This window comes from Brevirhabdus sp., assembly GCF_052826345.1.
This window is the reverse complement of sequence record NZ_JBRBUA010000071.1, coordinates 1-43,993: the sequence shown is the minus strand read 5'-3', so window position 1 is coordinate 43,993 and position 43,993 is coordinate 1. Positions and strand designations below refer to the sequence as shown.

36 protein-coding genes are annotated in these 43,993 nt (G+C 66.5%); 26 read left to right on the top strand and 10 right to left on the bottom strand.

The window, feature by feature from the left end; genetic code table 11:
- A partial coding sequence (locus ACU0BR_RS09020) for a pyruvate carboxylase (RefSeq protein ID WP_446156508.1) occupies positions 1-3,089 on the bottom strand: 3,089 nt, incomplete at its 3' end.
- A gap of 427 nt (positions 3,090-3,516) precedes the next feature.
- Between ACU0BR_RS09020 and ACU0BR_RS09015 the strand changes: the two genes are divergently transcribed.
- A complete protein-coding gene (locus ACU0BR_RS09015; RefSeq protein WP_446156507.1) occupies positions 3,517-5,913 on the top strand; it encodes an ATP-dependent helicase in 2,397 nt (798 codons plus the stop codon).
- A gap of 417 nt (positions 5,914-6,330) precedes the next feature.
- Here the strand turns inward: ACU0BR_RS09015 and ACU0BR_RS09010 are convergent, their stop codons facing one another.
- Entirely contained in the window at positions 6,331-6,540 is a 210-nt protein-coding gene (locus ACU0BR_RS09010; RefSeq protein WP_446156506.1) for a DUF1127 domain-containing protein, read from the bottom strand.
- An 827-nt stretch (positions 6,541-7,367) separates the two neighbouring features.
- Here ACU0BR_RS09010 and mraZ point away from each other — a divergent pair.
- The 21 genes from mraZ to ACU0BR_RS08905 all read left to right on the top strand — a co-directional run bounded on the left by mraZ (position 7,368) and on the right by ACU0BR_RS08905 (position 32,594).
- On the top strand, positions 7,368-7,928 hold the full coding sequence (gene mraZ, locus ACU0BR_RS09005; protein ID WP_446156505.1) for a division/cell wall cluster transcriptional repressor MraZ: 561 nt from the start codon (positions 7,368-7,370) through the stop codon (positions 7,926-7,928).
- Positions 7,928-8,914, top strand: a complete 987-nt coding sequence (gene rsmH, locus ACU0BR_RS09000; protein ID WP_446156510.1) for a 16S rRNA (cytosine(1402)-N(4))-methyltransferase RsmH — start codon at positions 7,928-7,930, stop codon at positions 8,912-8,914. The genes mraZ and rsmH overlap by 1 nt, the downstream gene beginning before the upstream one ends.
- 1 nt (position 8,915) lies before the next feature.
- Positions 8,916-9,266 (top strand): cell division protein FtsL, encoded by a 351-nt coding sequence (gene ftsL / locus ACU0BR_RS08995; protein WP_446156504.1) that lies wholly within the window; start codon positions 8,916-8,918, stop codon positions 9,264-9,266.
- Positions 9,263-11,044: a peptidoglycan D,D-transpeptidase FtsI family protein gene (locus ACU0BR_RS08990; protein WP_446156503.1), complete on the top strand. Its 1,782-nt coding sequence runs from the start codon at positions 9,263-9,265 to the stop codon at positions 11,042-11,044. Before ftsL ends, ACU0BR_RS08990 begins: the two co-directional genes overlap by 4 nt.
- A gap of 14 nt (positions 11,045-11,058) precedes the next feature.
- On the top strand, positions 11,059-12,549 hold the full coding sequence (locus ACU0BR_RS08985) for a UDP-N-acetylmuramoyl-L-alanyl-D-glutamate--2,6-diaminopimelate ligase (RefSeq protein WP_446156502.1): 1,491 nt from the start codon (positions 11,059-11,061) through the stop codon (positions 12,547-12,549).
- Positions 12,546-14,024 carry a UDP-N-acetylmuramoyl-tripeptide--D-alanyl-D-alanine ligase gene (locus ACU0BR_RS08980; RefSeq protein WP_446156501.1) on the top strand — a complete coding sequence of 493 codons (1,479 nt, stop codon included), beginning with the start codon at positions 12,546-12,548 and terminating at the stop codon, positions 14,022-14,024. Before ACU0BR_RS08985 ends, ACU0BR_RS08980 begins: the two co-directional genes overlap by 4 nt.
- Positions 14,025-14,065: 41 nt before the next feature.
- The gene (gene mraY, locus ACU0BR_RS08975; protein ID WP_446156500.1) at positions 14,066-15,151 is read left to right on the top strand and encodes a phospho-N-acetylmuramoyl-pentapeptide-transferase; all 1,086 of its coding nucleotides are present in this window, start codon (positions 14,066-14,068) and stop codon (positions 15,149-15,151) included.
- Between the two features lie 111 nt (positions 15,152-15,262).
- Complete coding sequence (gene murD / locus ACU0BR_RS08970; RefSeq protein ID WP_446156499.1) at positions 15,263-16,663, top strand: UDP-N-acetylmuramoyl-L-alanine--D-glutamate ligase; 1,401 nt, start codon at positions 15,263-15,265, stop codon at positions 16,661-16,663.
- A gap of 107 nt (positions 16,664-16,770) precedes the next feature.
- On the top strand, positions 16,771-17,937 hold the full coding sequence (ftsW, locus tag ACU0BR_RS08965; RefSeq protein ID WP_446156498.1) for a putative lipid II flippase FtsW: 1,167 nt from the start codon (positions 16,771-16,773) through the stop codon (positions 17,935-17,937).
- A 1-nt stretch (position 17,938) separates the two neighbouring features.
- Positions 17,939-19,063, top strand: a complete 1,125-nt coding sequence (locus ACU0BR_RS08960) for a UDP-N-acetylglucosamine--N-acetylmuramyl-(pentapeptide) pyrophosphoryl-undecaprenol N-acetylglucosamine transferase (RefSeq protein WP_446156497.1) — start codon at positions 17,939-17,941, stop codon at positions 19,061-19,063.
- Complete coding sequence (gene murC / locus ACU0BR_RS08955; RefSeq protein WP_446156496.1) at positions 19,060-20,508, top strand: UDP-N-acetylmuramate--L-alanine ligase; 1,449 nt, start codon at positions 19,060-19,062, stop codon at positions 20,506-20,508. The genes ACU0BR_RS08960 and murC overlap by 4 nt, the downstream gene beginning before the upstream one ends.
- Positions 20,505-20,780: a DUF2484 family protein gene (locus tag ACU0BR_RS08950; RefSeq protein ID WP_446156495.1), complete on the top strand. Its 276-nt coding sequence runs from the start codon at positions 20,505-20,507 to the stop codon at positions 20,778-20,780. The genes murC and ACU0BR_RS08950 overlap by 4 nt, the downstream gene beginning before the upstream one ends.
- A complete protein-coding gene (murB, locus tag ACU0BR_RS08945; protein ID WP_446156494.1) occupies positions 20,777-21,733 on the top strand; it encodes a UDP-N-acetylmuramate dehydrogenase in 957 nt (318 codons plus the stop codon). Before ACU0BR_RS08950 ends, murB begins: the two co-directional genes overlap by 4 nt.
- A gap of 131 nt (positions 21,734-21,864) precedes the next feature.
- The gene (locus tag ACU0BR_RS08940) at positions 21,865-22,743 is read left to right on the top strand and encodes a D-alanine--D-alanine ligase (protein ID WP_446156509.1); all 879 of its coding nucleotides are present in this window, start codon (positions 21,865-21,867) and stop codon (positions 22,741-22,743) included.
- Complete coding sequence (locus tag ACU0BR_RS08935; protein ID WP_446156493.1) at positions 22,731-23,627, top strand: cell division protein FtsQ/DivIB; 897 nt, start codon at positions 22,731-22,733, stop codon at positions 23,625-23,627. Before ACU0BR_RS08940 ends, ACU0BR_RS08935 begins: the two co-directional genes overlap by 13 nt.
- Entirely contained in the window at positions 23,624-24,958 is a 1,335-nt protein-coding gene (gene ftsA, locus ACU0BR_RS08930) for a cell division protein FtsA (protein WP_446156492.1), read from the top strand. The genes ACU0BR_RS08935 and ftsA overlap by 4 nt, the downstream gene beginning before the upstream one ends.
- 181 nt (positions 24,959-25,139) lie before the next feature.
- Complete coding sequence (ftsZ, locus tag ACU0BR_RS08925) at positions 25,140-26,789, top strand: cell division protein FtsZ (RefSeq protein WP_446156491.1); 1,650 nt, start codon at positions 25,140-25,142, stop codon at positions 26,787-26,789.
- Positions 26,790-27,029: 240 nt separating this feature from the next.
- Positions 27,030-27,950, top strand: a complete 921-nt coding sequence (gene lpxC / locus ACU0BR_RS08920; protein WP_446156490.1) for a UDP-3-O-acyl-N-acetylglucosamine deacetylase — start codon at positions 27,030-27,032, stop codon at positions 27,948-27,950.
- 163 nt (positions 27,951-28,113) lie between these two features.
- Positions 28,114-29,001 (top strand): outer membrane protein assembly factor BamD, encoded by an 888-nt coding sequence (locus tag ACU0BR_RS08915; protein ID WP_446156489.1) that lies wholly within the window; start codon positions 28,114-28,116, stop codon positions 28,999-29,001.
- A 32-nt stretch (positions 29,002-29,033) separates the two neighbouring features.
- A complete protein-coding gene (recN, locus tag ACU0BR_RS08910; protein WP_446156488.1) occupies positions 29,034-30,683 on the top strand; it encodes a DNA repair protein RecN in 1,650 nt (549 codons plus the stop codon).
- Positions 30,684-30,932: 249 nt separating this feature from the next.
- Positions 30,933-32,594: a chloride channel protein gene (locus ACU0BR_RS08905; protein WP_446156487.1), complete on the top strand. Its 1,662-nt coding sequence runs from the start codon at positions 30,933-30,935 to the stop codon at positions 32,592-32,594.
- Positions 32,595-32,639: 45 nt separating this feature from the next.
- Here the strand turns inward: ACU0BR_RS08905 and ACU0BR_RS08900 are convergent, their stop codons facing one another.
- The 4 genes from ACU0BR_RS08900 to cobS form a co-directional block, all read right to left on the bottom strand.
- Entirely contained in the window at positions 32,640-32,984 is a 345-nt protein-coding gene (locus ACU0BR_RS08900) for a DUF427 domain-containing protein (protein WP_446156486.1), read from the bottom strand.
- A 145-nt stretch (positions 32,985-33,129) separates the two neighbouring features.
- Entirely contained in the window at positions 33,130-34,932 is a 1,803-nt protein-coding gene (locus ACU0BR_RS08895) for an aminopeptidase P family protein (protein ID WP_446156485.1), read from the bottom strand.
- Positions 34,933-36,804, bottom strand: a complete 1,872-nt coding sequence (gene cobT, locus ACU0BR_RS08890) for a cobaltochelatase subunit CobT (protein WP_446156484.1) — start codon at positions 36,802-36,804, stop codon at positions 34,933-34,935.
- A 164-nt stretch (positions 36,805-36,968) separates the two neighbouring features.
- Positions 36,969-37,955: a cobaltochelatase subunit CobS gene (cobS, locus tag ACU0BR_RS08885; RefSeq protein ID WP_446156483.1), complete on the bottom strand. Its 987-nt coding sequence runs from the start codon at positions 37,953-37,955 to the stop codon at positions 36,969-36,971.
- 214 nt (positions 37,956-38,169) lie between these two features.
- Between cobS and ACU0BR_RS08880 the strand changes: the two genes are divergently transcribed.
- Together ACU0BR_RS08880 and ACU0BR_RS08875 are read left to right on the top strand one after the other, a co-directional pair.
- Complete coding sequence (locus tag ACU0BR_RS08880) at positions 38,170-38,712, top strand: sigma-70 family RNA polymerase sigma factor (RefSeq protein WP_446156482.1); 543 nt, start codon at positions 38,170-38,172, stop codon at positions 38,710-38,712.
- Positions 38,709-39,428, top strand: a complete 720-nt coding sequence (locus tag ACU0BR_RS08875) for an anti-sigma factor (RefSeq protein WP_446156481.1) — start codon at positions 38,709-38,711, stop codon at positions 39,426-39,428. The genes ACU0BR_RS08880 and ACU0BR_RS08875 overlap by 4 nt, the downstream gene beginning before the upstream one ends.
- 74 nt (positions 39,429-39,502) lie before the next feature.
- On the opposite strand, the gene ACU0BR_RS08870 is transcribed toward ACU0BR_RS08875, so the two are convergent.
- Together ACU0BR_RS08870 and ACU0BR_RS08865 are read right to left on the bottom strand one after the other, a co-directional pair.
- Complete coding sequence (locus tag ACU0BR_RS08870) at positions 39,503-40,702, bottom strand: sensor histidine kinase (RefSeq protein WP_446156480.1); 1,200 nt, start codon at positions 40,700-40,702, stop codon at positions 39,503-39,505.
- 162 nt (positions 40,703-40,864) lie between these two features.
- Complete coding sequence (locus ACU0BR_RS08865) at positions 40,865-41,497, bottom strand: DnaJ domain-containing protein (RefSeq protein WP_446156479.1); 633 nt, start codon at positions 41,495-41,497, stop codon at positions 40,865-40,867.
- A gap of 76 nt (positions 41,498-41,573) precedes the next feature.
- Between ACU0BR_RS08865 and ACU0BR_RS08860 the strand changes: the two genes are divergently transcribed.
- Positions 41,574-41,831, top strand: a complete 258-nt coding sequence (locus ACU0BR_RS08860; RefSeq protein WP_446156478.1) for a BolA family protein — start codon at positions 41,574-41,576, stop codon at positions 41,829-41,831.
- Between the two features lie 101 nt (positions 41,832-41,932).
- Here the strand turns inward: ACU0BR_RS08860 and ACU0BR_RS08855 are convergent, their stop codons facing one another.
- Positions 41,933-42,352 (bottom strand): DUF4177 domain-containing protein, encoded by a 420-nt coding sequence (locus tag ACU0BR_RS08855; protein ID WP_446156477.1) that lies wholly within the window; start codon positions 42,350-42,352, stop codon positions 41,933-41,935.
- A gap of 259 nt (positions 42,353-42,611) precedes the next feature.
- Between ACU0BR_RS08855 and ACU0BR_RS08850 the strand changes: the two genes are divergently transcribed.
- Entirely contained in the window at positions 42,612-42,779 is a 168-nt protein-coding gene (locus ACU0BR_RS08850; protein WP_446156476.1) for a hypothetical protein, read from the top strand.
- A 117-nt stretch (positions 42,780-42,896) separates the two neighbouring features.
- On the opposite strand, the gene gatB is transcribed toward ACU0BR_RS08850, so the two are convergent.
- The coding region (gene gatB, locus ACU0BR_RS08845) for an Asp-tRNA(Asn)/Glu-tRNA(Gln) amidotransferase subunit GatB (RefSeq protein WP_446156475.1) at positions 42,897-43,993 on the bottom strand (1,097 nt) is incomplete at its 5' end.

Genomic DNA, 43,993 nt, shown 5'->3' with positions numbered 1-43,993 from the left:
TGCAGGCGGATTTCCAGCGTCTTGCCGGGGTCGATCTCGGCGGTGATCTCATCGCCCGGTTCCATGCCGTAGAAGAAGGTATGCGTCGGCAGGGCGCGGACGGGGCCGTATTGCAGATGCCGCGACATGTAGTCGGTGAAGACCTTGGGATACATCAGGTAGCCGTTCAGATCCTCGTCGTCGAGGTTCAGGTCCTCGAACATTTCCGCCAGTTCCCTGCGCTTGGCGTCGAGATCGATGGGCGGCAGGTGCTTGCCGGGGCGCTGCGTATCGGGCTTTTCCGATTTGAGCACCTTCTTGACGATCTTGTCGGGGAACCCGCCCGGAGGCTGGCCCAGGTTGCCGCGCATCATGTCGATGACCGAGTCGGGGAAGGAGACGTCGTGTTCGGGGTCTTCGACCTCGGCACGGGTCAGACCCCGGCTGACCATCATCAGCGCCATGTCGCCCACCACCTTGGACGAGGGCGTGACCTTGACGATGTCGCCGAACATCAGGTTCACGTCGGCATAGGTCTGCGCGACCTCGTGCCAGCGGTCTTCCAGGCCGAGGCTGCGGGCCTGGGCCTTGAGGTTGGTGAACTGCCCGCCCGGCATCTCATGCAGGTAGACCTCGGATGCGGGGGCCTCCAGCCCGGATTCGAAGGCGCTGTACTGGTCGCGCACCCCTTCCCAGTAGTTCGAGATTTCGCGGATCGCCGCGATGTCGAGGCCGGTGTCGCGCGGGGAATGGCGCAGCGCCTCGACCAGCGATCCCAGACAGGGCTGCGAGGTGCCGCCCGAAAACGCGTCCATCGCCGCGTCGACGGCATCGACGCCCGCCTCGGCCGCGGCCAGCACCGTGGCCGCCCCGATGCCCGAGGTGTCATGCGTGTGGAAGTGGATCGGCAGGCCGACCTCCTCTTTCAGGGCGGTCACGATCTGTCGCGCGGCCATGGGCTTGAGCAGTCCGGCCATGTCCTTGAGCCCCAGCACATGCACGCCCGCGTCGCGCAGCTGCTTGCCCATGCCGACGTAATAGTTCAGGTCGTATTTCGACCGTGCGGGGTCGTTGACGTCGCCGGTGTAGCAGATCGTGCCCTCGCACAGCTTGCCGTTCTCGATCACCGCGTCCATCGCGACGCGCATGTTTTCCACCCAGTTGAGACTGTCGAAGACACGGAAGACGTCAACGCCGGTCTCGGCCGCCTGGCGCACGAATTCCTGCACCACGTTGTCGGGGTAATTGGTGTAGCCCACCCCGTTGGAGCCGCGCAGCAGCATCTGGGTCATCAGGTTCGGCATCGCGGCGCGCAGGTCGCGCAGCCGCTGCCAGGGGCATTCCTGCAAGAAGCGATAGGCCACGTCGAAGGTGGCGCCGCCCCAGCATTCCACGCTGAACAGCTGCGGCAGGTTGGCGGCATAGGCCGGTGCCACGCGGATCATGTCGATGGAACGCATCCGGGTGGCCAGCAGCGACTGGTGACCGTCGCGCATCGTGGTGTCGGTGATCAGCAGCTGTTTCTGTGCCGCCATCCAGTCCGCCACCGCCTGCGGGCCGTCCTTTTCCAGCAGGTTGCGCGTGCCGCCCGGCGGCGTGCCGCGCGGTGCGGGGGGGCGGGGGGCGCGCACCTCGGCGGGGGCGGTCCGGCCCTTGGTCTCGGGGTGGCCGTTGACGGTGTTGTCGGCGATATAGGTCAGGATCTTGGTGGCCCGGTCGCGGCGCGGGCGGAAATCGAACAGCTCGGGCGTCTGGTCGATGAATTTGGTGTGATACTCGTTGTTCAGAAAGACCGGGTGCTTGAGCAGGTTTTCCACGAAGGCGATGTTGGTGCTGACGCCGCGGATGCGGAATTCGCGCAGGGCGCGGTCCATCCGCGCGATGGCGGCTTCGGGCGTGGGCGCCCAGGCGGTGACCTTTTCCAGCAGCGAATCGTAGTAACGCGTGATGACCGCACCCGAATAGGCGGTGCCGCCGTCCAGCCGGATGCCCATGCCCGTGGCGCCGCGATAGGCGGTGATGCGGCCGTAGTCGGGGATGAAGTTGTTGGTCGGGTCTTCGGTGGTGATCCGGCACTGGATCGCGTGACCCTTGAGGTGCACGTCATACTGGCTGGCGGTGCCGGTGGCCTCCACCAGGCTCTTGCCCTCGGTGATCAGGATCTGGGCGCGCACGATGTCGATGCCGGTGACCTCTTCGGTCACGGTATGCTCGACCTGCACGCGGGGGTTCACCTCGATGAAGTAGAATTCGCCCGTGTCCATATCCATCAGGAATTCGACCGTGCCCGCGCATTGGTAATTCACATGCTCGCAGATCTTCTTGCCGAGGTTGCACAGCCGCTCGCGCTGCGCGGCGGAAAGATAGGGGGCGGGGGCGCGCTCGACGACCTTCTGGTTGCGCCGCTGCACCGAACAGTCGCGTTCCCACAGGTGGTAGATCGCGCCATAGCTGTCGCCCAGGATCTGCACCTCGACGTGGCGGGCCTTGAGGATCATCTTTTCCAGATAGCCCTCGCCGTTGCCGAAGGCGGCCTCGGCCTCGCGGCGGCCCTCGCGCACCTTTTCCTCCAGCTCCTTTTCCGACTGGATCGGGCGCATCCCCCGGCCGCCGCCGCCCCAGGAGGCCTTGAGCATCAGCGGATAGCCCACCTCGGCCGCCTGCTTGCGGATCGCGTCCATGTCCTCGCCCAGCACCTCGGTCGCGGGGATCACCGGCACGCCCGCCTCCATCGCCACCTTGCGCGCGCTTGCCTTGTCGCCCAGCTTGCGCATCGTTTCCGCGCGCGGGCCGATGAAGGCGATGCCCGCCTCGGTGCAGGCGTCGACGAACTGCGGGTTTTCCGACAGCAGCCCGTATCCCGGATGGATCGCATCCGCGCCGCAGGCCTTGGCCACGCGGATGATCTCCTCGATGCTCAGATAGGCGGCGACGGGGCCCAGATCCTCACCGATGCAATAGGCCTCATCTGCTTTGAAGCGGTGCAGCGACAGCTTGTCTTCCTTGGCGTAGACGGCGACGGTTCGCTTTCCCAATTCGTTGGCGGCACGCATCACGCGGATCGCGATCTCGCCGCGGTTGGCAATGAGGATCTTCTTGAATTCGGGCATCAGGGTCTGGTCCTTCCCGGCGCCGGGCGCCGATTGGTATTGCTGCACTGCCGCATAGTTGCGTCTGATTCGTCGCGGCGCAACCCATCGCTTGATCGAACATCTCCCTGGAAATGCGCCTTGGCGCGCAATTTACCATGCCGGGGCGCAGGTTGCAGCGCGTTGCTGCGGCACCGCGGCAATGGTTTGCGCCATGCCGCCGGGAGAGTGAGGTGCCGCGCGCGGCTGAGGATGTGGCGCCGCGACGCGCGCAGGCCATGGCAATCCGCCCGCGCCCCGATTAGACGAGGCGTCAGTCGAATGTAGGCGGGCGGCTACAGGCGGGCGGATCGGCGCGGTGACGGCGCGCCTTGACCCGGGCGCGCAGGCTTGGAACAATGGGCGAACAGATGGGTAAGTTCACAGCGAGCGGGGGCCTGACCGGGGCATGAGCCAGTTTGATGACAGCGACGCGTTCGAGGCCGCGCAGGGGGCTTCCCTGTCCGAGCGCGCGATGGCGGCGCGCGGTGTCGCCTATCTCGACGATCTGAACCCGGCGCAGCGTCAGGCAGTCGAGACGCTGGACGGGCCGGTGCTGATGCTGGCGGGCGCGGGGACCGGAAAGACCAAGGCGCTGACCACGCGGATCGCGCATCTGCTGAACATGCGCAAGGCGCATACCAACGAAATCCTGGCCGTGACCTTCACCAACAAGGCCGCGCGGGAGATGAAGCTGCGTGTCGGCAGGCTGATGGGCGGCCCGGTCGAGGGGATGCCCTGGATGGGCACCTTTCATGCCATCTGCGTCAAGCTGCTGCGCCGCCACGCGGAACTGGTGGGGCTGAAATCGAATTTCACCATCCTGGATACCGATGACCAGATCCGGCTGCTGAAACAGCTGATCAATGCCGCACAGATCGATGAAAAGCGCTGGCCCGCGCGCCAGCTTGCGCATCTGATAGACGGCTGGAAGAACCGTGCCTGGGCCCCGGCGCGCGTCCCCGCCGCAGAGGCGTCGGCCTACAACGGGCGCGGCGTCGAACTTTATGCGGCATATCAGGAGCGGCTGAAAACCCTCAACGCCACGGATTTCGGCGACCTGCTGCTGCATGTCGTTCACATCTTTCAGACGCATGAGGACGTGCTGGCGCAGTATCAGCGCCGGTTCCGCTATATCCTTGTGGATGAATACCAGGACACCAACGTCGCGCAATACATGTGGCTGCGGCTGCTGGCGCAGGGGCATCGCAACATCTGCTGCGTGGGCGACGACGATCAGTCGATCTATGGCTGGCGCGGCGCCGAGGTGGGCAACATCCTGCGGTTCGAAAAGGATTTTCCGGGCGCGCATGTGGTGCGGCTGGAACAGAACTACCGCTCCACCCCGCATATTCTGGCAGCCGCGTCGGGTGTGATCGACGCGAACCAGGGGCGGCTGGGAAAGACGCTCTGGACCGCCGAGCAGGATGGCGAAAAGGTGCGCCTCATCGGCCATTGGGACGGCGAGGAGGAAGCCCGCTGGATCGGCGAGGAAATCGAATCGATGCAGCGCGGCACGCGGGGGCTGCGCGCCTTCGGGCTGGACGCCATGGCGATTCTGGTGCGCGCCAGTCATCAGATGCGCGCGTTTGAGGATCGGTTCCTGACCATCGGCCTGCCTTACCGCGTGATCGGCGGCCCCCGCTTTTACGAACGCCTCGAGATCCGCGACGCGATGGCCTATTTCCGCATCTCCGTCAGCCCCGAGGATGACCTCGCGTTCGAGCGTATCGTCAACACGCCCAAGCGCGGGTTGGGCGACAAGGCGCAGGCGAAGATCCAGCAGGCGGCCCGGACCAACGGCGTGTCGCTGCTGGAAGGTGCGCGCTTGCTGCTGGCGGCAAAGGGGCTGACCGGCAAGGGCGCGGCGGAGCTGCGCAAGCTGGTCGAGGGCATCGACCGCTGGCACGCCCAGATCCGCGCCGAGGCCGACACCCACGTCGAGACGGCCGAAATGATCCTGGAGGAATCGGGCTACACCGACTTCTGGCAGAACGACAAGACGCCCGAGGCGCCGGGTCGACTGGAAAACCTCAAGGAACTGGTCAAGGCGCTGGAGAATTTCGAGAACCTGCAAGGCTTTCTGGAGCACGTCAGCCTGGTGATGGACAACGAGACCGACGCCGAGGGCGAAAAGGTCAGCATCATGACGCTGCACGCCGCCAAGGGGCTGGAGTTTCCGGCCGTCTTCCTGCCGGGGTGGGAGGACGGGCTTTTCCCGTCGCAGCGCTCGATGGACGAATCCGGGCTGAAGGGGCTGGAGGAAGAGCGCCGCCTGGCCTATGTCGGCATCACCCGCGCGGAGGAGCTGTGCACCATCTCTTTCGCGGCAAATCGGCGGGTCTACGGCCAGTGGCAATCGGCGCTGCCGTCGCGCTTCATCGACGAGCTGCCCGAGGCGCATGTCGAGGTGCTGACGCCGCCGGGTCTTTACGGCGGCGGGTTCGGGGCGGCGGGCATGACGGCCAACGCGTCGCCGGTGACGCAGGCGATGGCGGGTTCCGATCTGCACGACAAGGCCTCGCGCGCCGATGTGTATAATTCACCGGGCTGGCGCCGGTTGCAGACCCGCGCTGCCACGCGCGGCATGAGCCAGCCCAAGGAAAGCCGGTCGAGCGTGATCGACCTAGAGGCTGTTTCCTCGTTTTCGACGGGCGACAGGGTATTTCACCAGAAATTCGGATACGGTCAGATCTTGGCGATCGAGGGCGACAAGCTGGACATTGATTTCGACAAGGCCGGCACCAAGAAGGTGGTGGCGAAATTCGTCGTATCCGACGCGCAGGCCAGCGACATCCCGTTCTAGGCCGACGCTCTTTCGCGAAAAAAGGTGCCGCAAACGAAAAACGGCGATGCCCGGGAGGAGGTGGGCATCGCCGCTCTTTCAACGGGCGGCTCTGGGAGGAGTAGAAGCCCGTATGCGGTTGAGGCGCTGCGGCCTCTGAATTTTGGAACGGCGGTGCCTGGGAGGAGGTGGACACCGCCGCTCTTACGGGCGGCTCTGGGAGGAGTAGAAGCCCGTATGCGGTTGAGGCGCTGCGGCCTCTGAATTTTGGAACGGCGGTGCCCGGGAGGAGGTGGACACCGCCGCTCTGACATCGGATCGCCCAGGGAGGAGGAGCGGACGACCCGGTGTTTATGACGACAATCGGACTGGGAGGAGACCTGTCTGCCGTCAATCCGTGGACCGGGGAAGGAGGAGCCCGGCGCCGGAATTCCTGTTTCAGCCTTTCAAATAGGCGGCTTCGTAAGCGATGGAATGGATGGAACCGCGCGAAATCCCCATATCTGCCAGGTCGCGGCCGCTGAGCGCTTCAAGCTCGTTCACGGTGCGGCGGTACAAGCGATAGCGCTTGAAGTTTTCCGCGATGCGTCCGATGCGGACGGACAGGCTGTCTTTCAGGGTCGGGCGAAGTGTCTGGATATACGCCATGTCTACCTCGTTTAAGTCTGCTGCGTTTGGCGTGTGCCGCCGTTCGCTGTTGAACCCAATCTAACCTCATGCTGCGCTGCCGCAATCCCGCATGGCTACAATGCCGCTATGCGGCAAATGCATAACTACTGCTGACCTAATTGACGGCGTCCTCTGCGCTGTAATCCGGTGCGGCGCGACCGGCGGCTCGGATTCGACAGGCGGGGTACCCCGGCGAATCCGCGCCCGATCGACCATCGCTTCCCATGCCGTCCCGGCGATCCGGCATCGGTGGGCGGCGCTGCCCTGAAAGCGCCACGAATTGTTCCCCGTTTGATCACGGGTCCGTGTGGGGAAGCGTGGCAAATCGGTTACGGTAGGGTCAGGCGGAAGGGATCTGATGGGTTTTTATGGGCCGAGAAGATTTTGCCCATATTTAGTGTTTATGTCATTCACTCATACCAGTTAGGCTATTTTCCGCTGATTTTTGGCTACTAAATCTTGTTTCCACAGGGTGTGGATAACTAGAAATGGTATCTGGTGGCATAAAAGGGGATTGATTTACATAAATTCCCATGGCAATTCTTGTACCACGATGAGGATGGGCTAATAGGGGCGACACAGACCCCGAAAACGGCACCTAGAGGTTTCATACAGGCACCCAGTTTCATCGAACAAAGAGATCCGGCGCGCGGGCGAGCAGACATCCCCCCAGGTGGCGCGCGTGGTCGGACATATCCCGGAAACGGGACGAGAGCGACGGATCATGCAACGGCAGCAGCATGGTCCGTCGTTTTCGTTGAAGGGCCACCGTTCCGGGGGTGGCGTCAACAAAGGGGCCGCGATACGTGGCACGCAGGTTCAGAGGTGAAAGCCACCACAAGGTGGACGCGAAGGGCAGGGTCTCGATCCCGGCCTCTTTTCGCCGTGTGCTCGAGGCCTCCGATCCCGACTGGACCCAGGGCCTGACGCCCAATGTGGTGATCTATTATGGCGATCACCGCCGCAAATATCTGGAATGCTACACGGTCGAGGCCTTCGAGGAGGTCGAGCAGATGATCGCCGATCTGCCGCGCGGCTCCAAAAGCCGCAACATGCTGTCGAAGCTCTACAGCGGCCATTCCCAGACCACGCAGATCGACGATACCGGCCGTCTGGTCCTGTCGCAGAAGCTGCGCGACCGCATCGGCATCTCGTCCGAGGCGTTTTTCCTGGCGACCGGCGATACCTTTCAGATCTGGGAGCCGTCGGCCTATCAGGAGGATCAGGCCAGCACCGAAGACTGGCTGGAGGAATATCCCGAGGATTTCGACCCGCTCATCCTGCTTGAACAGGGCGAGGGCGACAGCCGTGCCGCGGCCAAGCCGGCGCGACCCCCCGAAGACCTCCCGACGGACGGCGGAGCATGATGAGCGGCGCCGACAGCTCCGGCGCAGCGCCGCATGTTCCCGTCCTGCTGGAGCCGCTTCTGGCCATCGCCGCCCCGATCGGCGGGCGCTGGCTTGACGGGACCTTCGGCGCGGGCGGCTACACGCGCGGGCTGCTCGACGCGGGTGCGGCGCAGGTGATCGCGGTGGACCGCGACCCGGCCGTCTTTCGCATGGCCGAGGCATGGGCGGGGCGCTATGGCGATCGGCTGCGTATGGTGGAAGGCAACTTCGCCGACATGGACGGCGTCGCGACGGATCTGGATGGGGTGGTGCTGGATCTGGGGGTGTCCTCGATGCAGCTCGACCAGCCCGAGCGCGGCTTTTCCTTCATGCGCGACGGTCCGCTCGACATGCGGATGAGCCAGCACGGCCCCAGCGCCGCGGACCTGGTCAACGGTGCGGATGCCGGGGACCTTGCCGATATCCTGTTCCAATATGGCGAGGAGCGCGCGTCGCGGCGCATCGCGCGCGCCATCGTGGCCAATCGCCCGTTGCATACGACGGCGCGGCTGGCCGAGGTGATCGCGGGCTGCCTGCCGCGCCCCAAGCCGGGGCAAAGCCACCCCGCGACGCGCAGCTTTCAGGCGATCCGCATCGCCGTGAACGATGAGCTGGGCGCCCTCGTCGCGGGGATGGAGGCGGCCGAGAGGGCGCTGGCGTCCGGCGGGCTGCTGGCGATCGCGACGTTCCATTCGATCGAAGATCGGATCGTCAAGCGGTTCATCCAGGGCCAGAGTGGCGCAGGCGGCCGCGCCAACCGCTACGCCCCGCTGGCGCAGGAAGAGACACCGACCTTCGAGCAGGTGAACAAACGCGCCGTCAGCGCGGATGAGCGCGAGGTCGCGCAGAATGCGCGCGCGCGCTCGGCCCGGCTGCGGGTGGCGCGGCGCACCGCGGCCCCCGCGCGCGGCGCCGACCGCACCGGGCTGGGTCTGCCGAAGCTGGTTTTGGAGAGAGTGAACTGACATGCGCGGACTTTTCTATGTTCTCAGTGCTCTGGCGGTCATGGGGCTCGCGTTCTGGGCCTACAGGGAAAACTATCGCACGCAGCAGTCGCTGCGCGACGTGCGCGCGCTGCGCCAGCAGATCGGCGACATCCGCGAGGCGCTGAGCATCCAGCGCGCGGAATGGGCGTATCTCAACCGGCCCGAGCGGTTGCAGGAACTGGCCGAGCTGAATTTCGACAAGCTGCAATTGATGCCGCTGCGGCCGCGTCATTTCGGCGAGGTCGATCAGGTGGCCTTTCCGGCGACCGATCTGCCGCCGGTCATCAAGCCCATCGACATCCGTGGCATCCTGGCGGAGGCACAGCAATGATCCGAACACCCCTGCGGCCGCTCGCCCATGTCCTGTCGGCGCGTCAGCGCGGCGAAAATCCCGATCTGATCGAGCGTGACAATATCCGGCGTCGTCACGAAGTGATGCGCGACCGCCAGCGCCATCAGGCCGAGGGTCGCTTGCTGGTCGTGAGCGTGGGGTTCGCGCTCGCGTTTTCGGTGATCGGGGTGCAGATGTTCAAGCTGTCCTCGGCGGACCCGCAGGAACCCAGGGCCGCCGCCGCGGGATCGCCCATTTCCGCGCAGCGCGCCGATATCGTGGATCGCAACGGGCGTATTCTCGCGACCAACCTTCTGACCTATTCGATCTATGCGCAGCCGCAGATGATGACGGACAAGCCGCGCGCCGCACGTGAACTTGCCCTTATTTTTCCTGATCTTGATGAAGCGGATTTGCTCAAGAAATTCGAGTCCAGACGCAAGTTCATGTGGATAAAGAAAAAAATCAGCCCCGAGCAAAAGCAGGCGGCGCATGATATCGGCGATCCCGGCCTGATGTTCGGCCCGAGGGAGATGCGACTCTATCCCAATGGAAAACTGGCGGCGCATGTGCTGGGTGGCACGAGGTTCGGCCGGGAAGGCGTTCATTCTGCTGAGGTAATCGGTACAGCCGGTATCGAGAAATATTTCGACGACCGCCTGCGCGATCCGGCACAGCCCGAGCCCTTGCAGCTGTCGCTCGACATGACGGTGCAGACCGCGACGCGCAACGTGCTTTACGGCGGTATGAAGCTGCTCAACGCCAAGGGTGCGTCGGCGGTCATGATGGATGTCGCCACCGGCGAGGTGATCACGATGGTGTCGCTGCCGGATTTCGATCCGAACCAGCGGCCCGCGCCGCTGACCAAGGGCGACCAGTCCGACAGCCCGCTGTTCAACCGTGCGGTGCAGGGGCTTTACGAGCTGGGGTCCGTGTTCAAGATCTTCGCCGCCTCGCAGGCGATGGAACTTGGCATCGCGACGCCGCAGACGATGATCGAGACGCAGGGTCCGCTGGTCTGGGGCAAGTTCCGCATCCGCGACTTCCACGATTACGGCAAGGAGCTGTCGCTGACCGATGTGATCGTCAAATCCTCCAACATCGGCACGGCGCGAATCGCGATGGAACTGGGGGCGGAGCGCCAGCGCGCGTTTCTCGACAGTCTCGGCCTTCTGGACCCCACCAAGGTGGAACTGGTCGAGGCGCATGGCGCCATGCCCCTGATGCCGTCGAACTGGTCGGAACTGTCGACGATGACGATTTCCTACGGCCACGGGTTGTCCACCAGTCCGCTGCAACTGGCCGCGGCCTATTCCAGCATCGTCAACGGCGGCACCCGGATCACGCCCACGCTGCTTCGGCGCGATGCCGCTCAGGCGGGGCCGCGGGTCATTTCCTCCCGGACCTCTTCGGCCGCGCGCAAGATGCTGCGCGCGGTGGTGTCGCGCGGGACCGCCAGCCTGGGCGATGTGCCGGGCTATGCGGTGGGCGGCAAGACCGGCACCGCCGACAAGCCCAAGCCCACCGGCGGGTATTACAAGGACAAGGTGATCGCCACCTTCGCCAGCGTGTTCCCCGCCTATGACCCGAAATACGTGCTGGTCGTCTCCTTCGACGAGCCGGTCGAAACCTCGGGGCCGCAGCCGCGCCGCACCGCCGGCTGGACGGCCGTGCCCGTCGGCGCCGAGATCATCCGGCGCACGGCACCGCTGCTTGGCCTGCGTCCGGTCATTGAACCCCAGGCCCAACTTGCAGTAACACGCGTCAGCAGCAACTAGGCGCCGGGGGGCTCATGAACGCGCGGTCTGACACGAAATCTCTGGCCGCGCTGGGTCTGACCGCGCGCGGCGGTGCCGAGGCCGCGATCACCGGGCTTTCGGTGGATAGCCGGCTGGTCAAGCCTGGCCATCTCTTCGCCGCGCTGCCCGGCAGCCGGGTGCATGGCGCGCATTTCATCCAATACGCGCTGCGCATGGAGGCGGCCGCGATCCTGACCGACAAGCAGGGCGCCCTGCAGGCCGCCGACGTTCTGGCGGGCCGCGACGTGGCGCTGGTCGTGGTCGAAGAGCCGCGCCAGGCGCTGGCCTGCGCCGCGTCGTTGTGGTTCGGGACCCAGCCCGGCATCATGGCCGCCGTCACCGGCACCAACGGCAAGACCAGCGTGACAACCTTTCTGCGCCAGATCTGGGTGTCGCTGGGCCGCTGTGCCGCCAATCTGGGCACCACCGGGGTGGAGGGCGCCTATACCGCGCCCACGGCTCACACGACGCCTGAACCGATCACCCTGCACCGGCTGCTGGCCGACATGGCCGGCGCAGGCGTCACCCACGCCGCGATGGAGGCGTCGTCGCACGGGCTGGAACAGCGCCGCCTCGACGGGGTGCGCCTGTCGGTGGCGGGCTTCACGAACTTCAGTCAGGATCATCTGGACTACCACGACGGGTTCGAAGCCTATTTCAACGCCAAGGCCGGGCTTTTCACGCGGCTGCTGCCCGAGGACGGCATCGCCGTCATCAACATCGACGATCCGAAGGGCGCGCAGCTGTCGCGCATCGTGCTGGATCAGGGCCAGGAGGTCATCGCCGTCGGCCGCGACGAGGCCGCGCATCTGCGCATCACCGGCCAGCGGTTCGACGCGACGGGTCAGGAGCTGCTGTTCGACTGGAACGGGCGGCGCCGACAGGTGCGTCTGGAACTGATCGGCGGGTTCCAGGCGGAAAATGTCCTGCTGGCAGCGGGGCTGGCGATCGCCGGTGGCGAGGCGCCCGAGGATGTCTTTGCCGCGCTTGCGGAACTGCGCACGGTGCGCGGACGGATGGAGCTTGCCGGGACGCGCGCGCAGGGCGGATCGGTCTTTGTCGACTACGCGCATACGCCCGACGCGCTCCAGACCGCGCTGCGCGCCCTGCGCCCGCATGTGCTGGGCCGGCTGGTCGTGGTCTTCGGCGCGGGCGGCGACCGGGACCGCGGGAAACGTCCGCTGATGGGCGCGGCGGCCGCGGAATTCGCCGATGTCGTCATCGTCACCGATGACAACCCGCGCAACGAGGATCCGGCCGCGATCCGGGCCGCGGTGCTTTCCGGCGCGCCGGAGGCCACCGAAATCGCCGACCGGGCGGAGGCGATCCTGCGCGGCGTCGATGCCATCGGCCCGGGCGACGCGCTGCTCGTCGCGGGCAAGGGCCACGAGACGGGGCAGATCGTGGGCGACGACGTATTGCCTTTCGACGATGCCGAGCAGGCCAGCGTGGCGGTCGCGGCTCTGGATGGGAATCTGGGATGAACGAGGTTCTCTGGACATCTGACGATGCCGCCCGCGCCACCGGCGGGCACAGCAGCCGCGACTGGGCCGCGACGGGCGTGTCGATCGACACCCGCGCGTTGCAACCGGGCGATTTGTTCGTCGCGCTGCGCGATCAGCGAGACGGGCATGAATTCGTGGCGCAGGCCCTGGCGAACGGCGCCGCCGCCGCGCTGGTGTCGCACCGCCCGGACGATGTGCCCGAGGACGCGCCGCTGTTGATCGTGCCCGACGTGCTGCGCGCGCTGGAGGCGCTGGGCCGCGCCGGACGCGCCCGGACCCGCGCCCGCGTCGTGGGCGTGACCGGCTCGGTCGGCAAGACCTCCACCAAGGAGATGCTGCGCGCGGTCCTGGGCGGGCAGGGCCGGGTGCACGCGGCCGAGCGGTCCTTCAACAACCACTGGGGCGTGCCCCTGACGCTGGCGCGCCTGCCGCGCGACGCCGATTTCGCCGTGATCGAGATCGGCATGAACCACCCCGGCGAAATCGCGCCGCTGGCGCGGATGGCGCGCCCCGATGTCGCCGTGATCACCACCGTCGCCGCCGCGCATCTCGAAGCCTTCGGCTCCATCGAGGATATCGCCGTCGAGAAGGCCGCCATCTTCGAGGGTCTGGAAGAACGCGGCGTGGCCGTCATCAACCGCGATATCGCCACCGCGGGCATCCTGCTGGACGCGGCGCGGGAACGGGGCGCGCGCGTGATCGGCTTCGGGGCGCGGGCCGAGGCCGCGTTTCGCCTGATCGACGTGCGGATGAGCGCCGATCACATGATCTGTCGTATTCGGCACGCGGAAGAACGTCCCCGCGCGGGGGCGGATGTGGACGGGGACGCGCGCGACATCATGCTGAAGCTTTCCGTGCCCGGGCGCCATTTCGCGACCAACGCCTGCGCGGTGCTGGCGGTGGCGGAGGCGCTCGGCTGCGATCTGGGATTGGTGACCGGCGATCTGGGGCGCTGGACGCCGCCCGCGGGTCGGGGCACGCGCGAAAGGCTGCAACTGGACCCGGTGGAACGTGACGTCACGCTCGATCTGATCGACGACGCCTTTAACGCCAATCCCGCCTCGATGGATGCCGCGCTGGAGGTGCTTGCCGCCACCCAGCCGATCGACAGCATAGGACGGATCGGCCACGGCCGGCGCATCGCCGTTTTGGGCGACATGCTGGAACTGGGCGCCGGGGAACGGCAGCTGCACGCGGATCTGGCCGCGCATCCCGCGATCATGCGGATCGATACGGTCCATTGCGTAGGGCCGCGGATGCGGGCGCTGCATGCGGCGCTGCCCCCCGACAGACGCGGGAAATGGGCGGAACGCGCCGAGGATCTCGCCCCGGGCATCCGCCATATGGTTGACGCAGGCGATGTCGTGCTGGTCAAGGGCTCCAAGGGCTCCCGCGTGAGCCTGGTTGTTGACGCAATCCGCAAATTGAGCCAAGCGGAACCCGATCAGGCGTAGCACGCTCAGGCTTTGCCCAAACCGACGCAAAAGGACGACTTATGCTCTACTGGTTGACGGAACTTTCCGACGGCGGGGATTTTTTCAACCTGTTCCGCTATATCACCCTGCGCGCGGGGGGGGCGTTCTTCACGGCGCTGATCTTCGGCTTTGTCTTTGGTCGGCCGCTGATCGACCTGCTCAAGCGCAGCCAGGCCAATGGCCAGCCGATCCGCACCGACGGGCCGGAAAGCCACGCACTGACCAAGGCGGGCACGCCCACGATGGGCGGCGTGCTGATTCTGGGGGCCGTGGTGGTGGGATCGCTGCTGTGGATGCGCTGGGATGAGCCTTACGTCTGGATTGTGCTTTTCGTCACCGTCTCCTTCGGGGGGGTGGGGTTCATCGACGACTATCGCAAGATCACCCAGAACAACGCCGCCGGTGTGCCGGGCCGCGTGCGGCTTGCGCTGGGGTTCCTGATCGCAGGGATCGCCTCCTACGCGGCGGCCTCGGTGCATCCCGATGGCCTGGCGTTCCAGCTGGCGGTGCCGGTGTTCAAGAACGTGCTGCTCAACCTCGGCTGGTTCTACCTGCCGTTCGCGATGTTCGTCATCGTGGGGGCGGCCAATGCGGTCAACCTGACCGACGGGCTCGACGGGTTGGCGATTATGCCGGTGATGATCGCCTCCGCCGCGCTGGGGGTGATCGCCTATGCGGTGGGGCGCGTGGACTTTTCCGAATATCTCGACGTGCATTACGTTCCCGGCACCGGCGAAATCCTGGTGTTCTGCTCGGCGCTGATCGGCGGCGGGCTGGGGTTCTTGTGGTACAACGCGCCGCCCGCGGCCGTGTTCATGGGCGACACGGGGTCGCTGGCGCTGGGCGGCGCGCTGGGGGCGATCGCCGTGGCCACCAAGCATGAGATCGTGCTGGGCATCGTCGGCGGGCTTTTCGTGGTCGAGGCGCTTTCGGTGATCGTGCAGGTGCTTTATTTCAAACGCACCGGAAAGCGCGTCTTCCTGATGGCGCCGATTCACCACCACTTCGAGAAGAAGGGCTGGGCGGAGCCGCAGATCGTCATCCGCTTCTGGATCATCTCGCTGATCCTGGCATTGATCGGCCTGGCCACGCTGAAACTGCGCTGAGCGCATGCGCCGCCGCCGCGGCAGGAGTATTTTCACCAAGAAGAAGCTGGTGGTTTCTTCTTGGCTTAAATACTCGTTTTCCGGTGTGTCGGGCAGGAACGGGGGGTTGATTTGATCGAGGTTCGCGGAGTTGCCGGCGCATGTGTCGCCGTGTTGGGGCTGGGGCGGTCGGGCGTCGCCGCGGCGCTTGCGTTGCAGGCGGGCGGGGCGCGGGCGCTGTGCTGGGACGACAGCCCCGAGGCGCGCGCCGCCGCCCAGGGCCGCGGGCTCGAGCTGCACGATCTGTCGGCGCGCGGCGCCTGGGAGGGGGTCTCGCGTCTGGTGGTTTCACCGGGCATCCCGCATCTTTATCCGGCGCCCAATGCGCATATCGCCGCGGCCTGGGCCGCAGGCGTGCCGGTCGACAACGACATCGGTCTGTTCTTCCGCTCTCTCGCGACGGGGGAATGGGATCGGTTCGATCAGCCGCCGCGGGTCGTGGCGGTGACCGGCTCGAACGGCAAGTCGACGACCTCGGCGCTGATCCACCACATTCTGGAAAGCGCGGGGCGGCGGGTGCAGCTGGCGGGCAATATCGGGCGCGGCGTGCTCGATCTGGACCCGCCCGGCGATGGCGAGGTGATCGTGCTGGAACTGTCGAGCTATCAGACCGAACTGGCCCGGGCGCTGACGCCCGATGTGGCCGTCTTCACCAACCTGTCGCCCGATCACCTGGACCGCCACGGCGGCATGGGCGGCTATTTCGCCGCCAAGCGCCGCCTGTTCGCCGAGGGCGGGCCGGACCGCGCCGTCATCGGCGTCGACGAGGCGGAGGGCCGCTATCTCGCCAACCAGATGATGGAGGCGCCCGGCGACGACCGGGTGATCCGCATTGCCTCGGGGCGGAAACTGTCGGGGCCCGGCTGGGACGTCTTCGCGCGCAAGGGGTTCCTGTGCGAGTTTCGGAAAACCCGCCAGATCGCCGCGATCGATCTGCGCGACATCGCGGGCCTGCCCGGCGTGCACAACCACCAGAACGCCTGCGCGGCCTATGCCGCCGCGCGCAGCCTGGGCCTGTCGCCCCGGGTGATCGAGGCCGCGCTGCGCGATTTCGCGGGCCTGCCGCACCGCAGCCAGCGCATCGGCGAGAAGAACGGCGTCATCTATGTCAACGACAGCAAGGCCACCAATGTCGACAGCGCCGAGAAGGCCTTGCAGGCCTTCGACAAGATCCGCTGGATCGCGGGGGGGCTGGGCAAGGATGGCGGCATCGCCGCATTGCGGCCCCATCTGGGCCGGGTAGAAAAGGCCTATCTGATCGGGCATTCCGCGCGCGATTTCGCCTTGCAGTTGGGCGATTGCCCGCATGAGATCTGCGAGACCATGGCCCGCGCCGTGCAGCGCGCCGCGCAGGAGGCCCGCCCCGGCGATACGGTGCTGCTGGCGCCCGCGGCGGCGAGTTTTGACCAATACCCCAATTTCGAAAAGCGCGGCGAAGACTTCATGGCGCGGGTTGCTGAGCAATTGAAGTAATTGCGCAACGGCGCCAGTTTTTCTGGCGCCGATTCAGCTTTCGCGCTACACTCTCCACAGAGACCCGGAAAACGGGCTGGTAGAGGCAAAATCAGGCAGTATATCCCATGACTGAAATGGTCTATGGCACGGTTCCCGTGCAATCGGGCGATCCCGTCCTGCCACGCTGGTGGCAAACCGTCGATCGCTGGTCGCTCATCTGCATCCTTCTGCTGATGGGGATCGGGCTGCTTCTGGGGCTGGCGTCCTCGCCGCCGCTGGCCGCGCGCAACGGCTTCGCGCCCTTTCACTACGTCAGCCGCCAAGCGGTGTTCGGCGGTATGGCGCTGGTTGCGATGATCGTCACCTCCATGCTGCCCCCCAATCTGATCCGCAGGCTCGGCGTGATCGGGTTTTTGCTGGCGTTCGTCGCGCTGGCACTGTTGCCGTTCTTTGGCACCGACTACGGCAAGGGCGCGACGCGGTGGTATTCGCTCGGCTTCGCCTCGGTCCAGCCGTCCGAGTTTCTCAAGCCCGGCTTCATCGTTCTGACCGCCTGGCTGATCGCCGCCGCGCAGGAAATCAACGGACCTCCCGGCAAGACATTCTCTTTCGCGCTGGCAATGACGGTGGTGGCGCTGCTGGCGCTGCAACCCGACTTCGGACAGGCCGCGCTGATCCTGTTTTCCTGGGGCGTGATCTATTTCGTGGGCGGCGCGCCGATCGCGCTGCTGGTCGGGCTCGCGGTGATGACGGTGGGCGCGGGCAGCTTCGCCTATACCAGTTCCGAGCATTTCGCGCGCCGCATCGACGGTTTCCTGTCGCCCGAGGTCGATCCCCGCACGCAGCTGGGCTATGCCACCAACGCCATTCAGGAGGGCGGATTCTTCGGCGTGGGCGTGGGCGAGGGTTCGGTCAAATGGTCGCTGCCGGATGCGCATACCGATTTCATCATCGCGGTCGCGGCCGAGGAATACGGCCTGATCCTGGTTCTGGCGATCATCTTTCTTTACATGGTCATTTCGGTCCGGTCGTTCCTGCGCCTGATGAAGGAACGCGATCCCTTCACCCGCCTGGCGGGCACCGGGCTGGCCTGTCTGTTCGGGGTGCAGGCCTTCATCAACATGGGCGTGGCGGTGCGCATCCTGCCGGCAAAGGGCATGACCTTGCCCTTCGTCAGCTATGGCGGCTCGTCGATCATAGCGGGGGGGATTGCAGTCGGCATGCTGCTCGCGTTAACCCGCACCCGCCCGCAGGGCGAGATCGAGGATATCCTGCTGACCCGTGGAAGGTGACATGCCGCAAGACAGACCGCTGATCGTGATCGCCGCCGGGGGCACCGGGGGGCACATGTTCCCCGCCCAGGCCCTGTCGGAGGCGCTGATCGCCCGCGGCTGGCGGGTCAAGCTTTCCACCGACGCGCGCGGCGCACGCTATGCGACCGAGTTTCCCGCCGGGGTCGAGGTGGAGCAGATCGCCTCCGCCACCTTCGCGCGCGGGGGCGCGGGGGCGAAGGCGCTGGTGCCCTTTCGACTGGCGGGCGGGGTGGTTTCGGCATTGCTGGCGCTGCGCCGCGACCGGCCCAGGGTTGTCGTGGGCTTTGGCGGCTATCCGGCCTTTCCGGCGATGGCGGCGGCCACGATCCTGAAGCTGCCGCGCATGTTCCATGAACAAAACGGCGTGCTGGGCCGGGTCAACCGCGCCTTTGCCACGCGCGTCGACGCGGTGGCCTGCGGCACCTGGCCCACCGACCTGCCCGAAGGGGTGGAGGCCGTGCATACCGGCAACCCGGTGCGCGCCTCGGTGCTGGAGCGTGAGGCCGCGCCCTATATCCCGCCCGGCGACCACCCGATGAGCCTCGTCGTCATCGGCGGCAGCCAGGGCGCGCGGGTTCTGTCCGATGTGGTTCCCGATGCCGTGGGCCTGCTGCCCGAAACGCTGCGCGGCAACCTGCGCGTGGCGCATCAGGCGCGCGGCGAGGACGGCGCGCGAGTCGAGCTGCGCTACCGCGAATTGGGTGTGAATGCCGAGGTCGCGCCCTTTTTCGACGACATTCCCCGTCGCTTTTCCGAGGCGCAGCTGATCGTGTCGCGTTCGGGCGCGTCGTCGGTGGCCGATATCTCCGTCATCGGGCGCCCGTCGATCCTGGTGCCCTTCGCCGCCGCGACGGGCGATCACCAGCGCGCGAACGCCCGCGGGCTGGAAGAGGCGGGCGGCGCATTGGTCATACCCGAATCCGAGCTGTCGCCGCAGCGGCTGGCCGATGGCATGGGGGCCATTCTGGCAGACCCGAAGGCTGCGCAACGCATGGTGCGCAATGCGCTGGGTGCGGGTATACCCGATGCAACGGAGCGTCTGCTGAACATGGTCGAAACGCTGGCGTGGAAAGACATGCCAAATTCCGAAGGACAGAACGAATGAGCCCCGCCACCAAATTGCCGACCCAGCTTGGCCCCATCCATTTCGTAGGCATCGGCGGGATCGGCATGTCCGGCATCGCCGAGGTTCTGCTGAACCACGGCTATTCGGTGCAGGGATCGGACCTGAAGGCCAGCAAGATCACCGACCGGCTGAAAGATCTGGGCGCGGTCGTTCACATCGGCCAGCGGGCCGAGAACCTCGATCAGGCGGCGGTGGTGGTGATCTCTTCGGCGATCAAGCCGGGCAACCCGGAACTCGACACCGCGCGCGCGCGCGGGCTGCCGGTGGTGCGCCGCGCGGAAATGCTGGCCGAGCTGATGCGCCTGAAATCCAACATCGCGGTGGCGGGCACGCATGGCAAGACCACGACCACCACGATGGTCGCGACCCTGCTGGACAAGGGCGGGCTGGACCCCACGGTTATCAACGGCGGCGTGATCCACGCCTATGGCGCGAACGCGCGCATGGGGCAGGGCGAATGGATGGTGGTGGAGGCCGACGAAAGCGACGGCACCTTCAACCGGCTGCCCGCGACGGTGGCGATCGTGACCAACATCGACCCCGAGCATATGGAACATTGGGGCAGCTTCGACAGCCTGCGCAAGGGGTTTCTGGATTTCGTCTCGAACATCCCGTTCTACGGTCTGGCCGTCTGCTGCACCGACCACCCCGAGGTGCAGGCGCTGGTGGGCAAGATCACCGACCGGCGGGTGGTGACCTTCGGGATGAACGCGCAGGCCGACGTGCGGGCGGTCAACCTGCACTATGACGCGGGCGTGGCGCATTTCGACGTGCACTTCGCGGCCGAGGATCTGACGGTCGAAGGCTGCACCCTGCCGATGCCGGGCGACCACAACGTCAGCAACGCGCTGTCGGCGGTGGCCGTGGCGCGCTATCTGGGCATGACCGGCGATGAAATCCGCGACGTGCTGGCCGCGTTCCAGGGCGTCAACCGCCGCTTTACCCGCGTGGGCGAGGTCGGCGGCGTCACGGTGATCGACGATTACGGCCATCACCCGGTGGAAATCGCCGCCGTGCTGCGCGCGGCGCGTCAGGCCACCAAGGGGCGCGTGATCGCCGTGCACCAGCCGCACCGCTATTCCCGGCTGTCCAGCCTGTTCGAGGATTTCTGCGCCTGCTTCAACGATGCCGATGTCGTCGCCATCTCCGAGGTCTACGCCGCGGGCGAAGACCCGATCCCCGGCGCCAGCCGTGACGATCTGGTCGCCGGGCTGATCCGACACGGCCACCGCCACGCCCGCGCCATCGTCGATGAGGACGATCTGGAGCGGCTGGTCCGCGAACAGGCGCGCGAGGGCGACATGGTGGTCTGTCTCGGCGCGGGCACCATCAGCGCCTGGGCGCATGGGCTGCCCGAGCGGCTGAGGGCGAAGGGTGCGACGGATGCCGACACCGGCAGGAAAGTTCAGGAAGCCGCGCAGTGAACTGGTCGCTCGCGCTGGTCTTTCTCTGGGCGATCGCGGCTAATGTGACGGGAATGTTTCCGTCGCGGCACAATCACTGGCCCGCCGCCTATGTCCTGATCGCCGTGGGCATTCCGCTGCTGGGCTTCGTGACCTATCAGAACGGCCCCTGGGTGGGGCTGATCGCGATGATGGCGGGCGGGTCGATCCTGCGCTGGCCGCTGTATTACCTGTGGCGGCATCTGCGCGGCCGGACCGCCCGCCGCATCCCGCCGAAGGAGCCGAACGCATGACCTCCGCCCTGCATGATCTGCTGCCGAAAACACGCGGCACCCTGACGCCACAGCGCGACCTGAGCACGCTGACCTGGCTGCGCGTGGGCGGCCCGGCGGATTTTCTGTTCCAGCCCGCGGACCGGGACGATCTGGCGCAATTCCTGGCCGGGCTCGATGCGTCGGTCGGGGTTTTTCCGATGGGCGTCGGCTCCAACCTCATCGTGCGCGATGGCGGTCTGCGCGCGGTTGTGATCCGCCTGGGCCGCGGGTTCAACACCATCGCGGTCGAGGGCAGCACCGTCACCGCCGGCGCGGCCGCGCTGGATGCGCATGTGGCGCGCAAGGCCGCCGCGGCGGGCGTCGATCTGACTTTCCTGCGCACGATCCCCGGCGCGATCGGCGGCGCTGTGCGGATGAACGCGGGGTGCTATGGCAGCTATGTCGCGGATCATCTGGTCTCGGCCACCGCGATCAGCCGACGGGGCGAGATCCTGACGCTGACGCCTGCCGATCTCAACCTGCGCTACCGCCGGAGCGACCTGGCGGAGGGCGCGGTCATCGTCGAGGCGACATTCACCGGCGCGGCCGCCGCGCCCGAGGTGCTGGAACGGCGCATGGCCGAGCAGATCGCGCGGCGCGACGAAAGCCAGCCCACCAAGGAGCGCACCGCCGGGTCGACCTTTCGCAACCCGGCCGGGTTCAGCTCCACCGGGCGGGCCGACGACCGGCATGACCTGAAGGCCTGGAAGGTGATCGACGACGCCGGGATGCGCGGCGCCACGCTGGGCGGGGCGCAGATGTCGCCCAAACACCCCAATTTTCTGGTGAACACGGGTGACGCATCTGCCGCAGATCTGGAAACTTTGGGAGAAGAAGTCAGAAAAAAGGTTTTCCAGAACAGCGGGCTGACGCTAGAGTGGGAAATCATGAGGGTGGGTGAACCCGCCCCGGACACGTCGCAAGACCAATAAGCAAAAAAACGGCAGAGCAGACGGGTTGCGGCAACAACCCCGACAAAATCAAAACAAGGGCCGGACAAAGCGGCCCGCGCGGCACAGAGGCGGCTATGTCGAGCAGGACAAGCCCGAAAATCGCAGTGGTGATGGGGGGACCATCGGCCGAGAGGGACGTGAGTCTTTCCACCGGGCATGAATGCGCCAAGGCGCTGCGCACGGCAGGCTTTGACGTGGTCGAGATCGACGCCGGGCCTGATCTGGTGGATCGCCTGTCCGCCGCGCGGCCCGACGTGGCCTTCAACGCGCTGCATGGCCGCTGGGGCGAAGACGGCTGCGTGCAGGGCATCTTCGAATGGCTGCGCATTCCCTATACCCATTCCGGCGTGCTGGCCTCGGCGCTCGCGATGGACAAGGAACGCACCAAGATCGCCTATGCCGCGCTGGGTCTGCCCATCGTCGAAAGCATCGAGGTCACCCGTGACCAGGTCCAGGCGGGCCACGTTCTGACACCGCCCTATGTGATCAAGCCGGTCAGCGAGGGATCGTCGGTCGGGGTTTATCTGGTGCGGGCCGCGGGCGACCCCCCGCCCCGGCTCAACCCCGACCTGCCCGCGCGGCTGATGGCGGAAAGCTACGTGCCGGGGCGCGAGCTGACGACGACCGTGATGGGCGAGCGTGCGCTGACGGTCACCGATATCATCACCGACGGCTGGTACGATTACGACGCGAAATACGTCCCCGGCGGGTCGCGCCACGAGGTGCCCGCGCAGATCCCGCGCGACATCTTCGACGCCTGCATGGATTATGCGCTGCGCGCGCACCGGGCTCTGGGCTGCCGGGGCATCAGCCGCACCGATTTCCGTTGGGACGAGGCACGCGGCCTCGACGGCCTGTTCCTGCTGGAAACCAACACGCAACCGGGCATGACGCCGACATCGCTGACGCCCGAACAGGCGGCGGCGACGGGGATCTCGTTTCCCGAGCTGTGTCGCTGGCTGGTGGAGGACGCGTCATGCGCGCGTTGAGGGGCGGGCGCGACAGCAGGCCCCCGGGCCGCGATCCGGCGCCCACGCTGATCGCTTATCGGATGCAGCGGCTCTGGCTGACGCCGATGTTCCGGGCGGTCGTGCGTCTGGGGCTGCCTGCACTGGCGGTCGCGGCGTTCGGCAGCTGGTTCATGTCGTCGCCCGACAGGGTCGATATGCTCTATGAGAAAGTCAGCGATCTGCGCAGCTCGATCGAGGAGCGGCCGGAATTCATGGTCAAGCTGATGGAGCTGAAGGGCGCGTCCGACAGCGTCAGTGACGATATCCGCGAAATACTCCCCATCGATTTTCCCGTCAGCTCCTTTTCGCTGGACCTGGAGGCGATGCGGCGCATCGTGCTCGGCCTCGACGCGGTGTCGGAGGCGACGCTGCGCATCAAACCGGGCGGAATTCTGGAAATCGCGCTCAGCGAACGCGTCCCGGCCGTGGTGTGGAAAACCCGTGAAATGGTCGAGCTGCTGGATGACACCGGCCATCGCGTCAAGCCGGTGAACGAGCGTTCCGACTATCCCGATCTTCCGCTCGTGGCGGGGGTCGGCGCCGACCGCGCGGTGCCCGAGGCGCTGCAACTGCTGGCCGCCGCCGCGCCACTGGGCGAGCAGATCGTGGGGCTGCTGCGGGTGGGCGAACGGCGCTGGGACATCGTGCTGCTGGACGGCAAGCGCATCCTGCTGCCCGCCAAGGCGCCCGTCGTCGCGCTGGAACGGGTCATCGCGCTCGATCAGGTGCGCGATATGCTGAGCCGCGATCTGGTGCTGGTGGACATGCGCAAACCGGGGCGCCCGACGCTGCGGCTTACCGAGAACGCGGTCAAAGAACTGCGCGAGATGAAGACAATTGAGGCAGGGGGAACGGAGGGGTGATGGATCTATATCGTTCGCAAAGGGCAATGCGGAACATGCGCCAGGCCGCGATGCAGCGCGGCGTCGTGGCGGTTCTCGACGTGGGCACCTGGAAAGTGGCCTGTCTGATCCTGCGTTTCGATGGCCCGGAGCGTTTCGAAACCGACGATGGCGTCAGCTCCATGGCGGGGCAATCGAGCTTTCGCGTGATCGGCGCGGCGACGACGCGTTCGCGCGGGGTGCGCTTCGGCGAGATCGACGCGATGCAGGAAACCGAACGCGCGATCCGCACCGCCGTGCAGGCCGCGCAAAAGATGGCCAACACGCGCGTCGATCACGTCATCGCCACCTTCGCGGGGGCCGAGCCGCGCTCCTACGGGTTGGCGGGCGAGATCGACTTGCAGGATGCCACCGTCGGCGAGGGCGATATCGCCCGCGTGCTGGCGGCCTGCGACGTGCCCGATTACGGCGACGGGCGCGAGGTCCTGCACGCGCATCCGGTGAATTTCGCACTGGATCACCGCGCCGGGCTCAACGATCCGCGCGGCATGATCGGGCACCGTCTGGCCGCCGACATGCATCTGCTGACGGTCGATCGCACCGCCATCCAGAACCTGCTGCAATGCATGAAGCGCTGCGATCTGGAAGTGGCGGGTCTGGCGTCTTCGGCCTATACGGCCGGCATCTCGGCGCTGGTCGAGGACGAGCAGGAGCTGGGCGCCGCCTGCATCGATCTGGGGGCCGGGTCGACCGGCATCTCGATCTTTCTGAAAAAGCATATGATCTATGCCGATTGCGTGCGCATGGGCGGCGATCACATCACCACCGACATCTCCAAGGGGTTGCAGGTGTCGACCGCCGCGGCCGAGCGCATCAAGACGGTGCATGGCGGCGCGCTAGCCACCGGCATGGACGACCGCGACATGATCGAGATCGGCGGCGACACCGGCGATTGGGATCATGACCGCCGCGCCGTCAGCCGCGCCGAGGTGATCGGCATCATGCGCCCGCGCGTCGAGGAAATCCTCGAAGAGGTGCGCCTGCGGCTGGATGCGGCCGGGTTCGAGCATCTTCCCAGCCAGCAGATCGTGCTGACCGGCGGCGGCAGCCAGATACCGGGGCTGGAAGGGCTGGCGAGCCGGACGCTGGGCCAGCAGGTCCGTCTGGGCCGGCCGATGCGCGTGCAGGGCCTGCCGCAGGCCGCGACCGGACCGGCCTTTGCCGGGGCGGTTGGTCTCTGTCTGTTCGCGGCGCACCCGCAGGACGAATGGTGGGATTTTGAAATCCCCTCCGAAGGCTATCCTGCGCGATCCCTCAAGCGGGCTGTGAAGTGGTTCAAAGACAATTGGTAGACGCAATATCTAGCTTAATAAGCGAGATACCGCCGATTCGCATTTGCGATAACCCAGATTTCGTGGCGATTCGGTGTCTTTTTCCGTGACGTCCCGTGCAAAGATCAGTAGAATCATTGATTAAGTGCGAGAGAGCGCCTCAGCGGCGTAGGTTGAGAAAAATAAACAGGCGGATCGAGCAATGACACTTAATCTGATGATGCCCGAACAAAATGATCTGAAGCCCCGGATTACGGTCTTCGGTGTCGGCGGTGCCGGCGGCAACGCGGTCAACAACATGATCGAAAAGGAACTCGACGGGGTCGAGTTCGTCGTGGCCAACACCGACGCCCAGGCGCTGCAGCAGGCGCGCGCGACGGCGCGGGTGCAGATGGGTGTCAAGGTCACCGAGGGTCTGGGCGCGGGCGCACGCCCCGCCGTGGGAGCCGCCGCGGCAGAGGAAAGCATCGAGGAAATCGTCGACCATCTGGCCGGGGCGCATATGTGCTTCATCACCGCGGGCATGGGCGGCGGCACCGGCACCGGCGCCGCGCCGATCATCGCGCAGGCCGCGCGCGAGCTGGGCGTTCTGACCGTAGGCGTCGTCACCAAGCCGTTCCAGTTCGAGGGCGGCAAGCGGATGCGTCAGGCCGAAGAAGGCGTCGAGATGCTGCAAAAGGTCGTCGACACGCTCATCATCATCCCGAACCAGAACCTGTTCCGTCTGGCCAACGAAAAGACCACCTTCACCGAGGCGTTCAGCCTGGCCGACGATGTGCTTTACCAGGGCGTCAAGGGCGTGACCGATCTGATGGTGCGGCCGGGCCTCATCAACCTCGACTTCGCCGACGTGCGCGCGGTGATGGACGAGATGGGCAAGGCCATGATGGGCACCGGAGAGGCCGAGGGCGAGGATCGCGCCGTCCAGGCCGCCGAAAAGGCCATCGCCAACCCGCTGCTCGACGAGATCAGCCTGCGCGGCGCGAAGGGTGTCCTGATCAACATCACCGGCGGCTACGATCTGACCCTGTTCGAGCTGGACGAGGCCGCGAACCGTATCCGCGAAGAGGTCGACCCCGAGGCCAACATCATCGTCGGTTCCACGCTGGATACCACGATGGAGGGCAAGATGCGCGTCAGCGTCGTCGCCACCGGCATCGACGCCACCGATGTGAACTCGGAAATGCCGGTGCCGCGCCGCAGCCTTGCCGCGCCGCTTCAGGCCGAAACCTCGAACGCCCCCGCCGAGCGTGAGCAGGAGGCCCCGGCGCGTTCGCGTCCCGCCGCCGCATCCGCCCCACGCTATGAGCCGCAGCCCCGCGCGGAGGAGCCTTCGCTCTTTTCCGATCAGGACAGCTTCTCCGCCCAGGAGGAGGAAGAGGACATCTTCGCCAGCTTCGACCAGCCCAAGGATGAAGATCACCTGCCCAGGCCGGTGTACCAGCCCGCGCCGGCCCCCGCAGCGGCGCCCGCCGCGGCACCTGCCGCCCGTACGGAGGGTCGTGGCGAGGCCGGAGATTTCCGCGCGGCACGTCCGCGTCAGCCCGGCCAGCCGTCCCCCGAAGCGATGGATCGCCTGCGCGCCGCCGTCGGCAAGGTGCCCGACCAGCAGCGCGCCGCGCAGCAGCACGTCGAGCCCGAAGAGGAGCAGATGGTCGCGGGGGATCGTCCCCGCTTCGGCATCAACTCGTTGATCAACCGCATGACGGGTCATGGCGCCGAGGGCGAAGTGCGCAACGCGGGCCATCTGCGCCCGCAGCCGCGCGTCCAGACGCCCGCCCATGATGCGGAGATGACGGACGATCAGGAAAAGATCGAAATTCCGGCCTTCCTGCGTCGTCAGGCGAACTGACGCGGCGTTAACGAAAACCCCGCCTGTGATGAGGACCGGGGGCGCCCGCGCGGTGCCCCCGGTCTTTTTTGTTTGAATACAGGCGACTGCAAGGCTGCGCGCGGCGCCGGTCCTGAAACCGCCCATGGGCGCGCGCTGTGTTTCAAACCGTTGCAAAGATTGAATTGAGCTTGCGCGGGGGGGTGGCTACCTGTTGGACGTCGCGGAGACGAAGATGGGCCGCGGGAACGGAGCGTCCAGGTGCAAAACACGATAAAGTCGAAAATCGCCTTCGTGGGGAACGGGCTGCATTCGGGAAACCCGGTGCGGATGACCGTGCAACCCGCGCCTGCCGATCATGGCATCGTGTTCCGTCGCACCGATGTGTCGGCAGATCGCGGGTTTATTCCCGCGCGCTGGGATCACGTGGTCCAGTCGCCGCTCTGCACGCTGCTGACGAATGCGCAGGGTGTGTCGATCTCCACGGTGGAGCATATCATGGCCGCGCTGGCGGGCTGCGGCGTGCACAACGCGCTGATCGAGCTGCGCGGCAACGAAGTCCCGATCATGGACGGCAGCGCCAAGCCCTTCGTGCAGGCGATCCTGACGGCCGGGGTCGCGCCGCTGGGTGCGCCGCTTGTCGCGATCGAGATCCTCAAGCCGATCGAGGTCCGCGCGGGGGCGGCGGTGGCGCGGCTGGCGCCGGCGCCGGGGCTGTCCATCGATTTCACCATCGATTTCGCCGACCCGGCCATCGGGCGGCAATCCAAGGTGCTGAATCTGGCCAATGGCGCCTTTCTGCGAGAGTTGAGCGACAGCCGCACCTTCTGCCGCCAGAGCGATGTCGACGACATGCGCAGCCGCGGGCTGGCGCTTGGCGGCACCTATCTGAACGCCGTCGTGGTCGACGGAGCGAAGGTTCTCAGCCCCGGCGGTCTGCGCCACGGCGATGAGGCCGTGCGCCACAAGATGCTGGATGCACTGGGCGATCTGATGCTGGCGGGCGCGCCGGTTCTCGGCCGCTATACCGGCGTACGGGCGGGTCACGCGATGACCAACCGCCTTTTGCGCGCGGTTTTCGCCGATCCCGAGGCCTACCGCCGCGTGGTCTGCACGCCCTCCATGGCGACGCTGCTGCCCGGCGCGGGGATCAGCAAGGCGGACCTTCTCAGCGCCGCGTGAGCGGAGGCCCGCGGGGTGGCTTCGGCGACTGTTCGGGCAGGGCGGCAACCGCTTCGGAAAAACGGTTTCAAAAGCGTTTTGCCCCCCGATTTTCTATGTTAGGACAGGCCAAGTCGTGCCAGACCCTTGGGGTGGCAGCAAAAGCACATGGGGTTTCCAACAGATGCCGAGAAGCACGCGCAGAGCATATGTTCTTGCCGTCCTAGCGGGGGCGACATTGGCCGGATGCAGTGGCGGAGGCGCCGGTCAGGACGGCGGCTTCGGATCGGGTATCGGAAGTCTGTTCAGCGCGCCGGCGCCCGGCCCGCAGGTCGAGCTTTCCGCCGAGGAGCTGTTCGCCAAGGCCGAGGCGAGCCTGGCCAACAAGAACCCCAAGGAGGCCGCCGCCACATTCGCCGAGGTCGAGCGGCTTTATCCCTATTCGCAACTGGCCAAGCGGGCCGTGATCATGCAGGCGTTCTCCTTCCACAAGGATCGCGATTACGAGGCCACGCGCGCGGCCGCGCAGCGATATATCGATTTCTATCCCTCCGACGAGGATGCGGCCTATGCCCAGTATCTTCTCGCATTGAGTTATTACGATCAGATTGACGAGGTCGGGCGCGATCAGGGGCTGACCTTCCAGGCGCTTCAGGCGCTGCGCACGGTGATTGAGCGCTACCCGGACACCGAATATGCGCGTTCCGCCATTTTAAAATTCGATCTGGCCTTCGACCATCTTGCGGCCAAGGAAATGGAAATCGGCCGCTATTACCTCAAACGGGGGCATTACACGGCCGCGATCAACCGTTTCCGCGTGGTGGTCGAGGATTTCCAGACCACGACCCAGACCGCCGAGGCGCTGCACCGGCTGGTCGAAGCCTATCTGTCGCTGGGCCTGGTCGAAGAGGCGCAGACCGCCGGGGCGATCCTCGGCTACAATTTCCGGTCGACCGAATGGTATGCCGACAGCTATGCGCTTCTGACCGGGCGCGGGCTGAAGATGGAGGCGGCGGGCGACAGCTGGCTCAGCAGCATCTACCGGCAGGTCGTGCGGGGCGAATGGCTCTGACGCGGTCGGCCTGAACAACAGGGGTTCGTCCGATGCTGCGCGGGCTCGACATTCGCGACATGCTCATCATCGACCGGCTGGAACTGGCGTTCCGGCCGGGTCTGAATGTGCTGACCGGGGAAACCGGGGCGGGAAAATCCATTCTACTGGATGCGCTGGGGTTCGTGCTGGGATGGCGCGGCCGGGCGGAGCTTGTGCGTCAAGGCGCCGCGCAGGGCGAGGTCACGGCCGTGTTCGATCTGGGCGCGGGGCATCCCGCGCGCGACGTGTTGCAAGAGGCGGGCCTGCCGGTCGAGGACGATCTGATCCTGCGTCGCGTCAACACCGCCGACGGGCGCAAGACCGCCTGGGTCAACGATAGGCGCACCAGCGGCGAGGTGCTGCGCCGCCTGTCGGAAACCCTGGTCGAGCTGCACGGCCAGCACGACGACCGCGGTCTTTTGAACCCGCGCGGGCACATGCGCCTGCTGGATGAATTTGCCGGGGTGGCGGATGAGCTGGCGCAGGTCCGCGGCGCCTGGCGCGCGCGGGCGGCCGCGCGTGCCGCGCTCGACAAGGCCCATGCCGAAGTCGAGGCCGTGCGCAGCGAGGAGGAATTCCTGCGCCACGCGATGGCGGAGCTCGACGCGCTCGACCCGCATCCGGGCGAGGATGCGCAGCTCGACACGCGCCGCCGCATGATGCAAGCGGCGGAACGCGTGCGCGAGGACATCCAGCGCGCGCAGGCCGCGCTTGGAAATTCCGGCGCCGAGGGCATGTTGAGCGACGCCGCCCGCTGGCTGGAAGGCGCGGAGCAGGGCGTCGAGGGCGGGCTGGACGGCGCGTTGCAGGCGCTTGGCCGTGCGCTGATCGAGCTGGGCGAGGCGCAGCAGGGGGTCGACGATGTGCTGGAGTCGCTGTCGTTCGACCCCGTCGAGCTCGAGCAGGCCGAGGAACGGCTTTTCGCGATCCGCGGACTGGCGCGCAAACATGGCGTGCAGCCCGACGCGCTGCGCGATTTCGGCGATCGGATGCGCGAGAGGCTGGAGGCGCTCGACCAGGGTGAAGAGGCTTTGAGCGCGCTGCGCAAAGCGCTGGACGACGCCGATGCCGCCTATGACCGCGCGGCGGAGGATCTGAGCGCCCGACGGCGGGAGGCCGCGGACCGTCTGGACACCGCGATGATGCGCGAGCTGGCCCCGTTGAAGATGGAGCGGGCCGTCTTCGCGACCGAGGTGAGCGCCTCCGATCCCGGTCCCGAAGGGCGCGATGCGGTCGCCTTCACCGTCGCCACCAACCCCGGCGCGCCCTCGGGGCCGCTCAACAAGATCGCATCGGGTGGCGAGCTGTCGCGCTTTTTGCTGGCGCTGAAGGTTTGCCTGACCGGCACCGGCAATGATCTGACGCTGATCTTCGACGAGATCGACCGCGGCGTCGGGGGCGCGACCGCCGATGCCGTGGGCCGCAGGCTGGCGTCGCTGGCCGAGGGCGCGCAGGTGCTGGTGGTGACGCATTCACCGCAGGTCGCCGCGCTCGGGGCGCATCACTGGCGCGTGGAAAAACGGGTGGCGGGAGAGGTCACCACCTCGACGGTGGTCGATCTGGGCGCGGGCGAGCGCATCGACGAGATCGCGCGGATGCTGTCGGGCGATCGCATCACCGACGCCGCGCGCGATGCGGCGCGGGCGCTGCTGACCAGCTGACGCGGGCGCATCGCGCAGCCCCGCACGGCTTGTCCCGCCCATGCACGAAGGTCACAGCGCTGCGGGCTCTGTCGAATAGCTGCTTGGACCGCGACGGGCGATCGCATAAGCAGAGCCTGTTGCGCGTTTGACGTCGCGGCACCGAGATATTTCCGCGACGGCTGACGGGGCAGCCCTTGCGGGTCGAAACGATCCGAAACCGCCCCGCAGCGATTGAACCGGCGCGTGAACGCATCGACCAGACGAGTGGTGAAACAAGGATTTGGCGGGGCCGCGACGGCCTGGTCGGGGGCTTGGAACGTGCTGCGCAGGCGTGGACCGACGCAGATCCAATTCTGGTTCATCGCCCTCGCGGTGGGCATCGCGGCCGGGATGGCGGCAATCGCGTTCCGCTGGTCGATTTCCGCGCTTCAGACGTTGTTCTACGGCACCGATGACGTCAATCTGGCCAGCGCGCTCAGCAATCTGCCGTGGTGGGTGTTGCTGGTGGTGCCGATCTGCGGCGGGCTGACGGTCGGGGTGCTGTTGCAGCGGTTCACGCCGGACGGACGCGCGCGCGCGGTGGCCGAGGTCATCGAGGGCGCCGCGATGCGCGACGGGCGGATCGAACGGCGCGCGGGGCTTGCCTCGACCCTCGCGTCGCTGATCACGCTGTCGACCGGCGGCTCGACCGGGCGCGAGGGCCCGGTGGTGCATATGGGCGGGCTGATCGCCACCTGGGTGTCGAACCGGATCAACGCGAACGGCATTACCGGGCGCGATCTGCTGGGATGCGCGGTCGCCGCGGCCGTGTCCGCATCCTTCAACGCGCCCATCGCGGGCGCGCTTTTCGCGCTCGAGGTGGTGCTGCGCCACTTCGCGGTCCATGCCTTCGCGCCGATCGTGGTGGCCTCGGTGGCGGGCACGGTGATCAACCGCATGGCGTTCAACGATGTGACGGAATATGTGCTGCCCAACGACGGCGCACTGCAATTCTACGTCGAATTGCCCGCCTATCTGCTGCTGGGCCTGGTGTGCGGGCTGGTCGCGGTGGTGTTCATGCGTGCGATCTTCTGGGCTGAGGACATGGGCGATGCGGTTCAGCGGCGCACCGGGCTGCCCGGCTGGCTGCGCCCCGGCATCGCGGGGGGGATTCTGGGGGCCATGGCGATCTGGTTTCCCCACATCATCGGCCCGGGGTATGAGACGACATCGCGTGCGCTGACCGGCAATCTGGTGCTGCATGAGGCGATCGTCTTCGCCATTCTCAAGGTGGCGGCGGTGGCGATCACCATGGGCGGGCGCATGGGGGGCGGGATGTTTTCGCCATCGCTGATGCTGGGCGCGCTGACCGGGCTGAGCTTCGGTCTGATCGCCACATCGGTGCTGCCCGAGGTGTCGGGGGAAGACACGCTTTATGCGCTGGCGGGAATGGGCGCGGTCGCGGCCGCGGTTCTGGGGGCGCCGATTTCCACCACGCTGATCGTGTTCGAGCTGACCGGCGACTGGCAGACGGGGCTTGCTGTGATGATCGCGGTGTCGACCTCATCGGCGCTGTCGTCCAGCATGGTGGACCGTTCGTTCTTTCTGTCGCAGCTTGAACGGCGCAAGATTCACCTGGCCGCCGGCCCGCAAAGCTATCTGCTGGCGATGTTCAGCGTGGCCGCGATCATGCGCGCCAAGGACGCGCCCGGTGCCGCACCCGAATCCGCCTGCATGGAGATGGTCGCCGAAGGCACCTACATCAGCGGCAACGCCACCCTGGAAGAGGCGATGCCGCTGTTCGAGGGCAACAACCGATCCTATCTGCCCGTGGTCAGCCTGGGCGGCGAGGGCGATGAGCCGGAGCTTTGGGGCGCGCTGTTCCACGTCGACGCGTTGCGCGCCTACAACCGCGCCCTGGCGGCGCGCGCGGCCGAGGAACATTCCTGATCCCGAGTGGCCCCGCTGCTTCCCGCGGGCCGCGCGCAGCCGGGGTCAGATCTGTTCGACCGCCACCAGATCGGAGGCATAGAACGCCAGGTGCCCCTTGATCGCGTCATGCGGCGGCTTGGGGTCTTCGTAGGACCAGGCGGCATCCTTGATCAGATGGCTTTTGGTCTGGATCGAGAAATAACTGGCCTCGCCCTTGTGAGGGCAATGGCTGGACGAGCTGGAGCTTTCCAGAAACGCCATGGCGATGTCGTCGCGGGGGAAATAGATGACGAAGGGATGATCGCCCTCGGTCAGCTCTATCGCATCGGAGGACTCTCCGATGACGGCGCCACCGGCCCGCACGACCCATTTTCCATCTGCCTTGCGTGTCTTGATGTGTTCAGCCATCCATGAAACTCCCTCATGCGCGATTTTTATCGGATCGATTTCCCGCAGCCTCTTATCGAGGATGCCGTTTTTTGCGCGCAGCATACCCGCAGGGGCGGTTTACTCAAGTGTCACGAGGTCGCGCGCCGGGGCCACGCGCGGTTCGTCAAAGCGGCTCTGTCGCCGCCTCGAGCCACGCAAGCGCCCGTGCCCCGACCAGCGGGCTCAGCCTGGCGCGCACGCCCGCGTGATAGCTGTCGATCCAGGCGCGCTCTGTCGGGCTCAGCAGATCCACCTCGATCATGCGGCGGTCGATGGGCACCTGCGTCAGGGTGGAAAAGCACAGCATCGGCCGGTTGTCGCCATGCGGCAGCACCGGCGCATGTTCGACGACCACCAGATTTTCGATGCGGATGCCGAAGGCACCGTCGCGGTAATATCCCGGCTCGTTCGACAGGATCATGCCGGGCAGCAGTTCCGCCGTGGCGGCGCGGGAGATACGCTGCGGGCCTTCGTGCACGCTGAGGTAGCTGCCGACGCCGTGCCCGGTGCCGTGGCTGTAATCCATCCCTTCCCGCCACAGCGCGTTTCGCGCCAGCGGGTCCAGATCGCGCCCGGTCAGACCCACCGGCCAGCGGGCCAGGGAAATCGCGATCATCCCCTTGAGCACCAGCGTGAAGGCGCGCCTATGCGCAGGCGCGGCCTCGCCCAGGGCGACGGTACGGGTGATATCGGTGGTCCCGTCGAGATACTGTCCGCCGGAATCGATCAGCAGCGGCTCCCCCGCCCGCAGCTCGCGCGCGCTGTCGCGGGTCACACGGTAGTGCACGATGGCGCCGTTGGGACCGGCCCCGGCGATCGTCTCGAAGGAGATGTCCCGCAGCGCGCCGGTCGCCGCGCGGCAGCTTTCCAGCTTTTGCACCACGTCGATTTCGGTTTTCGATCCGTTCAGCGCCTCGGCGTCCAGCCAGCTCAGGAATTCCACCATCGCCGCGCCGTCGCGCAGATGCGCGGCGCGCGCGCCGTCGATCTCGGTGCCGTTCTTGCAGGCCTTGGGCAGGATGCAGGGATCGGGGCCGCGCAGGATCTCGACGCCCGCCTGTTCCAGCCGCCGGGCAATCCAGAGCGGCGCGCTGTCGGGGTCGAGGCGCACCGGCCCTTGCAGGTCGGCAAGAACGTCGCCGAAGGTCGCGGGCGCATGTGCGCGGACATCCGGGCCCAGATGCCTGCGCACCTCGGCAAGCTTTTCGGGAGCGATGAACAGATCCACGCCCGCATCGTCGTGCAGAATGGCAAAGCCGTGAACGACCGGGTTGCGGGGAATGTCGCTGCCCCGGATGTTGAGCAGCCAGCAGATGCTGTCGGGCAGGCTGAGCACGGCGGCACGGGTCCGCGTATCGCTCAGCCCGCGCGCGGCATCGCGGCGTTTCTCATCGTGGCCGCGACCGGCATATTTCAGCTCATGCACGCGGGCGGGGGCCATCGGCGGGGCGGGCTGGTCGTGCCAGATCGCATCGACGGCGTTGTCGCTCGGGCAAAGCTCGATCTGCGTTCCGGCAAGCGCCAGGCGCAGTGCCTCGATCTCTCCCAGCGTGTGCAGCCAGGGATCGAATCCCAGCCTGCACGGTGCGCAGCCGCTCGCTTTCAGCCAGCCCGCGAGGGTATTTTCGGGCCAGTCGACCGGCGTGAAGACCGCCAGATCGACCTGATCGCGCACCTGAAGCCGATAGCGCCCGTCGATGAAAACACCCGCCACCTGCGGCAGCACGCAGGCAAAGCCCGCCGAGCCGGTGAACCCGGTCAGCCAGGCCAGGCGGTCGTCATGCGCGGCCACGTATTCGCCCTGATGCGCGTCGGCACGGGGCACGAGAAATCCGTCGAGCTGCCGGTCGGCCAGATGGGCGCGCAGCGCGGCCAGTCGGCGCGGCCCCTGATCGGGGCGCGTCGCCGCGTCGAAGCTTTGCAACATTCAGCCCGCTTTCCTTATGCCCATCACCCGCGCCTTGGCGCGCGGGTCGCTGTCGAACAGCGCCGCCAACTGCTCGGTCATCGCGCCGGCCAGCTGTTCCACATCGGTGATGGTGACCGCGCGGCTGTAATAGCGGGTGACGTCGTGGCCGATGCCGATGGCGATCAGCTCCACCATCTTGCGTCGCTCGACCATCGCGATCACGTCGCGCAGGTGCTTTTCCAGGTAGTTGGCGGAATTGACCGAGAGCGTCGAATCGTCGACCGGCGCCCCGTCCGAAATCACCATCAGGATCTTGCGCGCCTCGGCGCGGCCCGCCATCCGGCGGTGCGCCCATTCCAGCGCCTCGCCGTCGATGTTTTCCTTCAGCAGACCTTCCTTCATCATCAAGCCCAGATTGGGGCGGGTGCGCCGCATCGGCGCGTCGGCGGGCTTGTAGATGATGTGCCGCAGATCGTTGAGCCGCCCCGGCTGCTGCGGGCGGCCCGCGCTCAGCCAGCTCTCGCGGCTCTGGCCGCCCTTCCAGGCGCGCGTGGTGAAGCCCAGGATCTCGACCTTGACCTGGCAGCGTTCGAGCGTTCGCGCCAGCACGTCCGCGCAGATCGCCGCGATGGAAATCGGCCGCCCGCGCATGGAGCCGGAGTTGTCGAGCAGCAGCGTCACGACCGTGTCGCGGAACTCCGTGTCCTTTTCCACCTTGAAGCTCAGCGGCGTCGTGGGATTGGCCACCACGCGCGCCAGCCGCCCGGCATCCAGGATGCCTTCCTCCAGATCGAATTCCCAGCTGCGGCTCTGCTGCGCCTGAAGCCTGCGTTGCAGCTTGTTGGCAAGGCGGCTGACCGCGCCCTTCAGCGGTTCCAGCTGCTGGTCGAGATAGGCGCGCAGGCGCTCCAGCTCGGCCGGGTCCGCCAGATCCTCGGCGCGGATTTCCTCATCGTATTCGGAGGAGAAGACCTCGTAGTTCGGGTCGGCCTCGCTGACCGGGGCAGGGGGCGGCGGGTCCATCGGGGCCTCGCCCTCGGGCAACTCGGCTTCCTCGGCGTGCTCCATGTCGGCCTGGTCGTCCATGCTGACCTGCGCCTCGGAGGCATCCTGCTGCTGTTCCTGACTCTGCTCGGGGGCGGCCTCGTTCTCGTCGTCCTGATCCTGATCGTCGCCGGTGCTGTCGGGCTGATCTTCCTCGTCCTCGGACTGGCTTTCCTCTTGCTGGTCGTCGTCCTGGCTGTCGGGATCATCGCCCAGCTGGTCGCCGTAGCCCAGATCCTCGATCACCCTGCGCGCGAAGCGGGCGAATTCCCTCTGATCGCCCAGCTTGGCCTGCAAATCCGTCAGCGTCTCACCGGCCTGCTCCTCGATGAAGCCGCGCCACAGCTCCATCACGTTGGAGGCGCCGGCGGGCAGCGGCCGCCCGGTGGCGAGATGGCGGATCAGGTAGCCCGCGGCGGTGGCCAGCGGCGCATCGGCGGCCTGGGTGATCTGCTCATAGCCCTTGCGCTGCGCCTCGGCGGCGATCCTGGCGTCGATGTTGCCCGCGGCGCCGGGCATCTCGCGCGCGCCCATGGCCTCGCAGCGGGCGCTTTCCATCGCGTCGTAGAGCTCGCGCGCCATGGTGCCGTTGGGGTTGTAGCGGGCATGGGTGCCCTCATCGTGGAACTTGCGCCGCAGCGCGAAGGCGTCGGCGGTGCCGCGCGCCAGCAGAACCTCGTCGCGGCTCATCCGGCGGCTGACCTGCGGCAGCCGCAGTGCGTCGTTGTTCATGCCCGGCGGATCGACCGAATAGCTGATCGTCAGATCGGCATCGTCGGCCATGACCTTGGTCGCTTCAGCCAGCGCCTTCTTGAAGGGGTCGGCGGGATTGTCGGATTGGGTCATGTCAAAATTCCTGTCTGTCCGTCAGTGGCGGAAGAACGGCCTTTCGATCGTCACCCGCTTGCCCCCGCGCCAGTCGAGCAAGACGTCCGCGGCGGCGTCGCCCGCATCGCCGCCGAAACGCCGCGCATAAGGACCCCGCGGCGCGTGCCGCCCCTTCGGCGCCGTCAGGCCAGGCTCATGCTCGCGGCGCTTTCGGGCAGTTCCTCGTCAAAGCAGCGCTGGTAGAATTCCGCGACGGTCTGACGCTCCAGCTCGTCGCATTTGTTCAGGAACGATAGGCGGAACGCATAGCCCACATCGCGGAAGATCCGCGCGTTTTCCGCCCAGCTGAGCACGGTGCGCGGGCTCATCACGGTGGACAGGTCGCCATTCATGAAGGCGGTGCGCGTCAGATCGGCGACGGTGACCATCTGGCCGATGGTGCGGCGTCCCTTTTCGTTGTTGTAGGTCGGGTTCTTCGACAGGATGATCGCGGTTTCCGCGTCGTGGCTCAGGTAGTTCAGCGTGGCCACCAGCGACCAGCGGTCCATCTGGCCCTGGTTGATCTGCTGCGTGCCGTGATAAAGGCCGGTCGTATCGCCCAGGCCCACGGTGTTGGCCGTGGCGAAGATACGGAAACAGGGGTGGGGCGTGATGACCTTGTTCTGATCGAGAAGCGTCAGCTTGCCGTCGGTTTCCAGCACCCGCTGGATCACGAACATCACATCCGCGCGGCCCGCGTCATATTCGTCGAAGACGATCGCGGTGGGGTTGCGCAATGCCCAGGGCAGGATGCCCTCCTGGAACTCGGTCACCTGCTTGCCGTCGCGCAGCTTGATCGCATCCTTGCCGATCAGGTCGATCCGGCTGATGTGACTGTCGAGGTTCACCCGCACGGCGGGCCAGTTCAGCCGGGCCGCGACCTGTTCGATATGGGTGGACTTGCCGGTGCCGTGATAGCCCTGGATCATCACGCGGCGGTTGTAGGCGAAGCCGGCCAGAATCGCCAGCGTCGTATCCGCGTCGAACTTGTAGGTGCTGTCGAAATCCGGCACCCGGTCGGTGCGTTCGGCAAAGCCCTTGACCATCATGTCGGAATCGATGCCGAACACGTCGCGCACCGAGATTTCTTCCGTGGGCTTCGCAGAGATGTCCATCGCGCCGTCCGCCATATTATTAACCTATATCCACTGTCCTATCGTGCTGCTCGCTTGGGATGCAACATATCGCGGGCGAGAGCAAGGGAAAGGGCGGCAGCAAGGGAAAGGGCGGCCGCGCGGGGCGCGCAGGCGCCTTCATGCGGAACCCGGCGGCAGGCGGCGCGGCTCTGGCCAAGTGCCAGGAAACAGGATTAAAGTCGCCCGCACTGGGAGGCCGGAAAATTCAATGAGCAATCTTGCGGAGATAGAGCGTCTGATCGGGCGGATCGCACTGTCGGACCGGGCGGCCTTCGATCTGCTCTATTCGGCCACCTCGGCGAAACTATTCGGCGTATGCCTGCGTGTCTTGAACAACAGGACGGACGCGGAAGAGGCCTTGCAGGACAGCTTCATCAAGATCTGGCGCGGGGCCGACCGCTACGCGTCCAACGGGTTGTCGCCCATGACCTGGCTGATCACGGTGGCGCGCAATTGCGCCATCGACCGGCTGCGCGGGCGGCGCGCGGTCGGCGAGGATCTGGAAGCCGCCGATGCGGTGCCCGACAGCGCGCCCTCGCCCGAGGCGGCGGCGATCGCGGGCTCCGAGCGGCGGCGGATCGCGGCCTGCCTGGAGGAGTTGGAAGCCGACCGTGCAGCGGCGGTCAAGGGTGCCTATCTATCGGGGGACACCTATGAGGAGCTTGCGCGCCGCTACGGCGTGCCGCTGAACACGATGCGGACCTGGTTGCGCCGCAGCCTGATCAAACTGAAGGATTGCCTGAGCCGATGAGCCCGAGCGAACACATATCCGAAGACGACAAGGCGGAGGCCGGGGAATATGTCCTGCGGCTTCTGTCGGCGTCGGAACGGAAAAGGTTCGAGGCCCGGGCGGGGTCGGACCCGCGGCTGCGCGATCTCGTGCGCGACTGGGAAGAGGGGCTGACCGCGCTGGTGTCGGATGTGGCGCCGGTGGCGGCGCCCGCGCATTGCAAGGCCGCGCTCGACAGCCGCCTGTTCGGAATGGGGCAGCAACGCCCCCGCCAGTCGCTTTGGCAGGCGATCGCGGGGCTTGCGCTGGTTTCCACCGCGGCGCTGGCCATGTTTGTCGGAATGAACTGGCAGGCGCTGTCCCCGCGCCGCGGCGACACCCTGCCGACGGGGGCGCCCGCGGTGGCGAGCTATCTCGGTCAGATCGCGGCCGAGGATGCCTCGCTCAGCGTGGTTGCCGCCTATGATCCGGCCACCGGCGCGCTGCACCTCAACCGCACGCGCGGCGGCGCGTCTGCCCAGCGTGCGTTGGAGCTTTGGCTGATCGGCGACAGCGGGCAGCCGGTTTCGCTGGGGGTCCTGCCCGAACAGGCGACGGCGACGCTGTCGGTGCCGCAATCGCTGCGCGAACAGATCGCCTCCGGGGTGCTGGCGATCAGCGACGAGCCCGTGGGCGGCTCGCCGACCGGCCTGCCCACGGGCGCGGTACTGGCGACGGGCAGGGTGGCGCGGATCTGAGGGCGGGGCCAGCGTATCCGCAGCGCGCAGGCGCGCGGGGTCCAGGCCCTCGGGATGCCGACGTCCGCGCAGGTTCAGCGCGCGCCGTGGGCCGGTTTGAACTCCATGCTCAACGACGTGCCATTGGCGGAATAGTCGAAGACGATCCGCGCATCCAGCTGCTGTGCCACGGCGGAGATGATCTGCATCCCCAGCCCCGAACCGCCATCCGCCGATGTGTCGCCGACGGGGCGCCCCGCCTCATCGGTCTGCGCGCCGATGCCGTCATCGCACCAGAGCAGGCGAAGCATCCCGTCGCCCGCATCCGTCATCGACAGGTTCACCGTGCCGCTGCGCCCGGCGGGAAACGCGTATTTAAGCGAATTCGTCACGAACTCATTGGTGATGATCGCGATCGAGGTGGCTTGTTCCGTCGAGACCGTGAACTCGTTGCCCGCGCTGACCTGGATCTTGACATGGTCAGGCGCCGAGGCGCCCAGATCCTGCATCAGGCGCGCAAGGTAGGCTTCCAGCAGGACCTTGTCGCTATGGGTGCTCGCGTTGAGCTCGGCATGGACCGAGGAAATCGCCCGCACCCGCGACACCGCCTGGGTCAGCGCCTTTTTGACATCCGCGTTCGCATTGCGCGCCGCCTGCATGTTGATAAGCGAAGCAACGAGTTGAAGCGAGTTCTTGACCCTGTGGTCGATCTCTTCCTTGAGGGTTTGCTGCATCTCCAGCGCCTGCGTCAGCGTCTCGCTCTTTTCCTTCAGTTCCCGCGCGATGTGCCGGGTCTCCGCCAAGGTCTTGCGCATCTTCAATTCGCGCGAGACCTGCCGGGCGAGCAGGCCGAGCGCCTCGCGCTGCCGGGTATCCAGATCGCGCGGCACCCGGTCCAGAATACACAGCGTTCCCAGCGGCAGCCCCGACTCGTCCAGCAGCGGCATGCCCGCGTAAAACCGCATGGAGACGTCCACATCCGCGATCAGGGGGTTGTCGCGCGTGCGCGGGTCCTGCGTGACATCCGGGATAATCAGCATCTCGTCTTGCAAGATCGCGTGCGCACAGACCGATTTGTTCAGCGGCGTTTCATCCACGTCCAGGCCGATGTGCGATTTGAACCACTGCCGGTCCCGATCGACGAAACTGATCAACGCGATGGGCGCCTGGCAGATCACCGCCGCAAGCGATGCGATATCGTCGAACTCGCGCTCGCTCGGCGTGTCGAGTATGTCGAACGCAAGCAGCGCGTTCAGCCTGTCGTCTTGGCGAGGGTGTGGGGCTGCTTCGGGCATGGTGTCCTGAGAGTGGCGATGATCCCCCGAAAGGGTCGGCAGAAGTGTAGGCGCTCGATCGGCATATTGCCAGAAACATAACGTTCGCCCGCGACCCGTCGCAGGATCGCGCACCCCGTGGCAGGCCGATCAGGCCGATGATGTGGGGAGAGATCCCCCGCCTCAGTCGCGAAAGCTGCGGCTGTCCTTGATCTGATCCCAGGCCCAGACGACCTCCTGCAGGCGGTCCTCGTCGGCGCGGTTGCCGCCGTTCATGTCGGGGTGAAGATCCTTTACCAGAGATTTGTATTGCTTGCGTATTTCCGGCTTCGACCAGCTGTCCTTGGCTTCCAGGATGTCGAGCGCGCGCCGCTCGGTGGCGGGCAGGCGCCGCTGTGCGCCGCCGTTCTTGCCGGGATTGCGGGTCGCATTGCCGCCCAGAACCTGGTGCGGATCGTCCACGCCCAGCCGGGCCCAGGCGCGCTGCTCGGCGCTGGTTTTGCCCATGGGCTTGGTCTCCCGTCCCCAGACGCGGTCCTTGTCGATGAATTCCTCGAATTCCTCCTCGGTGGTGCCGTTGAAGAAATTCCACTTCAGATTGTACTCGCGCACGTGGTCCTTGCAGAACCAGAAATAGTCGTCGAGCGTATCCGGCGATTTCGGCGCACGGTATTGACCGGCCTCCTGACAGCCCGCGTGTTCGCACTGGCGGGTGGAGGTCTCGAACGCGCCGGACATGCCGCGGCGGCCGCGCGTGCGCTTTTTCTTGTCCGCCGAAACGGACAGATCGAAACCGAAGGGATCGCTTTTTGCCATGCACTGTACCTTTCCGACTCGGACGCAAGAGTTTAGACTTTTTCGCAATGACTTGAAGGGGGGCAGGAGAGATAAAATGACACGACGCGAGGAAATTCGCTCAAGGCTCGAATCTGCCTTTAACCCCAGCCGGTTGGAGGTGGTCGACGACAGCGAGAGTCACCGCGGGCACGCCGGTTTTCAGGAAGGCGGCGAAAGTCACTTCAACGTTCTGATCGCCGCGCCCGCCTTTGCCGGAAAGACCCGGCTGCAACGCCACCGCGCGGTGCACGAGGCGCTGGGCAAGGATCTGCTGGGCCGCATCCACGCGCTGGCGCTGACGATCGAGGTCTGAACGGCGCGGGCGGTCCCCGGGCAGTCCCCGGGCGGTCGGCCTCCGCTCGAACGCCCCCGCCCGGATGCTCCTTTCAGGCGCCCCCTTTCAGACGCCCCCTTTCAGACGCCGCGTCGGGCACGCAATTCCGGCGCGGGGGGCAGGGTGTCGCGATCCGGGTCCTCCGTCGCGTAAAGCTCCGCCTGCGGACGGCTCGGCTGCTCGATCTCCTTGACCGCGCGCGGTATGGATCGCTGCGCCTGTTCGACGGCGGCGAAATAATCGTCGGCGGCGGCGGTATCGTCGGCGGGCAGGGATCGGCGGAAAACCAGCATGGTCTGCTCATGCGTGGTGCGTCCGAACAGGCCGGTGCGCTCCTCGAATTCGAGCGTATCGGCCCGGACATAGTCCCAGCCTTCCTGACCCAGCTCGTTCATGATGCTGGCCATCGCGTTGGCATAGCGGCCGACCTTGCCGCGGATGCCCTTGGCGGCTTTGCCCTTGCGTGGCGCGGGGACCACCTTGAATTCGAACTTCTGCATCTTCGCTCCTTCGCGACTCGTGGGGCGCATGGTAACGCGTGCGCGCCGCCAGTTGAATCGCTAAGTCGGAAAAGCGCCGCAATCGGTGCTTGAAAATGATGGCGGCCCGGGCGATCGGGTTGCATCTGCGTGCCCCCGGTTGCGACGGCTTCACGGCTGTCATCCTGTGGTTCCGGCAGCGTGGCCCGGCGCAGCTTTACGTTAGGTAAAGGTGCGGGCCCCGTGATAGGATACGCCCCATTCGAGAGGGAGTTTTCACATGCGCTATTTCATGCTGCTGATCCTGCCGGCGCTGGCGGGGTGTCTCGCGCCGCCGCCTCAGGACACCGCCAAGTATTTCCTCAACCGCGAGGCGCCGCTGGCGACCCTCGGGGATCGCTGGGGGCCGATGCCGCGCGGCGACACGCTGATGGAGCCGCGATACTGATCCTGCGGAAACTGTAGCCCGCGGCGGATGCGATCCCCACCCTGTGCGCGTCGGGCGGGGGCGCGTCAGGCGGGGGGTGTGTCGGGTGGGGGCGCGTCGGGCTTGGCCGAAGGGGTCTCAGCCCAGCTTTTGCGCCACGATCTCGTTGACCGCCTTGGGATTGGCCTTGCCGCCCGTGGCCTTCATGACCTGACCCACGAACCAGCCCGCCAGCTTGGGGTTCTGCTTGGCCTTTTCGACTTGCGCGGGGTTTTCCGCGATGATGCGGCCGACCTCGGCCTCGATGGCGCCGGTGTCGGTGACCTGGCGCATGCCGCGGGCCTCGACGATCTCGGCCGGGTCGCCGCCCTCGGTCCAGACGATTTCGAACAGGTCCTTGGCGATCTTGCCCGAGATGTCGCCCTTGCCGATCAGATCGACGATGCCGCCCAGCTGCGCCGCGCTGACCGGGCTGTTGGCGATGTTCAGATCGTCCTTCTTGAGGCGGCCGAACAGCTCGTTGATGACCCAATTCGCGGCCAGCTTGCCGTCGCGCCCCTGCGCCACCTCTTCGAAGTAGCTGGCGTTCAGCGTGTCGGCGGTCAGCACGCCCGCGTCATATTCAGTCAGGCCGAATTCGGTGACGAAACGCGCCTTCTTCTCGTCCGGCAGTTCGGGCAGCGAAGCCGCGATATCGTCGACCCAGGCCTGCTCGATCTCCAGCGGCAGCAGGTCGGGATCGGGGAAGTAGCGGTAATCATGCGCCTCTTCCTTCGAACGCATGGACCGGGTTTCGCCCTTGTCAGGGTCGTAGAGCCGGGTTTCCTGCACGATGCTGCCGCCGTCTTCCAGGATGGCGATCTGGCGGCGGGCCTCATATTCGATGGCGGCCTGGATGAAGCGCATGGAGTTCATGTTCTTGATCTCGCAGCGCGTGCCCAGATGGCTGAAATCCTGGCTTTCCTGGTAGCGCTCGTAATCGCCGGGACGGCAGACGCTGACGTTTACGTCGGCGCGCAGGTTGCCGTTCTGCATGTTGCCGTCGCAGGTGCCCAGGTAGCGCAGGATCTGGCGCAGCTTGCCGACATAGGCGGCGGCCTCTTCGGGGCCGCGGATGTCGGGGCGCGAGACGATTTCCATCAGGCAGACGCCGGTCCGGTAGAGATCGACGAAGGACATGTTGGGGTCCATGTCGTGGATCGATTTGCCCGCGTCCTGTTCCATAAGGATGCGTT

Excerpts from the sequence above, each read along its gene's own strand:
- ACU0BR_RS09015 (WP_446156507.1), top strand. The coding sequence starts at position 3,517 with ATGAGCCAGTTTGATGACAGCGACGCGTTCGAGGCCGCGCAGGGGGCT.
- ACU0BR_RS09010 (WP_446156506.1), bottom strand. The coding sequence starts at position 6,540 with ATGGCGTATATCCAGACACTTCGCCCGACCCTGAAAGACAGCCTGTCC.
- rsmH (WP_446156510.1), top strand. The coding sequence starts at position 7,928 with ATGAGCGGCGCCGACAGCTCCGGCGCAGCGCCGCATGTTCCCGTCCTG.
- ftsL (WP_446156504.1), top strand. The coding sequence starts at position 8,916 with ATGCGCGGACTTTTCTATGTTCTCAGTGCTCTGGCGGTCATGGGGCTC.
- ACU0BR_RS08990 (WP_446156503.1), top strand. The coding sequence starts at position 9,263 with ATGATCCGAACACCCCTGCGGCCGCTCGCCCATGTCCTGTCGGCGCGT.
- ACU0BR_RS08985 (WP_446156502.1), top strand. The coding sequence starts at position 11,059 with ATGAACGCGCGGTCTGACACGAAATCTCTGGCCGCGCTGGGTCTGACC.
- ACU0BR_RS08980 (WP_446156501.1), top strand. The coding sequence starts at position 12,546 with ATGAACGAGGTTCTCTGGACATCTGACGATGCCGCCCGCGCCACCGGC.
- mraY (WP_446156500.1), top strand. The coding sequence starts at position 14,066 with ATGCTCTACTGGTTGACGGAACTTTCCGACGGCGGGGATTTTTTCAAC.
- ftsW (WP_446156498.1), top strand. The coding sequence starts at position 16,771 with ATGACTGAAATGGTCTATGGCACGGTTCCCGTGCAATCGGGCGATCCC.
- ACU0BR_RS08960 (WP_446156497.1), top strand. The coding sequence starts at position 17,939 with ATGCCGCAAGACAGACCGCTGATCGTGATCGCCGCCGGGGGCACCGGG.
- murC (WP_446156496.1), top strand. The coding sequence starts at position 19,060 with ATGAGCCCCGCCACCAAATTGCCGACCCAGCTTGGCCCCATCCATTTC.
- murB (WP_446156494.1), top strand. The coding sequence starts at position 20,777 with ATGACCTCCGCCCTGCATGATCTGCTGCCGAAAACACGCGGCACCCTG.
- ACU0BR_RS08940 (WP_446156509.1), top strand. The coding sequence starts at position 21,865 with ATGGGGGGACCATCGGCCGAGAGGGACGTGAGTCTTTCCACCGGGCAT.
- ACU0BR_RS08935 (WP_446156493.1), top strand. The coding sequence starts at position 22,731 with ATGCGCGCGTTGAGGGGCGGGCGCGACAGCAGGCCCCCGGGCCGCGAT.
- ftsZ (WP_446156491.1), top strand. The coding sequence starts at position 25,140 with ATGACACTTAATCTGATGATGCCCGAACAAAATGATCTGAAGCCCCGG.
- ACU0BR_RS08915 (WP_446156489.1), top strand. The coding sequence starts at position 28,114 with ATGCCGAGAAGCACGCGCAGAGCATATGTTCTTGCCGTCCTAGCGGGG.
- recN (WP_446156488.1), top strand. The coding sequence starts at position 29,034 with ATGCTGCGCGGGCTCGACATTCGCGACATGCTCATCATCGACCGGCTG.
- ACU0BR_RS08900 (WP_446156486.1), bottom strand. The coding sequence starts at position 32,984 with ATGGCTGAACACATCAAGACACGCAAGGCAGATGGAAAATGGGTCGTG.
- ACU0BR_RS08895 (WP_446156485.1), bottom strand. The coding sequence starts at position 34,932 with ATGTTGCAAAGCTTCGACGCGGCGACGCGCCCCGATCAGGGGCCGCGC.
- cobT (WP_446156484.1), bottom strand. The coding sequence starts at position 36,804 with ATGACCCAATCCGACAATCCCGCCGACCCCTTCAAGAAGGCGCTGGCT.
- cobS (WP_446156483.1), bottom strand. The coding sequence starts at position 37,955 with ATGGCGGACGGCGCGATGGACATCTCTGCGAAGCCCACGGAAGAAATC.
- ACU0BR_RS08880 (WP_446156482.1), top strand. The coding sequence starts at position 38,170 with ATGAGCAATCTTGCGGAGATAGAGCGTCTGATCGGGCGGATCGCACTG.
- ACU0BR_RS08875 (WP_446156481.1), top strand. The coding sequence starts at position 38,709 with ATGAGCCCGAGCGAACACATATCCGAAGACGACAAGGCGGAGGCCGGG.
- ACU0BR_RS08870 (WP_446156480.1), bottom strand. The coding sequence starts at position 40,702 with ATGCCCGAAGCAGCCCCACACCCTCGCCAAGACGACAGGCTGAACGCG.
- ACU0BR_RS08865 (WP_446156479.1), bottom strand. The coding sequence starts at position 41,497 with ATGGCAAAAAGCGATCCCTTCGGTTTCGATCTGTCCGTTTCGGCGGAC.
- ACU0BR_RS08860 (WP_446156478.1), top strand. The coding sequence starts at position 41,574 with ATGACACGACGCGAGGAAATTCGCTCAAGGCTCGAATCTGCCTTTAAC.
- ACU0BR_RS08855 (WP_446156477.1), bottom strand. The coding sequence starts at position 42,352 with ATGCAGAAGTTCGAATTCAAGGTGGTCCCCGCGCCACGCAAGGGCAAA.
- ACU0BR_RS08850 (WP_446156476.1), top strand. The coding sequence starts at position 42,612 with ATGCGCTATTTCATGCTGCTGATCCTGCCGGCGCTGGCGGGGTGTCTC.